The sequence below is a fragment of the Legionella cardiaca genome, from assembly GCF_029026145.1.
GTDB lineage: Bacteria > Pseudomonadota > Gammaproteobacteria > Legionellales > Legionellaceae > Tatlockia > Tatlockia cardiaca.
The window spans coordinates 267844-325514 of record NZ_CP119078.1 but is presented as its reverse complement, the minus strand read 5'-3'; the positions used below and the strand labels follow the sequence as shown (position 1 = coordinate 325514).

Genomic DNA, 57671 nt, shown 5'->3' with positions numbered 1-57671 from the left:
AGTTACTTTTTTACTTGCAGGTGCAGCTACCTTTTTACTTGCAACTGAAGCTACTTTTTTAGCTGAAGACGCTGCTACTTTTTTAGAGGATGCAGCCATTTTATTTTTAGAGCTTGAATTGCTCTTGGTTATTTTTTTTGCAGAAGCTGGCTTTGACGTTTTGAGAGTGGTTGACGCATTTTTTGTAGACTTAGCCGCTACTTTTTTAGATGGCATAGTTGTTTTTTTAGCCGCAGCCATTTTACTTGTAGAGCTCACAGATTTTTTAGACTGCGAAGTCTTTTTATGCGAACTGGATGATTTTGCTTTAACAGGAACACTTTGATTTGAAGTTGCGGATGATTTTGCCTGTGAAAGTGCATGCTCGGAATTTCTTTTTATTTCTCTTGAAACTAAAGAAAAAGCATTTTCCAAAATTTGAAATGATTGTCGCATATAGTCAAGCATTTGGTGGCTATTTTCCATTGCCAGCTTCATTTGATGATCAATCATTTTATTTGGTTGTTGCCAGGAAGATGTTTCTTCTGGTCTAGGGTAATGTAAATTTTGCAGAGTTTTAAGATTCAACTCCATCATTGCTTGAAATGGCTTATGCATCTCAGTTACTAAGGCAGCCCAACTTTTAAAATAGTCCTGATTCATTATTCTCTCCATTGAAGTGTTGCGTTGCACTAATGTCAGCCTAGCTGATAAATTTAAATTTTGCGAATAAATTTGAAATTTTCTTTTGATTTTTCACGCAAATTCATCAGGGTATCCGAAAAATATCACGTTCAAACAAAATTTGGACATATAAAGATAACCAAAAATATTCTTACGACATTAAAAAACTTGGGCTTACAGAATGAACTGCTATTGTGTCATCTTTTTCGCTTAGTCCAACGGGCATGGTCTGCTGTAATGGAGAATGCGAATGATAAATTTCCGCTGCTCCAGATTGTAGCAACGACAGCTCAGATTGTATTGTATTCACTATTTTTAAATTATCTAAAACCATTTTATAAGAATGCTCCATTTCCCGAATAGTATGAGCAGGGTTTGCAGTCACAATGCTCTTTGTCGCGCGAGCAGGGTATAACAGCTCACCCACACGTCTAAAAAAAGAATGAACCATAGCAAAAGTTTGATGCATTGAATAACTTGGATGCCAATCAAATAAACTTGCAATGCGTGCAATTATCATATTGGCGGTCAATGCTAACGCTTTAACCGGACTGGATACTACTGTAAAAATAACATAGGTCAAATGACTGGCAGCGATAAGCAATCGATTAAGATCTTTTGCAATTTTGTTGCCCAAATCTTTCGCTGCATTTTTAATAGGTTGTGCAGGATTGGGATTATCCATAAACCAGGCTATAGGACTCACTATCAAGGCAAAACCTAGTCGTAGAAGTGCAGGGATATAGGTAAGGGGGATAGAGAATAATTGAAAAGCAATGGAAGGTTCTTTTTCCGGATAAAGCATTTTCTTCAGCGAAGCAGCCTCTTCGGCTGGGAAAAGATTATCAATATGCCGCTCTATCTCAAATAATGTGGCAGGTCTTAATTTAGGCAGTGTTGTGGCATGTGTTGATAACCAAAAAGCTAAATTAAAGCGAGCAATTATTTTTTGGTAAATTTGATAAGTGCTTTCAGGGTAAGCAGCGACTTCCGTACCATTGTATTTAATCTTAAGCGGCTCATAGCGCTCAGAAGGTTTGCGCAGAAGCAACTCATAAAGTCCAATGGCAAATTTTCCGCCAATAAATGGATAACTTGCTTCAGGAGTAGTACCCAAATCTTCTTTTAAAATTGCACTTAAGCCAGGAATTTCATGGCCATTAATTCCATTAACAAGAACATAACCTAAACCATAGGCAACAGCAAAATAAGAACCATAGGTTAATGGATCTTCTGCAATTTGCGTTGCTATAGTGGCACCAATACCATTAGGACCATGAATAGCTGTATCCCATACTGTGGCAAATACTTGAGCTTGAGTAGAACCGCCCGCAATTGTAGCTGCTAATTTACCGGCACCCATGCTATAAGAAAAATTGGAAAACCAATTGACATAACCGCTACCAAAAATAGTGGAAGCTACGGTTGGACAAAAAATTGCAGCAGCTCCTGCTGCATAAGCAGCCGTAAAAACCAAACTACCGACAGGGTCTTTAGCATAAAGATTATGAGTAAAAACAGAGCTAAAACCATCAAGACCACTAACCATAGCAGTTAAAATGTCATTTTTCTCACCCGCCGTAAGGTGATAATCAACTTTAGCCAGGATACTAATTACTTCCGATGTTTCATTGACAGGGTAATCAGCTAATAAATATTGCAGACGCCTTTCTTCTTCTTCCTTGATAAGAGCCATTTCGTCTTCTGCTTCTTCAATAACTAAAGCATAATTCTTTAAAGCCTTACTGGCGTTCCAATCGTTAAATATTTCTTCCGGCATACGAATTAATTCCGACCCAAAATTGCGAATTCCCTTAAAACAATCCTTTATCGAATTAGCCATAATTTTGAGAAACCTGATTGGCTTTAAAAGCAAAGGCTCATTAGGACTAGCATTTTTACGTAAATCACTTGCAACTAAATGAAACTTTTTATTATTCCATGCCTCCTCCTCCCAAGGATGAGTAGGCATAATGAATCCTTTAAAAACGTTGAAAATGAAGTAAGCCGTACTTTTAATAAATGCAGTAAAATTGCGATGGAGCTGCCAATTGGTCGCACTGATAATTGTTAAGGGTTCGCTTCCTAAATGATTTTTTACAACAGGGGTCTTTGGGTTACTATAGTCCACAGAATCCCAACCTTCTATAAAACTAATTCCGAGTAATACTTGTTTTTGCCGGGCTGGTGTTAAATTATCTGGCCCAAAATCATAAGTAATGGTGTCATTTTCACTGCTATAGAAGCCATGATGTTCTGCTCTCACAGCATTGCGCGGATCAGCGTCATGATCATTAATTTCTTTCCGCGCATCTTCGATGCAATTGTTTAAGTCACCACGAGTTAATGCAAAACTTCGCCGCTTGCTGAAACTAAAGTCTTGATTATACCCTTGCATTTGATACAAGCCATGAATCATTTGTTGTTTAACAAACTCTAAAATAGAATCATTTCCTCTTGCTCGCCTACTGGCTAGTAACGCTTCGGTAGCGTTACTATTTTTTTCTTGTAACGTTGTCAGATAAGTTTTTGCCCTATTAATATCTTGAGCAATATCAGCTTGAAATTGTGAAATAGCTTGAGGATTAATATCAATTAACTGAGTGTCTTTAAATTGAACTTCTAGATTAGCACTTATTGTTTGTAATTCCGTGATATAGCGTTCAATTGATTTATTGTAAATTGCAAGTGAATTCTCTCTATTTACTAAAGATTCTAACTCTTGCAGCGCTTCGAAACGTTGTTGATAAAAATCAAGAAATTGAATTTTTAATGCATGTGTATTGCTTATTATTCCTTTAGCAATGCGTTCATGAGCCGTGATACGATAATGACCAAGTGCAGAGATAACTTTCGCTGTAATAGATTCTGTCCGTACGATTCCCCAGCGGACAGCTTTCTTTAACTGAAATGGGGTTGTTTGCCATTGGAAGGAAAAAGCTTCACCATTTTTACTTATGAAATTGACCTGAGATTCGCCATGTTTAACCGTCTTTTTTCTAAATGCATCGGATTGACCTGCCGTACCAATCCAAGGCACAGACGAAGGCGTCGGTAAAAATAAGGTATTATCTGTATTCAATATAAATTGTTCATATTTTTTTTTATTGTTTTGAATTAACAAGTTTTTTGCATTTTCTGCAGGCATACAACAAATTCCGGGTTGGATTTTCTGTCCAATATTTTAACAAACAATATTAACAATATTTTATACAATACGCTAATATTTCTTTCATTTTTGTAAAAATACAACGCTTTTTTTATAGAACCTAACATTTGGCTAATTTGTCAAATACTTCCTAAACTTTTATCTAGGGATAAATGATACGTTTTAAACCGAGACAGCATCATTCTCATTATATTAAGGAAGGTATGATGAGTCATGCAAAGATAGCGATTTGCAGAGTTTATACGCCTCCATCCCACAAAGAGGGTATATGGATTCTTGTGGACAGGTTATGGCCTCGTGGACTAAAAAAAACCAGCCTTGATGTTGATTTGTGGTTAAAAGAAATTTCTCCTAGTCCTACTCTAAGGAAATGGTTTAATCATGATCCTGAAAAATGGGACGAATTTGCCCGCCGTTATGTGCACGAATTAAAAGACAAACCCGAATTAATCGAGCAAGTTTTGGAAAAAGCGAAGAAAAAGCCTGTGACTTTATTCTACGCAGCGAAAGACACTCATCATAATCATGCATTAGTTCTGCAAGCAGTTTTACAAGCCTGGCCTTCTTCGCCTGAACTTAAATCCAAGAAATAAACTAGCCTTTTAAATCCATACAGATAAATCTCTTTTAAAGCAGATTGCAAATATTAATATCAGCATGTATATTATTAAACCCCGCAAGTCATTTGCTCGCAACGGCAGATACTCTTAAATCTTGCGGCGCTTAACGGATCTCCAGGTAGAACAGGAACTACAAACCCGAATTTCGGGTCATTTAACATGCTTTTAATGGGGCTTAAACGTCCATTCCGCAATTAGTTTCCATTGAAGCACTTGAGTGGTTCATAACCGCTGTAACTTACAAGTTAATTACTTTAAGAGAAGCATTTGCGCTTACATGCGCCTGCTGTTGAATAGGAAATGTCATATGTTCAAATTAATTTCTAACAGAGCAACGACTCATTCTGCAAGGCATGTTGAGAAATCTTTTTTAAATCTGCAAAAAGAATTTTCGTTAAGAAATAACCTACAAGTAAATGGCAAACTAGTAAAAATTTTGCTTCTAGATAAACATCAGCCTCTAGATATTAGCCGCACCAAGCTTTATCAAGACATAATACTCCCCAATAAAAATTGTTTATTCCTGGGGACAACTCCCACAGTTAATTTTAAAAAAGACAGCAAAGATACTTATCTGCAAAGTATTTATCCCGGTCATAATTTTTCATTTATCACTGATGAAGAAGGTGAAGTCTTCTCTTCTATTAGCAAACGCCCTGATACAAATAAGCCTTTAGGTTTTCAAAAAAGAATCGATGATCAACGTTTAGAGGGAATGCCTTCTCAAATCAGATTATATGCCCCCCGTTACACCACCGTACAAGAAGATTTGTTAAAATGGTTGGAAAGAGCTTTTGTCGTTTCCAGCTATCCTCTTTATCTCCATATTTTTCCATTGATTGGACTTGGCATTGATGTGGGTGAATACCAAAGGAATGTTAAAACCCTTTTGGAAACGAAAACGCCTTACAGTTTATGTAGTTGGGTTCACCCCGACAGTGCCTCACGTATTATTCGGGCAAGTAATTGCAATAGTGATGTACAAAAAGCAATTTTTGGCATCGATATTCATGAAGTGCAAGATATGTTCTGTCAAGAAGCGGCCATCAAAATGGCCTCAGAGTTTGCCACAGCGCAGGAATATGGACTGGCTGTGGATGCCTTAGGATTAAACCATGGAATTGAAAAATCACTTCTTAGTTCAGAAAGCTATCTTCCTCCATTTCTGGCATGATGCATCAGAGAAGCATCGGGAAATCCACAACTCCCCTAAAGCTTCTCAAGTACTTCCTGCAAATGCTTAACAGCTTGAATTTCTATTCCTATATTCTGCTTAGGGGCATTTGCAAAAGGAACAATCGCTCGTTTAAAGCCATGTTTCGCTGCCTCACGCAACCGCTCTTGACCACTTTGCACAGGCCTTATTTCTCCAGCCAGGCCTACCTCACCAAAAATAATCGTTTCTCGATCAAACACTCGATTACGCAAGCTTGAAATAACGGCTGCCAATAAAGCCAAATCGCTTCCAGTCTCAGTAACTTTGACACCCCCCACTACATTGATAAAGACATCTTGATCATAGGTAGCCACGCCGCCATGTCGATGTAAAACAGCAAGTAAAATAGCAAGCCGATTATGCTCAAGGCCCGCAGTAATACGTTTTGCTTGCTGACCATGTGCTTCATCAACCAAAGCCTGGACTTCTACAAGCATTGGTCTTGAGCCTTCCCAAGTAACCATAACAGCACTACCAGGTGTCGGTTCTGGTTGACGCGATAAAAAAATTGCCGAGGGATTTGCAACTTCTTTCAAGCCACGATCGGTCATGGCAAAAACGCCCAACTCATTAATCGCCCCAAAGCGATTTTTAATTGCCCGAATAACACGAAAACGGCTATCACTTTGTCCTTCGAAATATAAAACAGTGTCTACCATATGTTCCAGAACACGCGGGCCTGCCAATGCTCCCTCTTTGGTTACATGACCAACAATAAAAACGGCAGTTTGGGTTGTTTTTGCAAAACGAACTAATTGCGCAGCAGCTTCTCGCACCTGTCCGACACCCCCAGGAGCGGAACTTAAGGTTTCAGTAAAGATAGTTTGTACCGAATCAATAACCATAACCCGCGGTTTTTCTTTTTGAGCATGAGCAATAATCGTTTCCACCTGAGTTTCGGCAAGCAAACGTAGACCAGTTAAAGGTAATTGTAAGCGCTTCGCCCGCATGGCAACTTGTTGCAAAGATTCTTCACCAGTTACATAAAGGACGGTTTGTTTTTGCGAAAGATTGGCAAGCGTTTGTAGTAGTAATGTTGATTTTCCAATACCTGGATCCCCACCAATTAATACCACAGAACCATCTACAAGGCCGCCACCCAAAACCCGATTTAATTCGGATAAGCCACAATCCATACGGATTTCGCTATCAAGAACAACATCCTCTACAGCAGTAACGGTTGAGCGTTGATTGGCATAATTACCTAAACGTGGATTGCCGCGCGAAACGCTTGTGATAGTTTCCTCGCTGACTGAATTCCAAGACCCACATTGCGTGCATTGGCCCGCCCATTGAGAAAAAATTGCAGCACACTGACTACAAATAAACTGCATCTTTGTCTTCATAAATGTCCTCAGGCCCGTTAATCAAATTTTAAAGGATCCTGCATGAATCCGAAGAGCTGTGCAAGCCACCCATTAATAAAGAAATTATCAATCACTGGAAGGTGATACCCTCACTTGGGTAATCTTACCCATACATCATTGACTCATGATGATTTATAATTAAACAAATTTTCGTTTAATTTTTTCTCATGTCTAATTTTCCTCCTGAAATTACCTTAACCATATTTAATTTTTTTCCTAAAAAAGCGATCATTGGGAAACTGGCTGTCTGCCGAGCGTGGGAGCAAATAGGTAAAGATAAAACATTGTGGGAAAATCTTAATTTTGAAGAATTTAAAGCAAAAACCAAACAACTACATCCCGATCTTCAAGAGTTAGTCTTGGAAGGAATTTTAAAATTAGAACTAGCAGAAAAATTTCATCAATTATGGTTATTACCTTTAGATAAGCGTAAAAAACAATTAACCTCTCTTCCTAAGAAAGACAAATCCCGCCACTTTATTCTTGAAGAATCCTTTTCAACCAACTTCGGTTTAGTTATTTTTTTAAGCGAACTTCTCGCCAACATCAATCTAGCCACTATTCCTGTTGGTTATCTTAAATATCTATGCAGCAAAGAGGGTGCTATTGCCTTAGGAAAAAATTTAATTTGTCCTGATGAGTTTTTTTCTTTGCCACACGTAGATTATGCAAAATGTTTGCTTTCAGAGATAGGGGTTTCCGCCTTAAAAGAACAATTAATTAACCCCCAGCAAATCCTTCTTTTAGATCCTTTTTGTCTTGATCTTTTACTGACCCCAAATGGTCTTACTGCATTAAGAGAACATTTAATTAGTGTTAAAGGAATCGCCAATTTAGGTGCTTTTCAAATTAAATGTTTGCTGTCAGAAAAAGGCTTACTCGCGTTGCAAACGGGTCATGTGACGGTAGACGCAGCAGCTAGTATGAAGCCGATTGAATTGGAAAAGCATATAGCAGCAATGCCTATGTCACCTTCTTGTTCCTTCGCTTAAGGCTACACATTTGCATTTCAGAGCTCACTGATTACTTGTTAAAAGCATGATCTCACTCTAGAATTTCGAGAATGAATGGCTAAATAAAGCAATTTCAATGAATAAAAAAACTTTTCAATGGGCAATTGTTGGCGCAGGACCTGCTGGCATTGCTGCCGTCGGGAAATTATTAGATTACGGTGTGGCTCCTCACGATATTTTATGGATTGATCCTGCTTTTACTGTTGGCGATTTAGGGCATTTGTGGCGTAACGTTTCGAGTAATACGACAGTAAAGCGCTTTTTGGATTTTCTCAATGCGGTTGAATCTTTTGCTTACCATCAAGTCGCCAATAATTTTTCCCTCAGCCAATTTGATATTAACAGCACCTGTACTCTAAGTGAGGTTGTTGCACCATTACAATGGGTTACTAATCGTTTAATCGAGAAAGTGGTTGCTGAAAAAACTATAATTCATCAGATGGCTTTGTCAGAGCGTACCTGGACTTTACAATCTTCTACCGAGACTTTTAAAGCCAAAAATGTAATTTTGGCAACGGGAGCTCTACCATCAAGTCTTAATTATCCGGGTGTAGATGTTATTCCCTTCGATATTGCCATTGATAAGGAACGGTTAGCTTCAACAATTAATCGTGAAGAAACCTTTGGTGTCTTCGGTTCATCGCACTCTGCCATTATTATTGTGCAGTATCTGGTTGATTTAGGGGTAAACAAAATTATTAATTTTTATCGCTCCCCCTGCCGCTATGCAATTGATATGGGTGATTGGATTTTATTTGATAACACGGGGTTGAAAGGACAAACTGCAGCATGGGCACGGCAACACATTGACGGCGTTTTACCATCCAACCTGGTACGCTACAACACGGCTGAAGCCAATATAGCCCGTTTCTTACCAGAATGTAATAAAGTCATTTATGCCGTCGGTTTTGAGAAACGTAAAAACATTGTCATTGGTGATTACGAAGATGTTGAACATAATCCCCAGGTTGGGATCATCGGACCAGGACTTTTTGGTTTAGGTATTGGTTATCCAGAATTAAAAGCAGATCCTTATGGTAGTGTTGAATCTCAGGTAGGCTTATGGAAATTTATGGATTACCTAACGCGTGTCATGCCGCTATGGTGTAAGTACTCTACCTAGATGCTCCAAGAAATTGTTTAAAATTTAACTTTCACACAGTATACTGGCGTGATTTGCTCAAGACAGGCTCGTGATCTTATGACTGAACCCATTCATTTTGAAAAATCCATGACGGAACTTGAAGAAATTGTCATGCAATTGGAAAAAGGCGAGTTATCTCTGGAAGACTCACTAAAACAATTTGAGAAAGGCATTACCTTAGCCCGCAAATGCCAAGAAGTTTTAAATCAAGCTGAGCAAAAAATTGAATTGCTTGTTATGTCTGATCTAGAAAGCAGTGAACCATCGAATGATTAATGAAACTATCCGTCGTTATTTAAAGCAGCACGAAACCGTTCTTAATACCTTAATTTCGCAAGCCGATATTCCTGCAGCTCGAATCAAAGAAGCAATGCTCTACACACTCTTTCCTGGTGGTAAACGCTTAAGACCCATACTAGTTTATTTATCTGGCGAAATTACCGGCGTTGCCCAACCCAATCTCGATATAATGGCAGCAGCGATAGAACTTATTCATTGCTATTCATTAATTCACGATGATTTACCGGCCATGGATAATGATGATTTGAGACGAGGGAAGCCAAGTTGTCATAAAGCTTTTGATGAGGCGACCGCTATTTTAGTTGGTGATGGAATGCAAGCATTAGCCGTCGATCTTTTACTCAAACATCTGCCGCAATATCTGCCTTCAGCACAAGTCCTTTCAATCACGCAGGAATTAGTACACGCAAGTGGTCCTGCAGGTATGGTTAGTGGTCAAAGCCTGGATCTTTCACAATTGTCACTATCAACCATTAGTGAAGAAGAACTGAGAACAATTCATGCACTGAAAACGGGAAAATTAATTTCAGCCTGTTTTAACATGGTTTTAGCAGCCAGTGATACACCAGCAAGTATCGTACAGTCATTGCGGGATTTCTCAACTCATTTAGGGTTAGTTTTTCAAATGCAGGATGACTATCTCGATCACTATGCAGATGCAGGAGTGCTAGGCAAAGGCCGAGCCTCTGATGTAGCAAATGAAAAATTGACCTTTGCTTCTCTTTACAGCAAGGATGAGTTGTTTAATTTAATTAGTGACCATTTTCAACTCGCCAAAGATGCACTTATTCCCTTGGGTACTAAAGCCGATGATCTCATCGCTTTAACCAATTACATTCAACAACGTAGTCACTGTAATTAGTATTATAACTGTAATTCAAGAATAATAAGTAAGCTCTATCCTCATAACTTAATTTCTGACGAATTCTGTTTTTGAATAAGCTCTTTAACTAATTGGCCATTATTCATCTTATCAAAAAGCTCGACGACACGGGGTTCAAGTTCGATAGCATCAATATAGGCATCATCAGACATCAGCAAGCGCTCGAGACATCCTTTTAAGGTCATTCCAGTATTACTACTATTGCTACACTCGGTTAATTCATGACAAAGTTTATTTAAAAGAAGGACGATGTTTTGTCGTCTCATAGTTAACAGGAGGTCCTCTCGAGTGGAAACAGGAAGCACATTAACTTCATTTTGTAAAATCCCTACCAATTCTTTAATGTGTTCAATAATTAATTCAATTTCCTGATTGCGATAGCCAATATGGTCAGCAATAATTTTTTGATATTCACGATATTTGGCAGTTAACAGTTCAAATTGTCCTTCAAATTGATGAAAGCGTGCAATGCAAATAGCAGCCAGTTTTGCTTCATACATAGCAAAAGCCGATGACGTTCCAAGTGGATAATAAGGCGACATGGCACTATCTCCGAGAAGAAGAATATGACCTCCATTGGGAAGCTTTCTCACAGGATTGTCTACATAGTGAATATCAGAAAGGAAAGTACCAACATTTGATACCGATTCATTTTCTCCCTTCTCATCGATTACGAAGTTTTCATGAGGCACTTGTAATCTGGAAGCAGCAAAAAAACTTGCCCACTCAAGTAGTTTATTTCTTTTAATAGAAGTGTTGGTGATTTTATGAAGCGATTCAGGAATTGGGGTTGCGATAAATAATCGTGGTTTCCAGGAAGGATCAGGATATTGCTTCTCTTTATAGAGGTTATCATCAAAAATAGCCTCTGGTTTTTCCGCTTTGGGGTCCCAACCTAAAGATTTAAGATTTTTTACATCAAAATTGATTTTTTTCCTGTGTTGTGCCAGAAATCCGTGATAATTTTTCTCACTCCCTAAAGGCTTGAGCGTTAAGCGAGCAGCCATATGATGAGAGGGCGTGCCCATTTTTTTATAACGGAAGGGGGCAATGGAAGTACACTCAGTTGGAATTGTCTGATTAATTTTTTGCGTTAATAGGCGCTTTTCCCCCTCACAAATCAACAAATAATCAAATGGAATAGCATCTTTGTCTAAAACTACTTTTTGCTTATTTAAATCCACGGCTTTAACTTCATCTCCCAGATGCCAATGCAATTTGACATTAGCTACCTCATGATTATCAATATGCTCTTTCAGTGCTTCTTGCAATGATCTTATGGAAAAATTTTTAGGTTCATTAAATTCATCACGTTGCCTCATCAGCTTACGCAATAATTTTTGCCGTTTATTCAAATTCGATAACAGACCTTTTTTAACATCTAACAAATCACCTTGATCATTAATTTGTAGTTGGTCTGTCGGATCGAATAACTCTTTGCAATATTTATCCCAACGCAATTCTTTTGCAGGAAGATCTTTTTCCTTAGGAATGATTAATTTTTGACGGCGGGTAAATTCTATTCTCTTCTCTATAAGGTGAATTCTAAATTCCACAGCAGGCGTTTTCTTGGCGGCCTCTATCAAGGATGTTGCCGCAGCCAAACCCGCAGGACCTGCGCCTACAATACATATCTCTATAACTTGCGCCATATAAATCTACAAATACAAACTAAGATCAAAAATTACCAAATTTTAACACAAATATCGATTATTTTCCATATTGGATTAAATTCAGTCAATTATCAGAAACGTGTGTGAATGCTGATAAGGCGGGAGAGAAACAAGACATTGCAGGTTCGGTATCAATCTGCCTGTGTAATATTTTCAATTTGCTTAAGTTCAGCAGTAGAAAGCTCAAAATTTATATTTAAATCATCGGCCATGTGCTGAGGATTGGTTGTACCGGTTAAAGGCAACATTCCTTGCTGCAAAGCAAAACGAAAAACAATTTGTGGAATTGTTTTACTGTATTTCGTGGCAAGCTTTTGCATAAATGACGTCATTAGATACTGGTAATTGGCTGTCAATAAAGAAAACCCCTGATAGATTAGTCCATGTTCCTTACAAAAATCCCTGATTTCTTTATCCCATCTTCTAACAGCAAAACAACGATTTTGGACAAAAGTTGGCTTTATTTTAGCGCGGTGGTATAGCGCTTCGAGTTGCAAACGGTTTACATTGGAAATACCAAGAAAACGAACTTTTTTGCTTTGAAATAAATCCTCCATTGCTCCCCAGGCTTCCTCATCCTCTTGGCCAATTCCTTCTACAAAATAAGGCCCATGCAAAATGTAAGAATCCAGATAGTCTGTCTGCAGATGGGACAAGGAGCTTGCAAAGGATCGCGCAACCTGCTTAGGAAGCGGATCTTTGTCGTTATAAGGTTTTCGATGATCCTGGCCATGGGCATAAGTAAATTTTGTCTGCAAAAATAGATCTTTTCTTGTTTTATCACGAGTTGCTAAAAATTGTTGTATTCCAAGTCCCACCCCTTCTTCAAAATAATGCTTACGCTGATTAGCCGTATCAATACCTGTAAATCCTGCATTCAGGGCAGTTAAAGTAAGTGCTTGGGAGGCTTCTTCTTTCCATGCAGTGCCGTAAAGAAAAGCAGGAATTCCGGCTTGAGTGGTATTTTCTGTTGCAGATGACATCCTATCTCCCCTACCATCGTTAGTTATCGATGGAAGAACCATTGTATCCTTTTACTAATCTAATAATATTAATTTTAGGCCCGACATAAGCAATTTTTTATGCCGAACCTGCTATTAACAATTACCCCGCATAAGTAGGGTTATCTGTACGTAAAAAGATTTGTGTAAAATAAATTTTTCCTCTGCTATCACGAGCAAGCCCTATACCGGTAAGATTATAATTTCCAACGATATTTCGTCGATGTCCTGGACTTGTCAGCCAATTTTTTACGACATCTTGTGCATCTTTATAATTATAGGCAACATTTTCTGCACCACCGCGACAGAATTTAATTTCTGTGTATATCCTTTTAATTCGTTTATTAAAATCTTGATGACCAAAACCAATTTTATGATTGGCCATTTCACGGCTATGGATCTCTGCCTCTTTCGACATAAGATTATTCATTTTTAATGGTTTTAAACCACGCTTTGCTCGATACTCATTGATATAAAAAAGAATTCCTTTTTGCATTGAAGAACCAATGGCGACACTTTGATAGTTTGTTTTTCCTGTTGCATTCACAGGCTGCATCAAAACAAGTAATAATACTAACAATAAGTTACTTAAAAATAGATTTATTCTTTCCATTTCTCTACCTTTTTAAAGACGAAATTATAAATTTTTTGACTGCATATTGTTACAAAAATTTATCATTTGTCCATCTATTATTTTCTAAGGTTTTTTGAAGCAATTATTGCATTGCTTCTATTAGCGTCATTCCAAACCTAGCGAGAAATCTCTTGCGATGAACCAGATTGTGCCAATGCAGGGAGCTTCATACGCTTGGGATGACGGTGAGAAACGACATGTCATTATTCTCTCTGAAAATTTCCCTTGAATTCAGCCATGCCTAGAACATGATATTGAATAGCATCGATAACATTCTCTTTGATTGCCGAAGCATCTAGAGGCAATACTGTATCCAAAGCATATAACCTGAAAATATAATTATGAATATCGCCAGGTGGTGGGCAAGGTCCTTTATAGCCTGTGAATCCCCAACTATTTTTACCATTTATGGCTCCTACAGGAACTTCCCCTTCGGTAAGATTACGAGTTTCGGGAGGAATATTAAATAAAACCCAATGCACCCACGTACCATCCTGTGCATCAGGATCGTCAATAACTAAAACAAATGATTTGGTATCTTTAGGTACATTTTCCCAAAATAATGCTGGTGAAATATCCGCACCTACACAGGTATATTTTTCTGGAATAGAAGTATTAGGATCAAAGACTGGGCTTCCTAAAGAAAATTCTTTAATTACTTCGGAAAAACCTAAGGAAGAAGTAAAGATTATAGCGATTAGTAATAAAGCCCCTTTTTTCATTACACTGCACCTCCAAAACTACAAATTTTATGAAGCCAGTCTATTCTTGGACTTGAAAATAATTCCTTCTTATATCTAGTTTAGTCCGAGTCTTATTTTTTTGTCAGTAGATTCATTAATTAACATTAAAAAATTATCGTTTAATCAATGGAAAACAAGAAAAAAGTCAGAAATTATATGAAATAAATTACTTCACGAATAAATTAAATGGATATGAATTTCAACTAAGATTAGTGTCGATAGATTAATCAAATGATTATCTTATCGACAATTTTTTAGTTTTGAGGGGATTGTTCTTGTGATTTTTCAAGTAATGTTGTACATCTCTCAAGCATTTTTTCAGTTGCAGATTGTCGTTTAAAAAATCTGTCAAAGAAATAAGTAACGCGAAGAACTTTAATCTCAGCACTATGTAGGGATCGCCAAGATTTTATGCTCGCTAACAGGTCGCTCATAGATTCTGTATTTTTTCCAGCTTTGTCATTATAAAGCTCTTTTAAGAGATTAAATTTTTTCTCTGTTTCGGGCAATTGTGAAGCAGTTTTAAGCATGCTTTCCATCTGCTGATACAGTTCCGTTAAAACCTTTACCTTAGCTGGCGATTGCTCTTTAAACGCCGAAGGCGGAAGCGGTAAAATATAAAAAGGTTGTTTACCATCCGGGTGAACGAAAGAGCGTTTTGCAGTAGTACCCCTTCGACTTACTACAAATTCCTCTCCATCATCCGCCACTAAAGAAGTTTGTAGCGGCAAATTACGAAAAAAAGCACTGGAAAGGTCATGAGGGACCTGTTCGTCCCTACAAACGTATTTTAATAAAGACAGCGCTGAATGGCGGCAAGTATTTGTAAGACCTAAGGAATGAACCTCTTTAGACACTTCGGCACTCTCTTCTCTGGGAGCTAGCTCATGAGTCAACGCAGTTTTTTCGGATGTCTGTTGCAGCGTCACAAGTCCACCTTTTTCCTGCACAGGCTTAAAACAAGTAAACGGCAGATGTTGAACCGACGTGTCGAGCAGATTCTCATCCTGGATGTGTTGTAATAACGCTATAAAATCGAGATATTGCTGATAATTAATTGCATAAGCAGCATAACTGATGTTAGTTCTGTTCTCTGTTTCTCTATCAATTTTTTCATCAATTAATTGGGCCGGTGTCGATGAAAATGCAGCCTTACAAAGGATTTTACAACCGAATTCAGTGGCCACTCCTACTTTCCCGACTCTTGCAAGAAGATGAACTCCTGTTTCATTTTTTACACCTAGCAAAATAAAGCTATGAACACCCTCATCTTTTGCAATACTAATGAAAAATTCATCATTTTTTTTAACAGTCATTTCAGGCATATGCACACCAGATAGAGAACTACTCATTAAATGCAGTCAGTTTAACATTGATTGCTTAACAGAAACTTAAACCCTATACAAAAACTTTATGCCCCTCAGTAAGACAGATTTTTTTGTTATGTATAAGCCACATGTAAATTAGAATACTCCGAGCAGCAACTATTAATTAATCTGTTGCTTTGTTGGTCATGAAAGGTTAACAATGATGCAGGGAAAATTATATTAGAGCTTCCATGCTAACGTATAACGGTAAAGAACTAATAAAATTTAAAGATAAGTCCGGAGGTAAAAATAAGGATGATATAGATGGTTTTTATCGTGATTCTGAAGGCAGCGAATTTTTCGTTAAAAAACCTAATGATCCTCAAGAGCTCTTTACTGAATTATTTGCAGGCCTCCTATTAGAGGAATTTAAAAACCGAGGCTTAATTCCCCGAGATTATCATCGTTCTTTTATTTGTGCAGATTTTATTCGACTTAATGATGGTTCCTATGCGCTGATTCAACCAAAAGTGTCATTTAAGGAATTACATAAGATTATTGGCACTGGAAATCGAAATGGCTCTGATCGTCATGCATTAATGGAGATGTTTTTTGGGCCCAGCTATTACCCTTTATTAACTCAGCTTGAAAACTATTTTGGCCTATCCACAATCCTCATGTATTCTCTGCTATTGGGCGACTACAGTGTACATAGTGGTAATGTTGTTTGTTTAGAAACTACAGGCAATGATAATCAATTTGCTCGTATTGATTTAGGCGCTGCGTTTCGTTATTACGGTTACAAAGAAAACAATATTAATCTGCTCTATCCTTACGAGTACCATGGTTGGTTTAATCCTACCAGTTTTACGAAAGGGTACCTTTTAAATTATAAAAAAATCACTGGCCTCTTCCCGGCGATGGCTGAAAAGGCAGAGCTGTTTAGAGAGCAGCTATGCGATACACTATTAGAAGACATTATCATGACGGTCTTAAAAAAAATTCCTGCTGATCTTGTTAATGACAAAACTAAAGAACGAATTGCTACGTATATAGGTATTGCATCGTTTTCCGACGCGGGTTTTGGGACTACCCAACCTTCGCGGCAATTTTGCTTAGACTTCATGACTGTTTTTAAATTGCGCTTAAAAAAAATTTGCAAACTAACCGATGTTTATCCCAACCCTAATAAGCAAAAACTATATCGTTCAAAAAGTTTAGAAAATCTGGCCATAGTCGATACACCCTCACTAACTGACAATGAGAATCTGCCTTTTCCAGACCAATTAGAGCTCTGGCACCAAGCATTTGCGACTAAGACTGGCTCATTTTTATTGAATGAAATAAAACTACCACACATCATTAAGGAATTTAATCATTTCTTAAATCTTCTAATTACGCATGTTCAACTTCATGATAAAAGTCATGCAGAATCCTCTTCACCAGCCTCGCAATCCAGTCTCATCAACACCTCTCAATCCTGTGTAGAATCTGACCATCTACGCCAGCTATTTACTTTAAATACCGATGGCACCCCCGTTTTTGACGAGCGAAGGCTGACTGTTAAAAAATCTTTAGATTTTCTTTGGGGGAAAGTGGAAACTGTATTACGTGCAGGCTTTCACATAATCATGACCATCCGCATCGCACAAGAAACTAAATCTGTAGGTGCCAATGAAGAGGTTGAGAACCTGATTTTTGCCCTACAGGAATATTTGTTGTCTTTTCACGATAATTATCAAGCACTATTAGAACATCTGGACTGCGCCGATCTAACACCATCACCAACTCTTTTTGACACTTCCCAAAAATCACCTCCCATCAATGATAAGGGAAAGCCAGGCGCTACAAAGATGGAGCTAGCCTCACCATACAACTTAACCAACCCACAGACGAATGTAAATCATAAGCATTTACATACCCTGACTATGCAGTTACAGGAGAAAATGCAACAGGATGAACACCTAAAAACGGCTCTTACTGAAACCCCCAAAAAGCAATTTTCTATGAAAATAATTAAAGACTTATTCATTCTTAAAGAATTTCATGATAGTAAAATAGCCCTAAATTATGACAATCATTTAGGTAATAATTACAATGTTACTGTCCTTAAATTTTATAAAAGAGCATTACGTACACGCTTATCTGATGCATCATTTCCTAAACAGGCAGAAAAGTTACAAAACTTGGCTTATCAAATGTTTCAACCTAGTAAAACCCAAACGCTAGCTGATGCATTAAAAGTGATTAGTATCTTATTTGGTGATCTTGTTGTAGGTTTGGGTCGTAAGACCTTAGGCAAGCAGGTTTTTTTTCGTACAGCATCTTCAGAACTCGAATCTGATGTTATTGGAAAAGAAAATCTGTTCAGTCTAAGCATTTAAAAGAATTATTCGCAAAATCATAAGCTAATAGTATAATCGCTCATTGGATTTTATTAATATTAAAGTTATCGAGTTAGGTCTCTTAAATCTGCTGTATCTTAACGGAGGATAAATCAATGCACCTGCTTGATCCTAATAAATTATTAAATATTGGTTATGCCATAAGCTTGTTTTTTATTGGTTTTTTATGTGCCAAACGTATCAGTATTATTGCTGAGAAAACGCTAAAAAAACGGTTTTCTCGTCATCATACTATGCTGGCAAAGCGATTCGTTTTCTATTTAATATTTACTATCTTTTTTGTGACTAGCTTACAGCATTTAGGATTTAAATTAAGTGTATTATTAGGCGCTGCAGGTGTATTTACTGTTGCTCTTAGTTTTGCCTCCCAAACTGCAGCTTCAAATCTGATAAGCGGTATTTTTTTACTGTTTGAACAACCCTTTAAAGTTGGAGATACGGTGGAAGTTAAAGGAATCAATGGAGTGGTGGACTCTATTGATTTGTTATCTACCAAATTAAAAACACCCGATAATAAATTAGTGCGTATTCCTAATGAAGCCATGATTAAATCAGAAATTACTAATTTAAGCTATTTTTCAACTCGTAGAATCGATTTAATTATTGCTGTTGCTTATGACATTGATTTTTCCCGCGTAAAAACAATGCTGTTAGGCATTGCAGATAGCTGCGATAAGGTTCTGAAAGAGCCAGCACCTCATGTAACCATTGATAATTTTGCCAATGCGGCGGTAGAGCTTAAATTTATGGTCTGGGTAAATACAGCCGACCTCTCTATAGCACGTAACCTACTACAAGAGAGAATCAAACAACAATTTGATCAGGAAGGGATAGAAACACCCTCACCACAAGTCAGTGTTCATCGCACATAATGGATCCTATTACACAAGGAGCGTTGGGAGCTGCTTGTGCCCAAGCTTGTCTTCATAAAAAAGACAGAGACAATGCCTGGATTGTCGGCGGTCTGGCAGGCATGGCCGCTGATCTTGATATCTTTATTAACTCGCCTAAAAATCCATTGCTGTTTTTTATTTATCATCGCCATTTTACACATTCCTTGTTGTTTATTCCTCTAGGTGCCTTTTTAGTCACCTTGGTGCTGCTCCTATTTAAGCGCTTTCGCAAAACCATAAAATTGACATTTTTGGCTGCATTTATTGGTTACGGCACTCATGGCTTGCTTGATGCTTGCACTAGCTATGGCACCCTGTTGTATTGGCCCTTTAGTAATACACGCATTAGTTGGGATTTAATTGCAATCATTGATCCTTTTTTTACTATTCCTTTAATTTTTGGCCTTATTTGGACAATCGTTAGTGACCATAGAAAAGGCGTTGTCATTGGCTTAACTCTAGCCGGATTAGTGTTGTTATTTAATACTTATCAACACCACCGCGCCTTTCTTGCCGTACAGTCATTTGCAAAGCAAAATCACTTAAGATTGGAGAAACTACGCGTGTTTCCCAAAATGGCCAGCTCAATTAATTGGCGTGCGGTGGCTCGCGATAATTATCGTTTTGTAGCCTTCAACGTTGCCGTTCCTTTATTTAGAGAAAATAATACCTCACTGATTGCTACCTATCCTATGATGCAATTAGCGCAACTTCCGCAATATGTGAAAAAATCACCTGTTCTATTAGATGGGGTTGCAATATTCAATTGGTTCACTGATGGTTATGTTATTTTAGTAAAATCCCCCCCTTTAACTCTTGCAGATGGCCGTTTTCTCATGGATGATGATCCAACTATCAGCTTATGGGGACTTCGGTTCTTAGATAATCCACCCCGAATTATTCGAATAAGTTATATAAAATTGGAAAATAAAAAATGACAATTGCTTTGCTTGCTACTGGAGATGAAATAATCCACGGGGATACGCTAAACACTAACAGTCATTATCTTGCTCATGCTCTAAGCTCTGAAGGCTTGCCGCTTGGATTGCAAATGGCCTCCAGTGACAAAGAAAATGAAATTCACGATTGTTTTGAATTTTTAGCAAAAAATCATGATGTTATTATTTCGATTGGGGGACTTGGTCCCACTTCCGATGATCGTACACGTTTCGCCCTGCAACGCTTTCTTAAAACACAATTAATTGAGTTTCCAGAGGCAATTCAACATATCCAAAATCGCTTACAACTATATTCTAAAGAATTAAATACGGGTAATAGACAGCAAGCACTATTTCCTTCAGGAGCAACTATTCTCCCTAATCCTAATGGCACTGCTATGGGGTGCTCCTATCAATGGCAGAGTAAATTATTTATTCTTTTGCCAGGGCCACCACGAGAATGCTTACCCATGTTCAACGACTATGTTCTACCATTGTTACAACAGCGACAACATAGTGATAAATCTATTTTTAAATGGCGCTTATTTGGCGTGGCAGAAAGTATTATTGCTGAAGAACTTGATAAAGCTTTAGCTGATCTTGACTGCCAAACAGGTTATCGTCTGGAAACGCCTTATGTGGAATTTAAAGTTCGCTGCAAAGAAAACATCGCATCGCAGATTAAACAGCGAGTAGACACCGTTGTGGCCCCTTACCTCATTGCGACAACAGAGCAAAAAGCTTCTGAGCGCTTGCATGACCGCATCTTACAATTAAAAAAACCCATTTCGATTATTGATAACGTTACTGGTGGGCTTTTACAAACGCTTATTCAGCAACCTGATAATTACCATCTTTTACAGTTTAACAATTGTAATGACGATGCCATTCTTCGGTTCCATCTTCGTGGCCTTAAGGAATATTGGAATCAGGAGCAAATTACTGGAAAAACACTGGTTAGCATCGAATACAGTAATGGCCATCACCAAGGCACTGAGAAACATGAAATTGCCCATCGGAGCGCCTTGGTGATTCATTTTGCAGCAGAATGGCTAAGCTTCCGCCTCTTTCATCTCATCAATCAATTGCATCAATGAATAACACAATTGCTGTGTTCCTTGACCACTGACGGCAGAGATCTCAAAAACTCTCCCTTGCCACTGCAAGCCATCAATGATGGCTTTGACAATTTTGGCCCGCTCTTTATCGTCGGAAACAAGATCTATTTTGTTCAATACTAACCAACGAGGCTTATTCAGTAATTCCGGATCGTATTCCTCTAACTCTTTGAGAATCGCTTTTGCAGAATCGACAGGATTACTCTCATCAATGGGTGCAATATCAAGTACATGCAGTAAAACACAGGTACGAGATAAATGTTTTAGAAACCGATGGCCAAGACCTGCTCCTTCAGCAGCGCCTTCAATCAAACCAGGAATATCAGCCATCACAAAACTTTTATGAGATGACACGCCCACTACCCCTAAGTTTGGATGTAGGGTTGTAAAAGGATAATCAGCTACTTTTGGTTTGGCACTGGAAACTGCTCGAATTAATGTCGATTTGCCAGCATTAGGTAAACCAAGTAATCCCACATCCGCTAATACACGAAGTTCTAACCGTAAATGACGTGCTTCACCAGGGGTGCCGGGTGAAGTTTGTCTTGGCGCACGATTAACACTACTTTTATACCGGGTATTCCCGAGACCATGGAAACCACCCTGAGCAACCAGTAGACGTTCTCCTGCTTCATTAATATCACCGAGAAGCTCACCGCTATCAACGTCAAAAACCATTGTCCCCACAGGTACAAGAATAACTAAATCGTCACCTTTCTTGCCTGTGCAATTTCCCCCCATACCTGGTTGACCGTTCTCAGCTTTATAATGACGCTGGTATCGGAAATCAATTAGTGTATTTAGATCAGCACTTGCCTCAAGAAAGACACTACCGCCATCCCCGCCATCACCACCATCAGGTCCACCTCGAGGAACAAATTTCTCGCGTCTGAAACTTAAACAGCCGTGGCCGCCATTGCCAGCCTCTACTTTAATCATCGCTTCATCGACGAATTTCATGACTAATCACCTAAAAAAAAGCCCCGAATCCGGGGCTAGAAAATATTCGCTTACTGATGCTTATTCTTTAACGGCATCAATCGTAACGTATTTACGATTCTTTGCACCTTTTACAGAAAACTGTACCACACCAGCAACTAACGCATAGAGCGTGTGATCACGACCACAACCTACGCCATTACCAGCATGAAAACGAGTTCCACGTTGACGTACAATAATTTCACCAGCATTTACTACCTGGCCACCATAACGCTTCACACCAAGGTACTTGGGATTCGAGTCGCGGCCGTTACGAGTACTACCACCTGCTTTCTTATGAGCCATTTCTTTCTCCCCTCTTACTTGCTAATCGCAGTAATTTTTACTTGCGTATAATATTGTCGATGACCCATTTGTTTCATATGGTGTTTACGACGACGGAATTTAATAATTTTTACTTTCTTATGTCGAGCATGGCTGAGAACTTCAGCTTTAACAACAGCATTCTTAACCAGCGGCGCGCCACAAGTAAATTTTTCACCATCTGCAATCATAAGAACTTCAGAAAAACTTACTTCATTACCAACATCAGCGGGCAGCAGCTCCAGTTTAAGAATATCACCTTCTTTTACGCGGTACTGTTTACCGCCCGTCTTAATCACAGCGTACATAGCTATTCTCCAACGCGCCTAATGGCTTTCACAAATTCAACAAAGTGCCATATTCTATGGGATAACTGCAACGACTTCAAGTTGATTTTTAATTATACTTGCTGCTGTAAGCGATTAAATCCTAGATCTGAACTATTTTGATAAAACGCTGTTTGTTCCCACGCCAAGTATATTATATACTATGCCGCCCTTTCCTGCTTTTTAGGTGTTTATCCTGGTCGCGGGCTAAACAAGGGTTTGTTTAAATTACGGAGACTATAGATGTCAACAATCATTTTAGAAGCTGAATCAAGAAAAGATATGGGGAAAGGTGCGAGCCGCCGCCTACGTCGTCTTGAAAATAAAGTACCCGCAGTATTGTATGGTGGTGAAAAGGCGCCGAAGGCCATTCACTTATTGCATAACAAAGTAGTCAAGGCATTGGAAAACGAGGCAATTTATTCCAGCGTTTTTGATTTAAATGTTGATGGTAAAGTTGAGCATGTCATTCTTAAAGACTTACAACGCCATCCTTACAAACCTGTTATTTTACACATGGATCTACAGCGTGTTTCTGCAAAAGATACTTTGGTAAAAAACATTCCAATCCATTTTACCAATGAACAAACATCTAAAGGTGTCAAGGCAGGAGGTATCATTACTCACACCATGACTCAAGTTGAAGTACGTTGCCAGGTTAAAAATTTACCTGAGTTCATCGAAGTGGACATGGCTAATGTAGGTTTAGATGATGTTGTTCACTTATCTGATTTGAAATTGCCGAAAGGCGTTCAACTGGCTATAGGTGAAGTTGATACTAGCCACAATTTGCCAGTGGTAAGTATTCATGCGCCTAAAGTTGCTGCTGTTGAAGAAGAAGTTGCTCCAACACAAGCTCCAGCTGCTTCTGCTGATGAAGAAGGCTCTGAGCAAGAATAAAATCCTTAAAGGCGAGGTTTTCCTCGCCTGACTTGAAGTATTATCTAAATCTAACTCTTATATAAATAGAACATCGGCATGGCAATTAAACTGATTATTGGGCTACGAAACCCAGGCTCTGCCTATGAGCATACGAGACATAATGCCGGTGGGTGGTTTGTAGAAGCCCTAACTAAGCGCCACAGCGCTTCGTTTAAAGTCGAAAAAAAACTACATGGTGAATTAGCAAATTTTGATATTAAAGGTTTCCAGTGCAGAACCTTATTGCCCCTAACTTTCATGAATCATAGTGGTTTACCAACAAGAGAAGTCGCTCAATTTTATCGTATTGAACCCAATGAAATTTTGGTTGTTCATGATGAACTTGATTTACCTTCTGGGCGTATCAAAATTAAAACAGGCGGCGGCCATGGTGGACATAATGGTTTACGCGACATCATCACCAATTTAGGTAGCACAGATTTTCATCGTTTAAGAATTGGAATTGGCCATCCTGGACATAAGGACCTAGTATTCAATTATGTATTAGGGAAACCCTCTCAACAGGATAGACAATTAATATTTGATGCCATAGAAAGAGGCATCGCTGTTATGCCTACTGCACTAACAGGTAATATTGCTGCTGCAATGAATTTATTGAATGGTTAAATCTATTAAGATATTAACCTCTAACTTAAAGTACACTATTGAGGTCAAATCATGGGATTTAAATGCGGAATTGTGGGCTTGCCCAACGTCGGGAAATCAACTCTGTTCAACGCCTTAACCAAAGCTGGAATTGAAGCCTCCAATTACCCTTTCTGCACAATTGAACCTAACGTAGGTATTGTAACAGTCCCAGATCCCAGGCTGGATGCTTTGGCAGAGATTGTAAAACCTCAACAAACTCTTCCTGCAACGATGCAATTTGTAGACATTGCCGGTTTGGTTAAAGGCGCATCTAGTGGGGAAGGCTTAGGAAATCAATTTTTGGCGAATATTCGCGAAACCGATGCCATTGCTCACGTTGTTCGTTGCTTTGAAAATACTGACATCATTCACGTTGAAGGAAAAGTTGATCCTTTAAGCGATATTGAAGTAATCAACACGGAATTGGCTTTAGCTGACATGGAAACCGTTGAAAAAGCCTTGATGAAAGCTGGAAAAAATAGCAAAAGCGGTAACAAAGAGGCTCTCTTTGAAAAGCAAACCTTAGAAAAAATTAAAACCCATCTTGATGAAGGAAAACTGGTACGTACCCTGGAACTCACCAGTGAAGAAGAAGCAATAGTTCGTCGTCTATTCCTATTAACAGCAAAGCCTGTTCTTTATATTGCCAACGTTGATGACACAGGTTATGACAACAATCCTTTACTGGAAAAGGTTAAAAAACTCGCTGCTGAAGAGAATGCTAGTATTGTTGCCTTATCAGCGGCAACTGAAGCGGAACTGATGGATCTCGAAGAAGAAGATCGCAAAGAGTTTATGGCTGATTTAGGATTAGAAGAACCTGGTTTAAATCGTGTAATTCGCGCCGGTTATGAACTATTGGGTTTACAAACTTATTTTACTGCTGGTGTCAAAGAGGTTCGCGCCTGGACCATTCCTAAAGGGGCAACTGCTCCACAAGCGGCAGGAGTTATCCATACTGACTTTGAGAAAGGATTTATCCGCGCAGAAGTTATCGCCTACGACGCATTTATTACTTATCGCGGAGAACAAGGGGCAAAAGAAGCTGGAAAATTACGTCTTGAAGGCAAAGATTATATTGTATGTGATGGCGATGTCATGCATTTTCGCTTTAATGTCTAAATTTGATTACAGGTCATTATCTGACTTAAGGAATGGCCGTTATAGTTGCAAGGCGACAAAGATATGTAACTTTGTCGCAAAATATAATTGCATTTTTAAGATAGTGTATCTTACTTGACATTATTTCAAGCCCCCCTTAGCATGCATAAATTCTATATCAGAGGATAAGTAATGACGGTTGCCCGTTTACGAGCGTTAGTTAATGCAGATTTCGAAGCAGTCAATGCTTTAATTATTGATAAGATTCAATCTCAGGTGGGTTTGATTGATGATTTGGCCCATCATATTGTGCAAAGTGGTGGAAAACGCTTACGCCCTCTTTTAGTGCTTTTAGCAAGCCATGCCTGTGGGTATAAGGGCAATGCTCATATTGATCTTGCCGCTATGGTTGAATTTTTTCATACGGCTACCTTGTTGCACGATGATGTAGTTGATGAATCAACCCTGCGCCGAGGCCGAGAAACTGCTAATGAAATTTGGGGTAGCAAGGCCAGTATCCTTGTTGGAGATTATCTCTTTACCCAATCAGTACAATTAATGGTAAATGTTAATAATACACCTATACTACGTTTACTAGCGGATACCTCTCATCAAATAAGTTGCGGTGAGGTAAAACAATTGGTGAATCGCCACAATTTTGAACTCTCTATTGAAGAGTACCTTGATGTGATTCGTGCGAAAACAGCACTGTTATTTGCTGCTTCAGCTGCAATTGGCGCCCATCTAAGCCAAACTGATGAAACGACAGTAAAAGGCCTATATAGTTATGGTCTTCATTTAGGCAATGCTTTTCAGCTCATTGATGATGCTTTAGATTATTGTTCCGATGCCAAAACCATTGGTAAGAACATTGGCGATGATTTAGCAGATGGTAAAGTAACCTTGCCTCTAATTCACGCGCTAAAAACCGGCACGCCGACTCAACAACAGTTAATAAAGAACAGTATTAAAGAAGGAAGTCTACAAAATTTAACAGCTATTCTCGAAGCGATTGAAGAAACAAAAGCGATTGAATTTACAAAAAACTATGCCGCACTTGAAGTCGATCGAGCCTTATCCGCCTTGCATAGTTTACCTGATTCTGTCTACAAAGATGCACTTAAGGAACTGGCACAGTTTGCCATTAAGCGCGACCATTAACGGAGTGTAGCTCAGCCTGGTAGAGCACTGCCTTCGGGAGGCAGGGGTCGCAGGTTCAATTCCTGTCACTCCGACCAATTACGTTTGCTATGAATGTTACTTGCTACATTCATGAATAAAATTTATCAACTTGAATTTGAATTTTTAACATCGTCCTAGATCCAGCACTTCCAAAGTGGCAAGCTAACTCCTTCGGCTTCTTTACACACCGCAAACGTTTAATTATTTCACCTGGAGAATAAGTAAGCATTAAGATGACACGTGATTTGCCCAATTATCGCATAGCTGGTGGAGTCATTTTGACTCAAATAGGGCTATTCATCATGATTGGATGAATAAGCATTAGGTTGAGTCCGTTGGGTCAAATGACCTACCCTACATATTTTTTATATGTGATAAATAGGTAGCAAGCAAATAGCAAGTAGGTTGGGGCATTTTGACCCAATAAAACTCTTTAAGGGGCAACCTCTATATTTATTTCTTAATGATTTCCAAGCCCCGCATATAAGGCTTCAAGGCGTCAGGAATATGAATATTTCCATCTTTATCTTGATAATTTTCCAGGATGGCAACCAACGTCCGTCCTACTGCAAGCCCTGAGCCATTTAGAGTATGAACAAGTTCCATTTCTTTAGTTTCCTGGTGACGATAGCGAGCTTTCATTCGTCTAGCCTGGAATGCTTCCATATTGGAACATGAAGAAATTTCACGATAAGTATTCTGGCTCGGGAGCCATACTTCGATATCATAGGTTTTAGCGGAACCAGCGCCCATGTCCCCGGTACATAAAGTGACGACGCGATAAGGAAGGTTTAAGCGTTGTAAAATAACCTCAGCATGCCTGGTTAATTGTTCCAGAGCCTCATAAGAAGACTCAGGGGTGGTAATCCAAACCAATTCCACCTTTTCAAATTGATGCTGCCTTATCATACCCTTTGTATCTTTCCCATAAGAACCTGCTTCACTACGAAAACAAGGCGAGTGACAGGCATAGCGAATGGGCAATGTTTCGTGATTTAAAATCGTATCGCGTACGGTGTTGGTCACCGGAATTTCAGAGGTGGAGGTTAGGTAATAATTCTCATCACCTTTTATCTTGAACAAATCCGCTTCAAATTTAGGTAATTGTCCAGTTCCTAATAAGCTCTCAGCGTTAACGATGTAAGGCACGTAAATCTCTTGATAGCCATGCTCTTCAGTATGAATATCTAGCATAAATTGAATCAGTGCACGATGCAGTCTTGCGATTTGTGCTTTCATTACTACAAATCGGCTACCTGTAATTTTTGCGGCCAATGCAAAATCCATTTGCCCAAGCCCCTCACCCAACTCATCATGCGATTGGATAGTAAAATTCAAGGAAGGGATTGTTCCCCAGCGGCGAACTTCACGATTGTCATGCTCATCTTTGCCTTCTGGTACAGAAGAATGAGGTAAATTTGGCAAGCTAATGACAATGTCTTCCAACTGTTGCAAAACTTTTTCTAACTCTGCTTTAGTATTATCAAGTTCTTGGCCAAGGCGATTGACTTCTTCTCTCATTGGCTCAATGTCTTCGCCTCTTGCTTTTGCCTGACCAATAGTCTTTGAACGCTGATTACGCTCATTTTGAAGAGCTTGAGTAGCCACTTGCAACGTCTTTCTACGCTCCTCAAGCGTTGTAAAAGCTTTCACATCAAAACGAAAACCACGCTTCAGTAGTTGTTCAGCAACGTACTGCGGGTTATCACGCAATAATTGAGAATCTAACATAGCTCACCCTTAATTTTTATACAGACTCCCTTGGGAGTGGTTTATTATTTTGCCCAGAATAACTACAAACTTGGGGAAATCACTTTGATAAATAGTAAAATGTAATAAGTGTCATTATTGTGCAGCCGGAATTCATTTCTGTATCAAACTCTGATTATCTTGCTGGACAGCTTCCCACCTGTGCAGGAATACAAAAGACGATCATTTTTACAAAAGTCTGTTTCTATCTATTCACTGGTACGATTTCGCCCTATATAAAACTATCTTCGCGTAATTTATGGAACACGCCGTTGCTAATTATTTTGACATTAGGTTAAATCAGCAAGCCAACTCAGAATTCTCCCTGCCTGAATTTTATCAGCAAGTGCCACCATGATCTTATCGACTTTCGCTACCTCGTCAAAAAACTCAAGAATCATTGGTAGATCAAAATGTAAATCCAATATACTCGCTTCTCGCTCTCCAGAGCTACTATAACCTTTCACGCCGCGAAAAATTGTGGCCCCCTTAATTTTTTGCTGGTGCAAAAAATTATAGATTTCATTCATTACAGGACTATCTTCACTAAGATAAATACGCACAATTTTTACTTGAGTCATATAAGATTCCCTACCAAACGACCACAATGAATTCCAATGAATGCCATCACTAAGGCACCAATATTATTAAAGATAATATTTCCTATTGCTATCAATGGCTGCCCATTTTGATATAACATCCATGTTTCCCAGGAAAAACTGGAAAAAGTAGTGTAAGCTCCCAGAAATCCGACGACCAGGAACAAGCGCCAGTATTCGGCGTCTACCAAACGCTCCATTATCAATATCATAATGAAACCTGCCAAGAACGAACCCACGCAGTTAACCATTAATGTCCCATAAGGGTAACCGGTGCCCAAAAGCTTCTGCATAATATTTACAGTCGCAAAACGAGCTACAGCACCTATAGTACCACCACAAGCTACGGCAAGCAGCGAAGTTAACATATTAGCGTACGATCCCCCTTGCAGATTGGTTCAAGGCATCAATCATTGGCAGTACTTCAGGACAGTCATTTTGCATTATTTCTAATTCTGCAACTGCCTGCTGCACTGTTAATCCCTTACGGAAAATTATTTTATAAGCACGGCGTAGATGATCAATGGTTGCAGAGGAAAATCCACGGCGCCTTAAACCAACCGTATTAATTCCACATGCCGACGTAGTGTGGCCTGCAATCATCACATAAGGTAATACATCCTTACTCACATAAGTAGCTCTTGCAATAAATGCATAAGCCCCTACGTGGCAAAATTGGTGTATCGCTGCATAAGGGCCAATAATGGCATAATCATTAATAGTGACATGTCCAGATAAAGCCGCATGATTAACCATAATAGTATTATTACCTATCATGCAATCGTGACCTATGTGGGTATAAGCCATTAAATAATTTTCATTACCTACGCGAGTTACTCCACCACCTTTGACCGTTCCGCGGCTAATCATACAATATTCGCGAATGATATTATTATCACCTATCTCTAAACGTGTAGGCTCGCCTTTATAAGTAATATCTTGTGGTTCATCGCCGACGGATGCAAATTGAAAAATCTTATTATTTTTACCGATTACTGTAGGTCCCTGAATCACGACATAAGGACCAATCCAAGTGCCTTCACCAATTTCTACATCAGCACCAATCAGGCTACCTGCACCGACAGAAACCCCTTTTGCCAATTTTGCTGAAGGGTGAATTATTGCTCGTTCATCTATCACTTTTTAACTTCCTTCGCTGCACTCATTAAATCCGCGGAACAGGCCAGTTTATCACCAACATAAGCCGCTCCACTCAGGCGCCAAAAATCTCTTTTTTGCCCCATTAACTTCACCTCCAAACGTAACTGATCGCCTGGGGTTACTACTTGTTTAAACTTAACATTATCAATTCCGGCAAAAAAATATAAAAACTCATGCCCTTCCTTTGGAGTTCTTGATAAGTTAGACAGTATTGCACCTGCTTGAGCTAAGGCTTCAAGCATTAGTACCCCTGGCATAATTGGATTTCCGGGGAAATGTCCAACAAAAAATGGCTCATTTATTGTCACATTCTTAATGCCAACCAAATGCTCAAACGCCTTATAATCCATTACCCGATCGATGAGGATAAATGGATAACGATGTGGCAATAAGTCGAGTATTTTAGATATGTTAATGACTTCACTCATGCGTTGTCTCTCACTAATTCTTTTAGGGATCTGCTTTCGTTGCTTTTGCAAACAAATGTCGATGATTGCGCCTGAATTTTAACTTGGATAAGAAGAATAGTCAGCTATTTAACTAATCTCAGTTAAAACCTTGAACAATCAGTGATATTTACTTATAAACAATGGTGCAATAAATCCTAATAATAACTTCCCGAAACTGTCTGCCTACGGCTCTTCTTTCTCTAATTTGATAAGGCGAGTAATATAATCATCAAGCCGACGAAAACGAGCTGCATTGCGGCGCCATTGGCGATGCTCACAAACCATAGTACCCGAGGAATAGATCCCTGCCTTCGTTAACGTTTTATTGACAGTTGACATTCCTGTAATCACCACATCATCAGCCAATTGCACGTATGAAGCCAAACAACTGGCCCCACCAACAATACAATGAGCACCAAGCTCTGCATAAGCACCAATCACTGCACAACCGGCAATTGCTGAATTCGCACCAATAATAACATCATGTGCAATCATGACCAAATTATCAATGTGCACGCCTTTACCAATGAATGTATCTCCTAGCGCTCCTCTAGCGATAACGGTATTTGCCCCTAGATGCACTTCATCGGCAACAAAAACACCGCCCATATCTGGACCACTTAGCCAATGTCCTTGTTGTTTAACACTGTTATAGGGCGATGCACCTATTACGACACCACTCTCTACAAGCACAGACATACCTAGTTTTGTGCCCTCATGCAAATAGACTCCATGATGAATAAGAGTCCGCATTCCAACAGAAACATTCATTTCAAGCACACAATTTGCACCGATAATGACATCATCACCCAGTGTAACATCAGCACCAATCACAGTATTTTCACCAATAGTAACTCGTTGGCCGATTTTTGCCGAAGGAGCAATAATGGCTCTCGGATGAATACCAGAACAATTTTTGACCTTTGGTTTAAACATTTTTGCTATGGTAGCCATACTCCTAAGTGGATTCACCACAACAATAGCATTTACAGGACACTCAGAAAGATAATTCTCTGTGAGCAGTACTCCTCCAGCCTGGGTAGTGGTTAATGATGCTAATAGGGAAGGATTATTAAAGCAGGATAAATCAGTTTTACAAGCACGACTTAAAGAAGCAACACCTTGGATGGATTGTTCGGCATTACCGTATAAAATGCCATCCAGGTGTTGAGCCAATTCGGCAAGTGTATACACACTATTCACAAAGATTAATTAATTTCTTTCATAACGCTTTCAGTTACATCTAACTTAGAAACGCTAAAAGGCGTTGCGTCTTTTTGCAAAATTAAATCGTATTTTTCAGTTTCAGCAACTTTGTTGATAGCTTTACGAATCTTGCTGTAAAGCTCTTCCATTGCTTCATTGTGAGCAGTACTTAATTCTTGCTGATATTGTTGACCTTCTCTTTCAAACGTTTGTTGAGCTGTAATAATCTTTTTCTCCATCTCTTTTTTCTGAGTTTGGCTCATTACGGCACTTTCGCGCTTGAATTTTTCCATGTCTTTTTTCAAACTTTCTTCCATCGCAACTAATTTATCACGACGAGGTTTAAAATCTTTTTCTAATTTTTGCTGAATAGCTTTCATTTGACTAGAAGTTTGCATAATTTTTTGCAAATCGACTACACCAATTTTTGCCCAGTCTGCAAATGCATTTGCACCACCAAAAAGGAAGGCCAAAGCAATTAAGAACCCACTAACACGCTTCATTATTGATCTCCTGATTAAAAGTCTCCGATGCTAGCATAATTCAACGTCGGTTGCGATAACTGTACGCATAGAATACTTGCTTGAGTGCTCATACAATGCTATTATTGATCAATTTTTTATCAATTGAGGTTTTTATGGCTGATGTTGTCATTGTTGGCGGTGGTCCTATAGGTCTGGCTCATGCATGGGGTCTTAAAAAACTTAATCCCGATGTTAATGTCGTTGTATTTGAAAAATATGAAGAGTATCAACGTAAACACACCCTAATAATGCAGCATCAGCAGTTGCAAAAACTAATGGAAGCAACGGAGACAATGGATGATCCTGACTTACTTACGCTGCTTAAACGCCTAAAGAAAGATCCACACATTCGTACTAATGAGCTTGAGCAGATTTTTAAAACCCTCGCACAAAATAATGGTGTAGAAATCATTACAGAAGAAATTAAAAAGGAAACCATTCAGCAACAGATTTTTGATAAGCATCCCGACGCCCGTCTGATTATTGGCGCAGATGGTACACACAGTGTTGTCAGTAGCACCTTATTCCCGGAAGGCAATCAGGTTAAACATGAATTTGATTATGTTTTACAATTACGCTTTGAAGTGAATGGTGAACAAAAAGCAGATTCTATTGACTCCATTGCTTTTTATCAACAAATGGCACGGCAAGGCCTTATTGCTAATGAATATGTCGGCCATTTCGCTGACGGCAAAACGCCTATTACCATGCAAATGATGATTTCCAAACAAGCTTTTGCACAACTTAAGACAGCAACCTCAAAAAACCCCATTACTCCTTTTGCTAATATCCCTAACGATGGCACGGATATTCCGGAACAGCCTCTTGCGCACTTACCAGAGGACATTAAACGTTTTATCTACCGCTATCTGGCAATAAGAATTGGTAAGGGCGGCGAGCAGATAGACAAGAGCACGATTCGTGTGAGTGTTAATGAAGCCCCAGCCACTCATGCTGAGCAAGTGATCTATAAGCATGGTGAAACTCATTTATCTTTAGCAGGCGATGCAGGCTTAGGCTTATCTTATTTTAAGGGATTAAACGCGGGATTAGAGTCTAGCGCCGAATTTTTGAGTATGATGAAACCAGCTATCAAACAAAAATTTGCAGATAACGCAGTAACTCAGCAAGCACTTGAAGCATATCAAGTATGGTTTAGGCAATTTGTCCCCAAGAAAATCAAAGAGGTCGCTGATTACAGTACCTATCGTATCAGGAGTGTCTGGTCTGGAATAAAATTTCTGCAAAGCCTTAAAACTGCCTCAACGGTAGATGATGCCGATGGCAATATTCAAGAAGAACTTCTTGCCGATTACTTTAGACTCTTAGGGCAAAACAACGAAGCAGAAGGCGATGAAACTGTCGCTTGGCAGCCGTATCCTCATCGTCCCTATAATCTCGTAAAATTGGGACAATTTGACTATGTACCCATCACTTATACACTGCGCAAAATAGCTAAGATATTTATTGATTATTTTAAGCCCTACAAATCTGATTCCCATATAAAACAGGATTTTAAACAACCTCTAGTTGGCATCGCTAATACAGGCATGGGATTAATCAAATTGGTTGTTGGCTTTTTTACTTTCAACCCAAAGCGCTTTGCTGACGGATTTTTTACTTTGCTAAGAGGATTAATCGAACTAACAACTACGCCAGCCACCTGGTTTATCAAACCAATAATCCGCACCCTGGCAACCATTAGAGCTGGTAAAATTGCCATTGAAAGCAATGAAGGTATGGTAAAACTAGTTGATTATGGGAAAAATTACTTACAAGAGACGGAGAATGCTGAGTTGTCTCCCCAGAAAATGCACGCATTGCTTGCGGTATGTAACGATCTTCATCGTAAATTTCATAAAGGACTTTATCGCGGTCAAAGCACTAAGATTACTGCAGACTGTGAAAGCAAATTATTTCTACAGACAAAAAATACAACTACTTTCTCACGAGAGGCAGTAGATGCCTATTTCTCCCTATTTCTAAAGCCAGAATCTCAAGCATTAGATAGTGGTGATGTCAGTGAGAAAGCAACCTACACAACAGCGGAAAACGTAATTTCTGTCAAATAAGTGGAGGCATCGAGTAAATGCCTCCATCTAATATTAGAAACCTGAAGATAAGGTAAACTGGAAGATTTGTTGATCATCAAATGGTTGTTTATTCAAAGGCTTGGCCACGCTGAATGCCAAGGGGCCAAAAGGAGAGCGCCATTCCACGCCTAAACCAGCAGAATAACGTAGCGGTCCTCCGGCAATTCCTCTGAAGGCTTCTGGTGTACCTCGTGCATAAACGTTACCTGCGTCAGCAAAAATAGTCGTTCTTACTGTATCACGGCTTAAAGGATAAGGAAGAATAAGACCTGCAGTACCATTTACTAAAAAGTTAGCTCCTATCGCATTACCATTACTATCCAGTGGACCTAAGGAGTAACTTTGATAACCACGGACCTGTCCTGGAGAGGCAATACCTCCTGCATAGTAGTTTTCAAAAAATGGCAACCCATTATTTTTGAAAGTATTTCCATAACCAACATTACCAAGCAAACTAACAATGAAACCTTTGAATAGAGGTTGATATAAGTGAGCTTGATAATTTGTTTTGTAATAAGATAAAGAGTTGGATGAAGCAGGCAATGCAACTAAAGCACTTGCTTGCTGATTTAATCCTCTCGTGGGGAAAGGAATTTGATCATAACTATTACGGTTCCAACCTGTTACTAAACGAATCTCATGAAAATCCCGACCATATTGATTCACAAAGTTTTGAATCTGAACCACTCGACCAGTAGATTTGATTTCTAAATCTTGATAACCATAACCAAATTGGAAACTACTTTTTTCAGAAAGTAATACATTATAGTTCACATCAAAACCAAAGCGATCCGAAGAATAGGCTGATACATCTAATTTTTTCGGATCAACGGTTTGATAATAAAGGTTCAGCCCGCGGCCAATTCCAGTTGTCGTATAAAAAGGATTGTAATAATTTAACGAATAATCTTGTCCCCAATAGCTGGCATTAAAACCAACACCCACCGAACGGCCAGTTCCCATAAAGTTATGTTGATTAAAGGCAGCATTAAATTGCGGTCCATTCGTACCATAACCAAGTGAGGCAGTCGCTTCTGCGGAAGGCGCTTCCTCTACTTCAACATCCAAATCAACCTGGTTGTTTGTTCCTGGTACGGGTGTTGTTTTGACATTAACATTTTTCAAATAACCTAAGACGCGAAGCTGTCTTTCTGATTCTTTGATATTGTGCAGTGACAATACAGAACCTTCATCCTGGCGAATCACATTCCGTAATACGTAATCACCTGTTTTAGTATTGCCATGGAAATTAATACGACGCACGTAAACATGTCGACCCGGTTCTACAATAAACGTGATAAATACTGTCTTATTGTTTTCATCAATACGTGGCTCTGCATTAATCGCTGGGAAGCCGTAACCAATATCACCTAACGCCAAACCAATTGCTGAGATACTTTCGGTTACTTTTTTACGTGAAAATACAGCTCCTTGCTTAACCTGGACTAATGAATCTATCTTTTCCTTGGGTAAAATAGTTTTACCTACTACAGAATATCCGGCAAAACGATATTGTGGGCCTTCATCGATATGAATATTAATGAAGACATCTTTTTTATCAGGAGACAATAATACCTGCGAAGAAACAACGTTAAATTTTAGATAGCCTCTGTCGAGATAAAACGAGCGTAAAGCTTCTAGCGAGGTATCCATTGCCGATTTCGAATACTGATCTTTTTTAGTGAAATAAGTAAAAATGCCGCTTTCAGTTAGAGACATTTCCGGCATTAATTCACTTTTTGAAAAATCGTGATTACCGATAAATTTAATTTCCTTAATGCGTGAAACTCGGCCCTCAGAAATATTAATAGTAATGGCCACACGATTTTCAGTTAATGAGGCCACATTCGTTTCAATGCGCGCATTATACTTACCGCGAGCGTTATAGGCTTGCTTTAATTCTTTCTCCAAGCGTTCAAGAGAAGAGCGTTGGAAAACTCGCCCCTTTACCAAGCCCATAGACTTAAGCAGTTCCTTCAATTTATCGCTTGGTATTTCCTTATTACCCACAGTCGTAATCGAACCAATTGTTGCACGTTCAACAACGTTAACAATTAAAGTATTTCCCTGACGCTCAAGAGATACTAATTGAAAGAATCCGGTATCATAAAGGGCTCTAATAATTTGTGCCGTCGAGCCGGGACTAACTTCCTCTCCAACTTGGACAGGTAAGTAATTTAATACCGTACCAGTACTAACGCGCTGTAAACCAGTAATCTTGATGTCACGTACAATAAAACCCTCGGCCGCACTAACATGCGCAGACCATGCTAACATTGACGAACAACAGACACCCAAAATAATTTTTTTACTGACTTTCTTCATTATTATTTTACGTCCAGGACTACAGAATAACTCTGGATAACTCCAGCGAGAAATATTGCCACCCTTTTATAGGAACTGATTGGACCTGTCAAGAAATCAATCCAACAGAATAAAACAGATTGTAATGCACGATATTGAATTCAGGCTCATTCTTTAAAAATATACTGAATAAAATCAAAACACTACCAACCTAACCAATCAATCTCGATAAATCATTGCTTAAAGCCAGGATCATTAAGGCTACTAAAAAAACCAAACCTAAATAAATACCAAATGATCTAATCTCTTCCGAGAGGGGGCGACCACGAATAATTTCAAACAAAAAATATAACAAATACCCACCATCCAGCATGGGAATAGGCAACAAATTTAAAACCCCTAAGCTAATACTGACTAAAGCCAGAAAAGACAAATAATAAGCCAATCCACTCCGTGCTGACTCGCCTGCCCCTTGAGCAATACCCACAGGACCACTAATTGTTTTAAGACCCAATTTCCCTGTAGCAAAACGCCCGATTAAAGAAAAAGTAGCGCCAGTAAGTTCCACCGTTTGGGAAAAAGCAGTCCCTAGAGCTTCAACAGGGCCCTGACGTTGCAAGCGTAACCATTGTGAAGGCCAATTCACTTTTTGCGAGCGTACACCGAGAAATCCTTCTTTACTACCATCTGTCTTCGCACCAATTTGCAGATGGAGCGTATGGCTTTGCCCTGCCCTCAAAACAGAAAGTGTCAATGGCATATTCGGATGATCTTTTACATACTCGACCAGATCCAGCCAATCCGCCAAAGGTTTACCATTCATCCGTTTAATGACATCCCCATTTATTAAACCAGCTTTTCGTGCAGGAGAGTCTGCAACAACTTCACCAACGATGGGAGGAATACTAGGAATGAAGGGTACAATTCCCAAACTACCTAACGGATCTGGGTTTTTAGGATCAACTTGCCAGCTACGCAGTGGCATAGCTAATGATTTAAGTTTCCCATCGTTTAGCGATTTAACAGTCATATTAACCGTTTCATCACTGCCAAGCAGAGGCATGAGGGCGAATTGAAAATCACGCCAGCTAACAATTTCTTTATCATTCAAAGATACGATTTCTTGTTTAGCTTCCAAACCCGCAGCGGCAGCAATACTATTTGGTTCTACCTTTTCAATCATTGGTGCCAAGGATTGAATGCCAATTATTAAAACCAGCCATAATGCAAAAAAAGCTAGAAGAAAATTAAAAAATGGACCAGCTACTACAATAGCTATACGTGCCCAAACCGATTTATTGTTGAATGCAAGATGTTTCTCATTTTCGGGAACTGGCCCTTCAGCTTCATCCAACATCTTCACATACCCCCCTAAGGGGAAAAGAGACCATGCGTATTCGGTGCCTTTTTTATCGTGCCAACGAGCAATAACTTTGCCAAAACCAAATGAAAATCGTAAGACTTTAACACCACATAGGCGAGCCACAATAAAGTGACCATACTCGTGAATCGTGATCAGTAATAATAAGGCAAGGAAAAAATAAAATAAGGTTGAAACCATACTATAATCCTGGCGCTAAGACGCGTAATCCGCAATAAAATAATGGCGAAGCAGCTATTAAACTATCTAAACGATCAAGCGCACCACCATGCCCCGGCAATAAATGCCCTGTATCTTTCAGTTTAGCTCGTCTTTTAAGAATACTAATAAATAAATCACCCAGTATGGAAATTAAAGCCGTTGCCGCTGCAATAGCATACCAATGCGCGATGACTTGAGGCTTAAAATAAAAATAACCTCCCAGCGCCATTAGCATGGAGAGTATAAATCCACCTAATGAACCTTCTATCGTTTTTCCAGGGCTCACCGCAGGAATGAGTTTATGATGTCCCCAGCTCTTACCAGACAAGTAGGCCCCTATATCTGCCGCCCAAATTAAAAATAAAAGATATAAAATCAATGCCTTACCTTGTTCTTGCGCGTGTATTTTTATTAAACTTTGCGCAAACAAAGGCAATACAATTAATCCAGCAATCGTAACTATCCAAGGATAGCCCCAAATCTTTTGTGAAGCTGGAAAATAGATAACTGCCGCTAAAATTAGCAACCACAGCACCAATCCTGTAAACAACCAATAAATAAAGCCGTATTGCAACAACCAGGTTAGCGCTAAAATCAAGATAACAAAACTTATCTTTGCCCCTGACTGTTTCATCGGAATCAATTGTAGCCATTCAACAGCACACCCAAACAAAAGCACAATGACGATACCTGCGAATACCAAATTGTTGGCATAATAAAGGGCAATGAGAACTAAAGGCACTAAAACTAAGGTGGTTAAAAGCCGCTGTCTAAACATGTTTTGCCTTACTTAATTGCTGAGAAGTTTTACCATAACGTCTCTCACGTTGACTGAAACTAGCCAATGCTTTTTTAAATTCCTCGGCAGTAAAATCGGGCCAGTGAACATCAGTAAAATACAATTCCGTATAGGCTAATTGCCAAAGAAAGAAATTACTAATGCGTTGTTCTCCACTGGTGCGTATAAATAGATCAGGATCAGGTAATCCATGTGTGCTTAGCATCTCTGTAACCAAAGATTCATTAATTGCATCGAGTTCCAACTCACCGGTACAAACTCTCTTGGCAATGTTTTTTGCAGTTTGTACGATATCCCACTTACCACCATAGTTAACGACGACGTTAAGAATTAAGCGCTTGTTATTCATAGTAAGTTTTTCAGCAGCTTGCATCTGCTCTTGTAATTTTTGTGATAAACCAGCCCTGTCACCGGTAAAACGCAAACAAATGTCATGCTGATGCAATTCTTGAACTTCATGGCCAAGCGCTTCTATAAAAAGTTGCATAAGAAACTCAACTTCATTTTCTGGTCTTGACCAATTTTCACTACTAAAAGCAAATAAACTCAAGACAGGAATCTGAGTTTGTAAACAACAACGAATTACTGTTTTTACTGCCTCAACCCCAGCACGATGTCCTTCAACTCGCAATAGTCCACGGTTCTGAGCCCAACGACCATTGCCATCCATTATTATGGCAATATGTTGGGGTATTAAATCATTCAACCCAATCATCCAATATTCAAAATGGATGATAGTCTAACCGCTTTAGAACAAAATATTAAGTACCGTTAATAAAGCCAATCATTTTGCATCGAATATTCTTAGGAAGAAACTATCTAGAACTAAAAAGAAGTATATAATCGTATTTTTATCTCAAGAGAATTTGTAATGCAAAAAAATACACCCCTCGTCTTAATTATTCTAGACGGTTGGGGTTATCAAGAAGATACTGACTATAATGCAATTGCTGCAGCACAAACCCCTCAATGGGATGAATGGTGGTCAAAATACCCGCATATTCTGCTGCATGCATCAGGGCATCAAGTCGGGTTGCCAGACGAACAAATGGGCAATTCGGAAGTCGGACACATGCATATTGGCGCTGGCCGGATTATTCCGCAAGACTTCACACGCATCAATGATGCGATTAACAATGGTGACTTCACCAGTAATGCAGTATTCCTTGAGGTTATTCAAGAATTAAAACAACAAGATAAACGTCTCCATGTGATGGGGTTACTTTCTCCGGGAGGCGTACATAGTCATGAGAATCATTTATTCGCTTTTCTGGCTCTATGCCATCAATATAATTATAGAAATGTCTGTTTGCATCTTTTCCTTGATGGCCGGGACACTCCTCCACAAAGCGCATTACAAAGTTTTAAGAAACTAAATCAACAACTTAAAGAATATCCTGTCGCCACTATAAGTTCTATCACGGGACGTTATTTTGCAATGGATCGTGATAGGCGCTGGGAACGAATTGCGCCTGTTTATCGTCTGCTCACTGAAGGTCAAAGCAATTTTCATTTCGAAACAGCAGAGGATGCTATCCAATATTTCTATGCAGACAAGAAGTCTGATGAATTCATTCCGCCAACAATTATTGGGAAAAGTTATTCTATCGAAGACGGTGATGCAGTATTCTTTTTTAATTTTCGTGCCGATCGTGCGCGCCAGTTAACACAAGCTTTTCTGAATGAATCATTTGACGGCTTTATTCGCCCCAGGCAGCCGGCCTTATCTCATTTTATTACCATGACACGCTATGCAAAGAACCTGGTGACAGATTGTGCCTTTCCCCCCATGGTACTACATCATACACTAGGTGAACTGGTGGCTGAATCAGGCTTGAGTCAATTAAGAATTGCCGAAACGGAAAAATATGCCCACGTTACTTTTTTCTTCAATGGTGGTTCAGAACAGGTTTTCGCCAATGAAGATCGAATTCTGATTCCTTCACCTCAGGTTACAACCTATGATTTACTACCTGAAATGAGTGCTCCAGAACTTACTCATGCACTAGTAGATGCCATTCGTAGTAAAGCGTATGATGTTGTCATTTGTAATTATGCTAATGCAGATATGGTGGGACATACAGGTGATTTTCAAGCAACAGTCAAAGCGATAGAATGCCTTGATAAATGCCTTCACGATGTCTGGCAAGCTGTAGCTGAGCAAGACGGCATGTTATTAATCACGGCTGATCATGGTAACGCAGAAGCAATGTTTGATGAATCAACAAGCCAAGCGCACACTGCACATACTTGTCAACCGGTTCCCTTTCTTTTTATTGGTGAAAAATGGCATTTTACTCATTCACACGGTAGTTTAATTGATGTGGCTCCAACTGTGTTGGCGTTATTAGGTATTGAGAAACCCCAAGAAATGACTGGGGAAGCTTTATTGGCAGAAACTGAATGATCTTACACTCTAAAACTTTTGTATTTCTCCTCTGGCGCATTCTTCTTCTGATAGCTTTTTTTACTGGACAGGGAAATGTATGGGGAGAAAATGCAACTATTGTGCAAACCAAGACCAAATTGAGAGCGTTGGATAATCAAATTAGTAAGCTTAAGCAAACATTAGCCAATGCTAATGATAAACGCGGCCTCCTTAATCAAGAGCTCGCCGGCACAGAAAAACAAATTGGTGAAGGCATTAGACAATTACGAATCATTCAAAATGATATGGATTCAAAGCAACACAAAATTGTTACGCTTCAGCAAAACCTTAATGACCTAAATAAACAATTGATTACTCAGCAACAATTACTTGCTGCCCATGTTAAAACTCGCTATAAAATGGGGCAATATGAACCGCTTAAATGGTTAATTAATCAGGATGAACCTTATGCCATCAGCCGTTTGTTAACTTTTTATCAATATTTAATTCAATCGCGACAACATATTATTGATAAAATCGATGCCACCAAGCGTGATATTACGCTCAATCAGAACTCGCTTAAAACAGAGATTGCCGAACAACAACAATTGCAACATGAATTAAATAATCACCAACAGCAACTTGAGCGTACCAAGCAATACCATACAGCCGTTATTCAATCATTAAATAATGAGATTCAAACTAAACAACACACCTTAGAAGAATACGAGCGTAATAAAGATAATCTTACTCGTTTATTAAAAACATTGGCTGTACAAAGTATTATGCAGTCAAGTAAACCATTTACTCAAATGCGTCGCAAATTACCAAGGCCTGTAGCAACAAATAGGCAGGCTTTTCAAAAAATGAACCAAGGTGTGACATTTTTTGCCGCCGAAGGAACCCCCGTCACTGCCGTTTACCCTGGTAAGGTTGTTTTTAGCGATTGGTTGAATGGCTATGGATTATTACTAATTATTGACCATGGTCAAGGCTTTATGACGCTTTATGCACATAATCAATCTCTATTTAAATCAAAAGGAAGCAGCGTTCTTAAAGGAGAGCAAATTGCAGCGGTAGGGCATAGCGGCGGACTTAAACAAAACGGACTATACTTCGAAGTAAGACACCGAGGGAAAGCTATTCCACCACTTGAATGGTTGTCTTAGAGCTTGTTTAATAAGTTCTTAACAAGAAGAAATAATATCAGGATTTTTGAGATTGCATTGATACATCGAGACGACGTTCTAGGTCAATATCAATAGGTCACACTCGGGATAGAGAATTTGTTATCAAGCTCTTTTTGGCTTTGGCATTTATATTGCTATAGATACATATACCCGGAGCTGGCCGCTTGGTGCGTGCCAAACTACCAAGGAGAACAGAATGCTGCACAACAAACGGCCTTACTTAAAAGCTATAGTCGCTTTAATTACAACTGCTTTCATTTTTCCTACTCCAGCATTTACTGCGGCAGATGTGGCAAATACCGCCAATGAGGAGACCGCTACTACCAAAAGAATACCCATGGAAGACGTTCAACGTTTTTCCAATGCGCTTGGGCAAATTAAAAAATATTATGTGAAACCTGTCGATGACAAAGAATTATTTGATAATGCCATTCGTGGCATGTTAAATGGACTCGACCCTCACTCTACTTATCTTGATGAAGATTCATTTAAAGAATTACAAACATCAACCAGCGGTGAATTCGGGGGGTTGGGAATTGAAGTAACCATGGAGGATGGTGTAGTCAAAGTTGTCACTCCTTTAGTGGATACTCCAGCATTTAAAGCAGGTATAAAAGCTGGTGACTATATTATTAAGCTGGGTACTCAATCCGTACAAGGAATTTCTCTAAAAGAAGCTGTTGATTTAATGCGCGGAAAAGAGGGAACCACCCTTGATTTAACTATCTTACGTAAAGGAGAAAGCAAACCGTTGGTTTTCTCTCTGATACGTGAAAAAATCTTAATTAAGAGTGTCAAAAGTAAATTGCTTGACGATGGTTATGGCTATGTTCGTTTAACTCAATTTCAAGCCATGACTGGTGAAGACATGGAAAAAGCCATTGCCCAACTTAAGCAACAGGCTGGTGGTCACTTAAAAGGTCTTATTCTTGATTTACGTAATAACCCCGGTGGCCTCTTAGATTCAGCAATCCAGGTTTCAGATGCTTTCATTGATTCCGGTAAAAATGGCCAGCAAGAAATGATTGTTTACACTCAAGGACGTTTACCAGGCTCCAAATTTACCGCCTTGGCAAATCCCGGTGATATTTTAGATAATGCACCGTTAGTTGTGTTAATCAATAATGGCTCTGCTTCTGCTTCCGAAATTGTTGCAGGGGCATTAAAGGATAATAAGCGAGCGATTATTCTTGGTACACAAAGCTTTGGTAAAGGTTCTGTGCAAACAGTACTCCCTCTAGACGAGAAACGAGGTATTAAATTAACTACTGCCTTGTACTACACACCATCAGGGACCTCTATTCAGGCAAAAGGGATTACCCCTGATATTGTTGTAGAGGAGATTACTGTACCTAAAGCTGAAAATAAAGCGGATGCCTTAGCTGGCTTCAGTGAAGCAGATTTAAATGGTCACTTACTCAATAAAAATGAAACTGTTGAAAAACAAGGCCAAAATGCGAATAAAGATGATGAAACATTGCTTCATGAAGATTATCAATTATATGCCGCATTAACAATTTTAAAAGGCTTGGCAGTCGCTAAACGTTAACTCCTGAAATAATAAAAATCACAGGCTTAAACCTGTGATTTTTTTTTACATGAATTAGATCCTGCCCTCTTTTTTATGAGATAATCTATCTTTGAAATTTGTTTTCCAGATTTATGCGATTTTTCAAAATTATTTCTTTTTCCTCACTTGTAGTTTGCTCAACATTTACTTTTGCAGATGTAGATAGTCAATTTAACACAATTAAAAATAATCCAAATGCCTTATATGCCTTCTTAAAAGCCATGCCTAAAGGTGGTGAGTTGCACTATCATTTGGCTGGAGGTGCTTATCCTGAAACAATGCTCAGTCTTGCTAGCCAGGGGAACTATTGTTTGGATAAAGAGAATTTTGCACTCAACAAAGTGGTGGAGAATTGTCAGGGCATTATCAGCAAAGAGGTGATGAAACAGCCAGAATTTTACGAAAAAACCATCCAAGCCTGGTCGATGAAAAATTTTCAACCGCAACAAGAATCCGGACACGATCATTTCTTTAATAGTTTTTATAAATTTATGCCTATTGTAAATGATTACAGTCCTGAATTACTGGCCGAAGTGCTTCAGAGAGCAGCTAATCAGCACGAGCAATATCTAGAAATTATGATATTGCCTGATAATGCCAATTCCACAAGCTTTGGTACGCCAACACTTTTAAATACTGGTTTAGCGGCAGCTAAAGACAAACTATTAGCTAACCAGGATTTCCAGAAAAATATTCAATTTACTATAGATGAAACCACAGCCCTTTTAAAAAAAACCAGAAAAAATTTAGGCTGCGAGCAGCATCCAAACCAGGATGTTTGCCAACTGACAGTAAAATTTCAATATTATGTATTGCGTGAACAACCTTTAGAGAAGGTATTCGCACAAGCGCTTAACGGTTTTGCCGCCGCAGCTAAATCCAAAGAGCTCATTGCTGTTAATTTAGTTCAACCTGAAGATGGTATTATTTCCTTGCATGACTATCATGAGCAAATGAAGATCTTTGCTTTCCTGCGTCAGACCTACCCTACTGTCCATCTAAGTTTACATGCTGGTGAATTAGCTCCTGGTGATGTCCTTCCATCTGATTTAAATTTTCATATGCGTGAAGCAATTCATGTCGCACACGCGGAGCGCATTGGTCATGGTACGGCGATTGCGTTTGAAGATCAGGCACCACTGCTTCTTCATGATATGGCAAATAAACCCATTGCCGTTGAAATTAATTTAACGAGCAATCATAAGATCCTTAATATTTATGGAAAAAAACATCCTCTAGGCTATTATTTAGCGAATAATGTTCCAATCATATTATCGACCGATGATGAGGGTGTATTACGCACTAATCTAACACAAGAATACACAAAAGCAGTATTAAATCATGGACTTGATTATCACACCCTGAAAATGATTAACCGCAATGCGCTGACCTATAGTTTCTTGCCAGGAGAAAGTTTGTGGAAAAATGCTGCAACTGCTACTCCCATAAAAGCCTGTGAAAAGATGCATAGCCCAAGCTGCCAGGCATTTCTAAAAACCAGCGAAAAAGCGAAATTACAATGGCAATTGGAAGAAAAACTAGATCAATTTGAAAAGGGCCATTCCTAAAAGATAAACTTGCTTAGCTCAAATCAAAATTAGTTTTAGGCTCATACTCCATGAAGTCATCAAATAGGTCTTGGATGTCTTCGTTTTCTTTTTCAATCTCATTCTTGAAGTCAGTTGCAACTTGCGAAACTGGTTTTGGTTGGGACTTTAAGGCATCGATGCCATGAAGTGTCTCGTGAACATAGGCAACTAAACGATGCGAGGACATAATCGATAGATGGCCATGACGATCCAGCACTAAGCGACAACCTGGTTTTTTCTCCAGGTAGCCAGCCACGTAAGTTGCCTCAGGTAAGACAATAGCGTCCTCTTCTGCACCAATAAAATAGTATTTGTTGTCACTATTGCTGATGACTTGGTTGAGATCTTTTAGTAAATCAGCATTGATTTCCATCTGTGCCACCGACGTTGAAAATATTGAGATAGGTTTAATAGCCCAATAGGAACCACCAAAAGGTGCACAAATGGGAAATAAAAAGTGAACTTTTATTCCTAAAGGGGGGGCTCGATACTCCGCGGCATGAGAAATTATCAATCCACCTCTTGAATGCCCCATAAAAGCAACATCTTTGTGACCATTGGCCACCACCTTATTAATTAGTTCTCGCGAAAAAAACTTAATTCCTTTGCCCTGATACCGGTTATCAAAAGAAACTAGATAAATTGCTGAAATATTACTAGGTAAACCCTCTTCAATTAACCGTTCAATTGCTTTAATAAACGAGCCAGGATTATCAGCAGTGCCATGCACACAATAAATTACTACCCCTTTCCCACCCGTAGAGTCGTTGGGGTCAGGTTTAAAATTAGGATTGACATAGACTATATCGCCAGACATCAACGTGAGCAACCAATAATAAGTATGAGCCACGGCACCAGTGGTGCTTACTGGTTGTTTTTTTTTCACGTATTTCCAAAGACTAGAAATTGAATCCATGCCTATCTCCCTTAGCGCTATTTCTTAATGAATGAAAAATTCGACCGTTTATAAAATAAAAAGAGTGTATAAGATAGAATGATGCTAGCGAATTTTAATGCAAGTTAGTAGCCTTAATGCTCGCATTAAGGCTTAAAGATTATGAATTTAAGAAGAGATAAATTTTCTTTAAACTGCAAATGGATCGCGCAATATAATGGTTGAGTCGCGCTCTGGACCTGTTGATAACATATCGACCGGGATATTAAGTAAATGCTCAATACGCTTGATATAAGCAATTGCATTGGCCGGTAACTGCTTGACATCTGTCACATCAGCAGTTGATTCAGACCATCCGGGCATTTCTTCATACACAGGCTCTAGTCCATCAAAATCTTCAGCAGCTTGAGGAGGACGAGACAACAATTGGCCATTGGGATCACGATAAGCTACCGCAATTTTAACCGTTTCCAAACCATCCAAAACATCAAGTTTTGTCATGCATAACCCAGTGATACTATTCAGTTCAATAGAACGTCGTAATAAGACCGCATCAAACCAACCGCAACGGCGAGGACGCCCTGTAACCGCACCGAATTCATTACCACGTGCTGCCAATCCTTTACCCACATCATCGTGAAGTTCTGTTGGGAAGGGTCCCCCACCCACACGGGTCGTATAAGCTTTGGTAATACCTAAAATGTAGTCTAGATAACGTGGCCCAAAACCTGCGCCATTCACCACACTGCCGACACAAGTATTTGAAGATGTTACAAAAGGATAAGTTCCATGATCGATATCAAGATAAACACCTTGAGCCCCTTCAAATAATATCGCATCGCCTTTCTCGCGGTGCTCGTGCAAACAAGTTGTTACATCACAGATCATATCCTTTAATTCATTCGCCCAAATTTTGGCGTCAGCTAATAAAGGTTCTAATTCAACTTCAGGCTCGTTGTAATAATGTTTGAGGACAAAATTATGATACTGCAACAATTCTGTAAGCTTGGCAGTAAAGCGCTCATGATCCAGTAAGTCCTTAACCTTCAATGCTCTTCTTGCAATCTTATCTTCATAAGCAGGGCCAATACCGCGGCCAGTGGTGCCAATTGCCGCAGTACCTTTGTGGTTTTCGCGGGCTTTATCCAAAGCAACATGATAAGGCAAAATTAGAGGGCAAGCCTGGCTGATTCGCAATCTACTGCGAACATTAATGCCTTTGTTTTCCAATTCTTTAATTTCATCAAGCAATGCCTGCGGTGATAATACTACCCCATTACCGATGTAACACTGTACGTGCGGACGCAACATTCCTGAGGGAATTAAGCGTAATACTGTTTTCTCTCCTTTAATCTTGAGAGTATGCCCAGCATTATGCCCCCCCTGATAGCGAACAACAACCTGAGCATCATGAGTAAGCAAATCAACAATTTTGCCTTTCCCCTCATCTCCCCATTGTGTTCCGATTACTACAACATTTTTACCCATAATGGACCTTTACTCTGCAAATTGATGAACGATAGTGAGTAGAATGACCCCCACCAGCATGCTGAACAACCCGGTTATACGCAATACTCTTTCATCCTGTCCAATAATTTTGCGCAATAATTCTTTCCATTTCACGGGCGAAGTAAATGGCATTAAACCCTCAAACACCAGCACTAAAGCCAATGCAGAGAGGAAATTAATGATCACAAACAGCCTCCAATAAAAAAGGGTTAAGCACGCTTAACCCAATTTCAACAAAATTAACAATTATATCAGTTTTTCGCGTTAGTACCATTACCTTTTGTCAATGAATGCTTAAAGTAATCAAAAAAAGGGCTACTTTGGTCCAAAACTAAAATATCTTGCTTGCTGTCAAAACTACCTTCGTAAGCTTTTAGACTACGATAAAATGTAAAAAAGTCAGGATTTTTGCTAAATGCTTCTGCATAAATTCTAGCAGCCTCCGCTTGACCTTTTGCTCTTGTTTTCTGACCTTCACTTTGAGCCTGGGCGAGCAGAATTGTTACCTGGGCATCGGCTGCAGCCTTAATTGCTTCAGCGATTGCATTACCATCTGCACGATGACTGTTGGCAATTTTTTGCATATTAGCGCGCATTAACTGAAAGATGTTATTACTGGTATTTTCAGGTAATTCGATTCCCTTAATACGGACATCTACAATTTGAATTCCTAATTGCTTGGCTTGTTGCTCCGCTTTATCCCGAAGTTTTTCCGTCACATCTTCACGACCACCGGAAATATCAGAAATCGTGCGCTTACCAAATTCTGCTCGTAATGAGGTATTGAGTTGTTGCTCAAGCAGCGTTTCCGCTTTGAATTCATTACCGCCTGTTGATTTGTAATATTGCGCCAAGTTTGCAATACGCCATTTAACATAATAATCAGCAATAACATCCTTTTTCTCTTTGGTAACAATTCGCGAAGATTTGATATCCAAAGTCTGAATACGCGTATCAAAAATACGGACAGTTTCAATAAATGGTGTTTTGATGTGTAAACCAGGACCCAAGATCTTTACAGTCTGAGTTTTGTTATCCATCACCAAGCGTCCCAAGCGCAGCAAAATACCATGCTGGCCTTGAGTAATAGTAAAAACACTTGCAAGCACCACTAATAAGATGACAAATACCAGAATGCCTAGTGTCGTTTTTGCTGCATTCATTAGTCATTACCTCCCTTGCCGATAAGTTCGTCTACTAGTATTTCGATCCGCGACTATGTCACTTTCTGCCGCATTTTCAGCACTTTCATTTTTGGCTGCTTCTACGGGAGCATTACTCATTAATGGCGGATTAAATTTAGCATTTGCCAGTTTATCCAAAGGTAAGTACAAAAGATTTCCAGACTTTCCATCAACAATAATTTTGCTACTCTTCGTTAAAACTTGCTGCATCATTTCCAGGTACATGCGCTCTGAAGTTACGACAGGTGACTGCACATACTCAGGTAGTAAGGCCAAAAATTCAGCAACATCACCTTTTGCTTTCAGAATTACTTGCTGCGCATAAGCCTGTGCTTCTTCTGAAATCCGTTTGGCATTTCCTTCTGCAATAGGTACCACTCTTGCCTGATAAGCCAGAGCCTGCTCTTTAAAGCGTTTCTCATCTTCACGTGCCTTGATAGCATCATCAAATGCATCCTGCACGTTTTCTGGTGCACGTGCTGGCTGAGGTGATACGTTAACAATAACAATGCCCGTCTTATATTGGTTTAAGATTTTAACCAAGGTATCCTGCACACTATTACCCCATGCCTCTCGACCTTCGGTAATAATTTGATCAAATGTGGTTGTACCCACCACTTGTCTTAATGCACTTGATGTTGCTTGCTGCAAACTCTCTTGAGGATCAGCAACATTGAATAAATAATCTTCCAGATCGCCAATGCGGTATTGCACAACAACAGAAACGGCAACAAGATTTTCATCTTTAGTTAACATTTGTGCCGAATAAGAGAAATCTGAGACTCGATCAACGTTCTGCACAATTTTGGAGGAAATAATACGCGGAATCCAGTGAGGGCCAGGGCCTACTGTTTCAACGTATTTACCAAAACGTAAAATAACAGCTTGCTCAGCAGGATCAACGATAAAAATACCTGCCAATGCCCATAAAATAAATACAATTAAACCAGCCATTAAAGCCAGTAAACCACCACTTTTATTAGTAGGAGCCCCACCTTCAGATTGATTTGAGCCACCAAAGAAAGTTTTCTTCAGTTTGTCTTGAAAACGCTTTAATGCCTCATCCAAATCGGGTGGCTGATTTTTACCACTCCATGGATCCTTGCCTTTATCTGGCTCATTCCAACCCATCTATATCTCCCGCCTCTTCACAGAAAATTAGAATTCTATGGGGTATAGTCGCTTTAAGCAAGCAAATACGGGGGACATCAATCACAGCCTAAGCCCCCTCTAGCCAGCCTATTTCTATATTGTGCATGATTCATCCAAATTTTCATGCGGTGATTTGTGTAAATCCAACATATCCTTGACGATTTGTTCTGTTCGCGAGTTTTTATTTTCTTGTGCATGCTGCATAACGTGCGCCCAACAAGTCACTTCTCCCGTAGCAAGTAGATGGAGCATTTCACTCCAGGGATTAAAAAAAATCACAGACTTTATCGACTCTTTATAGCGCCTCACAAATTCAGCAAACAGGATTTCGTCTTTTGCAAATATTGCCTCTGATTCGGAGGGAACCAATTGAGTTCGTGCCGTTGAAGAGCTAATTTTTTTCTTAGGCAATGTCAGCGTTTCAAGTTTAAATGCTAAATCATCTGCCTTGCCAAACAGATGGCGCATAGACTGTCCCCAAGAATCTTTAGCATAAATAATGTCATGCAAGGGATCCGCCTTATTATGGCATTTTCTTAGAAAATTAGCGGCTAACTGCGGTTTATCGCGCGCATATTCTTTAACTGCGAGATATAACTCTTGGCGATAATTCATGAGTAAATTCCGTAATACAGGATAAGAAGGCACAGCCACACCATGGCAAAGTAACATCGCAATTCCTCGCAAAGCCTGCGCTGATTTATTTCCCTCATACAAGTGAGTACAGAGCAAGTTCATTGCATTATAGCGATTTGCATTGAGTGCATTTAAAAACTCATGTGAGTTTATCGTCTCTGATGTTAAAGACTGGGTAAGTAACTCCTTTATTGCTCTAATTCGCAGTAGACGAGCCGCCAAAAGAAGAGGAGTTTCTCGTAGTTCCCCACAGGGATTATTAAATTGCGCCCCTACTTTCGCCAGATAAGCAATAGCCTCAGGAAAATTACTAATTACTGCTTGATGAATAGGTTGTACTTCTAAACTCTGTCCCTCATGTTGTGTTTCACTGGATTGATTAACATTAATTTGTTGCTCTACGACAAAAACCAGAGGCTCAAACTTTCTATGTTCAATGATTCTATGAAGGAGAGTTTTTCCATATATATCGCGGGAATCAAAATGTATCCTTTGTCTTCGTGGATTTTTGTCTGGTGAGTCTTTTAAAAACTTGTCGATAAGAAAAAAAGGCATTAAATCCAATTTATTTTGCTGAAACACTAAATGCAGAGGTTGCCCAACATTGATATCTATCTCTTGTTGCAAAAGCCACTGGATATAGGGTTGTAAATTATTCCTCTCTGAATGCAACTGAATAAGATAATTAAGAATAGTTTGCTGTTTTCCTTTTTGTGTCAGATAAAAGTTGTCTAAAAGATTCTTATCGCGTTTTAATTTTTCGGTGATAAGGGTCGTGAATGCATCCATTCCTCCTACAAGCGCATGATTTATTTCATTAAATAAACTCATAATTTCCTATTCCCCTAAATTATTCCTCCCTGGAAAGACCATTCTACATATTGGACAAATGAAGTTCAAAAATTCTTTTAAATTTTGTTCACTATTCCATACACCGTTATTTCATGTCTGAGGCTTCTTTTCTGTAGATTAAATCCCAAACGCCATGACCAAGCTTATTTCCACGTTGCTCAAACTTGGTTAATGGTCGCGTTTCAGGTCTTGGCGAAAAACCTTCATTTTGAGTGTTACGTAATTGAGACTCTGCAGATAGTACATTAAGCATATGCTCGGCATAATCTTGCCAATCTGTTGCACAATGAAGAAAACCGCCGTTCTTAATGCGGTCAACAATTAATTTAACAAATTCAGGTTGGATAAGACGACGTTTATGATGCCGTTTTTTGGGCCAGGGATCGGGAAAGAAAATTTGTACGCCCGCTAAGGAATCTTTCGCGAAATGATGCTTAAATACCTCAACTGCATCATGGGAAACAATTCGTACATTTTTAATCGATTTTTCATGTAAATCAGCAGCCAGACTGCCAACTCCAGCACGATGCACCTCAATGCCAATGAAATTGATTTCTGGATGCTGTTCTGCCATCACCAGTAAAGAAGCACCCATACCAAATCCTATTTCGACAATGGTATCTGCTTTGCGACCAAACAGTTCTTCCAAATCCCAACCTGTTTTCATCAGAGGAATTTCGTAATCTTTTAACCAGTGTTCCAAGCCCTGTTGTTGTCGATTACTAACACGTCCACCACGTAGTACAAAACTTTTAATTGTTCGCATTCAATAACTCATTATTTTAAAGGCAGGGGATTATACCGTGTACTGACAATTTTGTGATCATGTGATATGCTAATGTTTAATTTTAAAACTATTAAGATGCCTCATTGCTAGCAAAACAATTGCATAATGAGTCTTTTTTTGCTATAAAACCGCTCTTGTATTTTACACCCGGCCAATTCGCCTGGCGAATGCCTTGAATTTATACAAAGCTGAATTATAATTATCGAACACTTTGGAGTAATACCATGTCAAGAGTATGTCAGGTTACTGGCAAAAGACCAACCACTGGTCACAATGTGTCGCATGCCAACAACAAAACAAAGCGACGTTTTTTACCCAACATTAAACAACATCGTTTTTGGGTTGAAGATGAAAATCGTTTCGTTACCCTGAAATTAAGTACTAAAGGTATGCGAATTGTCGATAAATTAGGTATTAAAGTTGTTCTCGAGCAGCTCAGAGCAAAAGGCGAAAAAGTTTAAATTAGGGGAAAAATGTCATGGCAGCTGTCACGATTAAAGTCAAAATGGAATCTACTGCGGGTACTGGTTATTATGTAACTACAACTAAAAATCCGCGTAATAATCCTGAGAAATTAGAATTAAAAAAATATGATCCAGTAGTTCGTAAGCATGTTATTTTTAAAGAGAAAAAAGTTAAGTAATCCTATTTAAGGGCCTCAGAGAGGCCTTTTTTTTTAAGCCAAATTTTTTTACTTTTCGCAAATTTTTAAAACTCTTAATGCAATTTTCCTCTCTTTAATCCTTAAGAATACTGCTTTCCCTACTGGATAATCCCTTTGAATCAGTTAAACTTAGTAAAAAAGCGGTAAGAACAAAGAGGATTTGCATGAAACCATCGTTGCAGTTGAGTATCAGTCAACAATTAACCCTTACGCCACAACTTCAACAAGCTATTCGTCTCTTACAATTGTCTACACTTGATTTGCAGCAAGAGATCCAGCAAGTCGTCGAATCAAATCCTATGTTAGAAGTAACAGCCAGCGAGGAAAAAGATGAACCTCGAATGGAAGAGTCCAAACAGAACCAAGACGAATTTACTGATTTCCAATGGTCCCAACTCTATTCTAACCAAAGTAAAAGAACCAACTTTGATGATTTAGACTTCAATTATGAAAATCTGCACTGCAGTACAACTAACTTACAAGATCATTTGCGTTGGCAACTCGATTTAACGCCGATGAGCGACGTAGATCGAGTCATTGCAACAGCCATTATTGATGCGATCGATGATGATGGTTTTTTAACCTTATCAATGGCTGAATTGCATGCAAGTCTAGATAGCGAAACTCATCCTCTTGATTTAGATGAAATAGAAGTAGTACGTCATCGTTTACAGCATTTTGATCCCGTAGGCTGCGCTGCAAATAATTTAGCTGAAACGTTATTGATACAGTTAGAACAATTACCTGATACAAATAGTGACATTGCTTTGGCCAAGCGCATCGTTAGTGAAGATATCGAGTTACTTGGCCAGCATAATTATCGTCAACTCATGAAAAATCATCAAATTAATGAAGGCACACTTGATAGAATTGTTCATATTATTCAAGGGCTTAACCCAAAGCCAGGCAATTTAATTCAACAAAATACAACTGAATACATTATTCCAGATGTGATTGTAAAAAAAATAGAGGGGGTCTGGGAGGTAGCCTTAAATCAGAATACGTTGCCTCGTCTCAGCATTAATTCTCACTATGCATCGCTTATCCAACGCGCCGATAATAGTGCTGATAATCAATTCTTGAAAAATAATTTGCAGGAAGCTCGTTGGTTTCTAAAAAGTATTCAAAGCCGTCAAGAAACATTGTTGAAAGTTGCCCAGTGCATCGTTGAGTATCAACAAGAATTCCTAGAGCATGGTGAAGAAGCGATGAAACCACTTATTCTCAATGATGTGGCCCTTGCCTTAGATATGCACGAGTCCACTATTTCGCGGGTTACCACACAAAAATTTATGCATACTCCGCGCGGAGTATTTGAATTAAAATACTTTTTTTCAAGTCATGTTGCTACCATTACGGGGGGAGAATGTTCTTCTACTGCGATTCGCGCCGTTATTAAGAAATTAATTGCTGCAGAAAATCGTAAAAAACCGTTGAGTGATAGTAAAATTGCGCAATTAATTGGGGAACAGGGTATTCAAGTTGCACGTAGGACTGTAGCAAAATACCGTGAAGCAATGGGAATTGCTCCTTCCAATGAACGCAAAACAATTCGTAGTTAGTGTTAAATAATAGTAGGAGAGCGTTATGCAAATTAGCTTCACAGGTCATAATGTGGAAGTTACCCCAGCGTTAAGGGCCTTTACCATTGAAAAATTCAATAAACTCGAAAGGCATTTTGACAGAATTACCTCAATACATGTGGTCTTCGACATTGAAAAATTAAGTCAGATTGCTGAAGCATCTGTCCAGGTTGCCAAAGGCGAATTACATGCTCGCGCTGAATCAGAAGATATGTATGCGGCTATTGATGCATTAATTGATAAACTTGATAGACAACTTATTAAACACAAAGAAAAAATTCGTGAACATCGTGAATAATTAATTCAAGACAATAGCATTCATTAGAGTGCCCTAAAAATGACAAGAGTATTCCTCTTGTCATTTTATGTTGATAAGCCTACTATAGTTGTTTCTTTACTATAAGAAAATGTAAAATACAATTAGTTTTAATTTTGGTCTGTAATCATGCAACTTCGCCAGGTCATACATCCAAGTAATGTCTGTATTGATTGTACTTCTCAAAGCAAAACAGCAGTGCTTCTGAAACTTAGTCAATTGCTGAGTCACACTTATCCAGAATTGGATGCTCAACAATTATTCGATGCTTATTGGAAACGAGAAAGCCTGGGTAGTACCGCTATCGGCCAAGGAATCACCATTCCTCATGTGCGTTCGGCCGAAATTACTAGCCCTAAAGCCTGCATTATTAGATTACTTCATCCTGTAGATTTTGGTGCACAAGACAAGCAACCCGTTGATTTGGTTATTGGGCTTGTTGTACCACAAGAGCAAATTGATCAACATTTACAATTACTTGATACCATCATTAAACAATTTAATGAGCCGTCTTTTCGCGCCGCTTGCCGACGTGTAACGTCCAATGAGGCGCTATACGATTTAATTAGTCAACAAACAACAACTGAACTCGCTTAATTTTTTAGGCGATAACCTAAAACCAGTATCCAGTCTGGCAGAGTAATTTGCACTTGTTGTTATTTATTTCTATATAAAAATAAGGGAAATAAACTTTATAAATTTGGAAACCGTCACAGTAGACTCATTCGAATCATGACATTTTTAGGTATAACTACTATGGCAAATATTGCAGCATTACGATGGCTACCTCGAGGACCTCACAAACCGCCTCTCATACAATACATGTTACTTGACGAACATTTGGAATATCTTATTTACCCCAAAGAAATCGAAGTCACTGATCTTAAAACGAATCTTTACCAGATCTTCTCTCACATTGAAAGACTTTCTAAAAACGCGGAACTTGAAGTGAGATATAAATCAATTACCCGAAGCTATGGGGCTCATAGAAAGGATTCAGAACAATTTCATTTCCTCATTAATCGCATTTTAGGGAATAAGCATCTACTAAAAACGAATTCACGCACAGTTTCCTTATTGAAAAAAGAGAAATTAACCCAGTTTAAAAATGCGCTTTATTTGCTTGATATTGATTGTAAAACACGAGGTTGTGCTTTTATTGCCCACCTATGGGCCATTGGTCTGAAAGCAACTCGCAAACAAGTCAATGAGGTGATTAAAAAAATCTGGAAAGCTCGACACGGAATAACCAGAATGAATCCCTCTTCTTCCGTTAAATTTGCTGAATTTTGCTCTCATATTTATTTTGATTTTGATCATCGACCTGCCAAACATAACTACTACCATTGACCTTCGAATAAATTTCCTTTTTTGTTTACCATTGTAGAAAATTACAACACGTGTTACATTGTTAATCGTATGATTAAAACTAAAGTTACAATTATTAATAAACTAGGTTTGCACGCTCGAGCTTCTGCGAAATTTGTCTCAACCACATCGAGATTTCAAAGTCATATTGACGTCACCAAAGACTCAAAAACCATCAATGGTAAAAGTATCATGGGTGTAATGATGCTTGCTGCCAATAAAGGCAGTGAATTAGTCTTAACGATTGAAGGACCTGATGAAGTTGAAATGGAAAAGGCCATCATTGATTTGATTAATAATTGCTTTGGCGAACCCGAATAAAGATTAGTGAATATTGCACCTCAATCTTTTGGTTTCTCTTCATTAGCAACACGCTTTCGTTGTTTGCGCAGGCGATGCAGCGCAATTAAAGTTTGAATTGGCCCCGACAAGGCATAAATGACAAAGCCTGTGAATAAAACAACTGACGGGTTTGCGGCAATCGCTACAAATAAAATAACCATTACTAATAAATATAAAAAGGGAACTTTCCCTTTAAAGTCTATTTCTTTAAAACTGTGATAACGCACATTACTTACCATTAAAATAGCTGCAAGAAGCGCGATGACTGCAGTAATGATGGCAAAGATAAAATGATTCAATTGATTTTGATGACAAAACCAGACCAGCGCTGAAACAATTGCTGCCGAAGGTGGACAGGCCAAGCCTTGGAAATAGCGTTTATCCGCTGTTTCAACTTGAACATTAAAACGGGCAAGACGCAGAGCCACTGCTGCCGTGTAGACGAAAGCAACTAACCACCCAACTTTCCCTAATTTATGCAGGTTCCAACTATATAATAAGAGTGCTGGCGCTACACCAAATGTGACCATATCTGACAAACTATCATATTGGGCACCAAATGCTGTCTGTGTATTTGTTAATCGTGCAATCCTTCCATCCAGACCATCAGCCAGCATACCCACAAAAATAGCA

General features: G+C 39.0%; 56 protein-coding genes and 1 tRNA gene (2 of these 57 only partly in view). 27 read left to right on the top strand and 30 right to left on the bottom strand.

Annotation, left to right across the window (positions count from 1 at the left end):
• Both PXX05_RS01480 and PXX05_RS01475 read right to left on the bottom strand, forming a co-directional pair.
• Nucleotides 1-642 carry the 5' portion of a hypothetical protein gene (locus PXX05_RS01480; protein ID WP_275089280.1) on the bottom strand. 297 nt of this gene lie to the left of the window's left edge, so the window shows 642 of its 939 coding nt (coding positions 1-642); the start codon lies at nucleotides 640-642; its stop codon lies beyond the left edge, outside the window.
• 172 nt (nucleotides 643-814) lie between these two features.
• Complete coding sequence (locus PXX05_RS01475) at nucleotides 815-3811, bottom strand: hypothetical protein (protein WP_275089279.1); 2997 nt, start codon at nucleotides 3809-3811, stop codon at nucleotides 815-817.
• A gap of 227 nt (nucleotides 3812-4038) precedes the next feature.
• Here PXX05_RS01475 and PXX05_RS01470 point away from each other — a divergent pair, with 227 nt between their 5' ends.
• Together PXX05_RS01470 and PXX05_RS01465 are read left to right on the top strand one after the other, a co-directional pair.
• On the top strand, nucleotides 4039-4425 hold the full coding sequence (locus tag PXX05_RS01470; RefSeq protein ID WP_275090442.1) for a DUF488 domain-containing protein: 387 nt from the start codon (nucleotides 4039-4041) through the stop codon (nucleotides 4423-4425).
• A 334-nt stretch (nucleotides 4426-4759) separates the two neighbouring features.
• The gene (locus tag PXX05_RS01465; protein WP_275089278.1) at nucleotides 4760-5626 is read left to right on the top strand and encodes a hypothetical protein; all 867 of its coding nucleotides are present in this window, start codon (nucleotides 4760-4762) and stop codon (nucleotides 5624-5626) included.
• A gap of 35 nt (nucleotides 5627-5661) precedes the next feature.
• Here the strand turns inward: PXX05_RS01465 and radA are convergent, their stop codons facing one another.
• Complete coding sequence (radA, locus tag PXX05_RS01460; protein ID WP_275089277.1) at nucleotides 5662-7014, bottom strand: DNA repair protein RadA; 1353 nt, start codon at nucleotides 7012-7014, stop codon at nucleotides 5662-5664.
• 188 nt (nucleotides 7015-7202) lie between these two features.
• Here radA and PXX05_RS01455 point away from each other — a divergent pair, with 188 nt between their 5' ends.
• The 4 genes from PXX05_RS01455 to PXX05_RS01440 all read left to right on the top strand — a co-directional run bounded on the left by PXX05_RS01455 (nucleotide 7203) and on the right by PXX05_RS01440 (nucleotide 10354).
• On the top strand, nucleotides 7203-8027 hold the full coding sequence (locus PXX05_RS01455; RefSeq protein ID WP_275089276.1) for an F-box-like domain-containing protein: 825 nt from the start codon (nucleotides 7203-7205) through the stop codon (nucleotides 8025-8027).
• A 97-nt stretch (nucleotides 8028-8124) separates the two neighbouring features.
• On the top strand, nucleotides 8125-9171 hold the full coding sequence (locus PXX05_RS01450) for an FAD-dependent oxidoreductase (RefSeq protein WP_275089275.1): 1047 nt from the start codon (nucleotides 8125-8127) through the stop codon (nucleotides 9169-9171).
• Between the two features lie 78 nt (nucleotides 9172-9249).
• Entirely contained in the window at nucleotides 9250-9468 is a 219-nt protein-coding gene (locus PXX05_RS01445; protein WP_275089274.1) for an exodeoxyribonuclease VII small subunit, read from the top strand.
• Entirely contained in the window at nucleotides 9461-10354 is an 894-nt protein-coding gene (locus PXX05_RS01440; protein ID WP_275089273.1) for a polyprenyl synthetase family protein, read from the top strand. Before PXX05_RS01445 ends, PXX05_RS01440 begins: the two co-directional genes overlap by 8 nt.
• Before the next feature lie 41 nt (nucleotides 10355-10395).
• Here the strand turns inward: PXX05_RS01440 and PXX05_RS01435 are convergent, their stop codons facing one another.
• From PXX05_RS01435 to PXX05_RS01415, 5 genes are all read right to left on the bottom strand, one after another.
• Entirely contained in the window at nucleotides 10396-12027 is a 1632-nt protein-coding gene (locus PXX05_RS01435) for a hypothetical protein (protein ID WP_275089272.1), read from the bottom strand.
• A 152-nt stretch (nucleotides 12028-12179) separates the two neighbouring features.
• Nucleotides 12180-13031, bottom strand: a complete 852-nt coding sequence (locus PXX05_RS01430; protein WP_275089271.1) for an aldo/keto reductase family protein — start codon at nucleotides 13029-13031, stop codon at nucleotides 12180-12182.
• 121 nt (nucleotides 13032-13152) lie between these two features.
• Entirely contained in the window at nucleotides 13153-13662 is a 510-nt protein-coding gene (locus PXX05_RS01425; protein ID WP_275089270.1) for a CAP domain-containing protein, read from the bottom strand.
• Nucleotides 13663-13886: 224 nt separating this feature from the next.
• Nucleotides 13887-14405: a YbhB/YbcL family Raf kinase inhibitor-like protein gene (locus tag PXX05_RS01420; RefSeq protein ID WP_275089269.1), complete on the bottom strand. Its 519-nt coding sequence runs from the start codon at nucleotides 14403-14405 to the stop codon at nucleotides 13887-13889.
• A 275-nt stretch (nucleotides 14406-14680) separates the two neighbouring features.
• Complete coding sequence (locus tag PXX05_RS01415) at nucleotides 14681-15778, bottom strand: hypothetical protein (protein WP_275089268.1); 1098 nt, start codon at nucleotides 15776-15778, stop codon at nucleotides 14681-14683.
• 206 nt (nucleotides 15779-15984) lie between these two features.
• Between PXX05_RS01415 and PXX05_RS01410 the strand changes: the two genes are divergently transcribed.
• From PXX05_RS01410 to PXX05_RS01395, 4 genes are all read left to right on the top strand, one after another.
• Complete coding sequence (locus tag PXX05_RS01410) at nucleotides 15985-18117, top strand: hypothetical protein (protein WP_275089267.1); 2133 nt, start codon at nucleotides 15985-15987, stop codon at nucleotides 18115-18117.
• A 116-nt stretch (nucleotides 18118-18233) separates the two neighbouring features.
• Entirely contained in the window at nucleotides 18234-19010 is a 777-nt protein-coding gene (locus tag PXX05_RS01405; protein ID WP_275089266.1) for a mechanosensitive ion channel family protein, read from the top strand.
• Entirely contained in the window at nucleotides 19010-19969 is a 960-nt protein-coding gene (locus tag PXX05_RS01400; RefSeq protein WP_275089265.1) for a metal-dependent hydrolase, read from the top strand. The genes PXX05_RS01405 and PXX05_RS01400 overlap by 1 nt, the downstream gene beginning before the upstream one ends.
• Entirely contained in the window at nucleotides 19966-21066 is a 1101-nt protein-coding gene (locus PXX05_RS01395) for a competence/damage-inducible protein A (protein ID WP_275089264.1), read from the top strand. The genes PXX05_RS01400 and PXX05_RS01395 overlap by 4 nt, the downstream gene beginning before the upstream one ends.
• Here PXX05_RS01395 and cgtA read toward each other — a convergent pair.
• The 3 genes from cgtA to rplU are packed head-to-tail and all read right to left on the bottom strand — an operon-like array spanning nucleotide 21022 to nucleotide 22697.
• On the bottom strand, nucleotides 21022-22047 hold the full coding sequence (gene cgtA, locus PXX05_RS01390; RefSeq protein ID WP_275089263.1) for an Obg family GTPase CgtA: 1026 nt from the start codon (nucleotides 22045-22047) through the stop codon (nucleotides 21022-21024). The genes PXX05_RS01395 and cgtA overlap by 45 nt on opposite strands.
• A gap of 60 nt (nucleotides 22048-22107) precedes the next feature.
• Nucleotides 22108-22371 carry a 50S ribosomal protein L27 gene (gene rpmA, locus PXX05_RS01385; RefSeq protein ID WP_275089262.1) on the bottom strand — a complete coding sequence of 88 codons (264 nt, stop codon included), beginning with the start codon at nucleotides 22369-22371 and terminating at the stop codon, nucleotides 22108-22110.
• Between the two features lie 14 nt (nucleotides 22372-22385).
• Nucleotides 22386-22697 carry a 50S ribosomal protein L21 gene (gene rplU / locus PXX05_RS01380; RefSeq protein ID WP_275089261.1) on the bottom strand — a complete coding sequence of 104 codons (312 nt, stop codon included), beginning with the start codon at nucleotides 22695-22697 and terminating at the stop codon, nucleotides 22386-22388.
• A gap of 261 nt (nucleotides 22698-22958) precedes the next feature.
• Here rplU and PXX05_RS01375 point away from each other — a divergent pair, with 261 nt between their 5' ends.
• The 5 genes from PXX05_RS01375 to PXX05_RS01355 all read left to right on the top strand — a co-directional run bounded on the left by PXX05_RS01375 (nucleotide 22959) and on the right by PXX05_RS01355 (nucleotide 26623).
• Nucleotides 22959-23615 (top strand): 50S ribosomal protein L25/general stress protein Ctc, encoded by a 657-nt coding sequence (locus tag PXX05_RS01375; RefSeq protein ID WP_275089260.1) that lies wholly within the window; start codon nucleotides 22959-22961, stop codon nucleotides 23613-23615.
• Between the two features lie 78 nt (nucleotides 23616-23693).
• Nucleotides 23694-24263, top strand: a complete 570-nt coding sequence (pth, locus tag PXX05_RS01370; RefSeq protein ID WP_275089259.1) for an aminoacyl-tRNA hydrolase — start codon at nucleotides 23694-23696, stop codon at nucleotides 24261-24263.
• Nucleotides 24264-24314: 51 nt separating this feature from the next.
• Nucleotides 24315-25406 (top strand): redox-regulated ATPase YchF, encoded by a 1092-nt coding sequence (gene ychF, locus PXX05_RS01365; RefSeq protein ID WP_275089258.1) that lies wholly within the window; start codon nucleotides 24315-24317, stop codon nucleotides 25404-25406.
• A gap of 171 nt (nucleotides 25407-25577) precedes the next feature.
• The gene (locus tag PXX05_RS01360) at nucleotides 25578-26546 is read left to right on the top strand and encodes a polyprenyl synthetase family protein (RefSeq protein WP_275089257.1); all 969 of its coding nucleotides are present in this window, start codon (nucleotides 25578-25580) and stop codon (nucleotides 26544-26546) included.
• A tRNA-Pro gene (locus PXX05_RS01355) sits at nucleotides 26547-26623 on the top strand.
• Nucleotides 26624-27020: 397 nt separating this feature from the next.
• Here the strand turns inward: PXX05_RS01355 and serS are convergent.
• From serS to PXX05_RS01320, 7 genes are all read right to left on the bottom strand, one after another.
• Nucleotides 27021-28298, bottom strand: a complete 1278-nt coding sequence (gene serS, locus PXX05_RS01350) for a serine--tRNA ligase (RefSeq protein WP_275089256.1) — start codon at nucleotides 28296-28298, stop codon at nucleotides 27021-27023.
• 308 nt (nucleotides 28299-28606) lie between these two features.
• Complete coding sequence (locus PXX05_RS01345) at nucleotides 28607-28897, bottom strand: DUF190 domain-containing protein (protein ID WP_275089255.1); 291 nt, start codon at nucleotides 28895-28897, stop codon at nucleotides 28607-28609.
• On the bottom strand, nucleotides 28894-29283 hold the full coding sequence (gene crcB / locus PXX05_RS01340) for a fluoride efflux transporter CrcB (protein ID WP_275089254.1): 390 nt from the start codon (nucleotides 29281-29283) through the stop codon (nucleotides 28894-28896). The genes PXX05_RS01345 and crcB overlap by 4 nt, the downstream gene beginning before the upstream one ends.
• Nucleotide 29284: 1 nt before the next feature.
• Nucleotides 29285-30055 (bottom strand): acyl-ACP--UDP-N-acetylglucosamine O-acyltransferase, encoded by a 771-nt coding sequence (lpxA, locus tag PXX05_RS01335; protein WP_275089253.1) that lies wholly within the window; start codon nucleotides 30053-30055, stop codon nucleotides 29285-29287.
• Nucleotides 30052-30504, bottom strand: a complete 453-nt coding sequence (gene fabZ / locus PXX05_RS01330) for a 3-hydroxyacyl-ACP dehydratase FabZ (protein ID WP_275089252.1) — start codon at nucleotides 30502-30504, stop codon at nucleotides 30052-30054. The genes lpxA and fabZ overlap by 4 nt, the downstream gene beginning before the upstream one ends.
• Nucleotides 30505-30708: 204 nt before the next feature.
• A complete protein-coding gene (gene lpxD, locus PXX05_RS01325) occupies nucleotides 30709-31719 on the bottom strand; it encodes a UDP-3-O-(3-hydroxymyristoyl)glucosamine N-acyltransferase (RefSeq protein ID WP_275090441.1) in 1011 nt (336 codons plus the stop codon).
• A 14-nt stretch (nucleotides 31720-31733) separates the two neighbouring features.
• The gene (locus tag PXX05_RS01320) at nucleotides 31734-32234 is read right to left on the bottom strand and encodes an OmpH/Skp family outer membrane protein (RefSeq protein ID WP_275089251.1); all 501 of its coding nucleotides are present in this window, start codon (nucleotides 32232-32234) and stop codon (nucleotides 31734-31736) included.
• Nucleotides 32235-32368: 134 nt separating this feature from the next.
• Between PXX05_RS01320 and PXX05_RS01315 the strand changes: the two genes are divergently transcribed.
• Nucleotides 32369-34327, top strand: a complete 1959-nt coding sequence (locus PXX05_RS01315) for an FAD-dependent oxidoreductase (protein ID WP_275089250.1) — start codon at nucleotides 32369-32371, stop codon at nucleotides 34325-34327.
• Nucleotides 34328-34360: 33 nt separating this feature from the next.
• Here PXX05_RS01315 and bamA read toward each other — a convergent pair whose 3' ends face one another.
• The 4 genes from bamA to PXX05_RS01295 all read right to left on the bottom strand — a co-directional run bounded on the left by bamA (nucleotide 34361) and on the right by PXX05_RS01295 (nucleotide 39739).
• On the bottom strand, nucleotides 34361-36673 hold the full coding sequence (gene bamA, locus PXX05_RS01310) for an outer membrane protein assembly factor BamA (protein ID WP_275089249.1): 2313 nt from the start codon (nucleotides 36671-36673) through the stop codon (nucleotides 34361-34363).
• Nucleotides 36674-36863: 190 nt separating this feature from the next.
• Nucleotides 36864-38213 (bottom strand): RIP metalloprotease RseP, encoded by a 1350-nt coding sequence (gene rseP / locus PXX05_RS01305; protein ID WP_275089248.1) that lies wholly within the window; start codon nucleotides 38211-38213, stop codon nucleotides 36864-36866.
• Nucleotide 38214: 1 nt separating this feature from the next.
• Entirely contained in the window at nucleotides 38215-39012 is a 798-nt protein-coding gene (locus PXX05_RS01300) for a phosphatidate cytidylyltransferase (RefSeq protein ID WP_275089247.1), read from the bottom strand.
• Nucleotides 39005-39739 carry an isoprenyl transferase gene (locus tag PXX05_RS01295; RefSeq protein ID WP_275089246.1) on the bottom strand — a complete coding sequence of 245 codons (735 nt, stop codon included), beginning with the start codon at nucleotides 39737-39739 and terminating at the stop codon, nucleotides 39005-39007. Before PXX05_RS01295 ends, PXX05_RS01300 begins: the two co-directional genes overlap by 8 nt.
• Nucleotides 39740-39904: 165 nt before the next feature.
• Here PXX05_RS01295 and gpmI point away from each other — a divergent pair, with 165 nt between their 5' ends.
• The 4 genes from gpmI (at nucleotide 39905) to PXX05_RS01275 (ending at nucleotide 45729) form a co-directional block, all read left to right on the top strand.
• Nucleotides 39905-41440, top strand: coding sequence for a 2,3-bisphosphoglycerate-independent phosphoglycerate mutase (gene gpmI, locus PXX05_RS01290; RefSeq protein WP_275089245.1), 1536 nt, complete (start codon nucleotides 39905-39907; stop codon nucleotides 41438-41440).
• Nucleotides 41437-42570 carry a murein hydrolase activator EnvC family protein gene (locus tag PXX05_RS01285; RefSeq protein ID WP_275089244.1) on the top strand — a complete coding sequence of 378 codons (1134 nt, stop codon included), beginning with the start codon at nucleotides 41437-41439 and terminating at the stop codon, nucleotides 42568-42570. The genes gpmI and PXX05_RS01285 overlap by 4 nt, the downstream gene beginning before the upstream one ends.
• A 217-nt stretch (nucleotides 42571-42787) precedes the next feature.
• Nucleotides 42788-44140 carry a S41 family peptidase gene (locus tag PXX05_RS01280; protein ID WP_275089243.1) on the top strand — a complete coding sequence of 451 codons (1353 nt, stop codon included), beginning with the start codon at nucleotides 42788-42790 and terminating at the stop codon, nucleotides 44138-44140.
• 113 nt (nucleotides 44141-44253) lie between these two features.
• A complete protein-coding gene (locus PXX05_RS01275; protein WP_275089242.1) occupies nucleotides 44254-45729 on the top strand; it encodes an adenosine deaminase family protein in 1476 nt (491 codons plus the stop codon).
• Between the two features lie 13 nt (nucleotides 45730-45742).
• Here the strand turns inward: PXX05_RS01275 and PXX05_RS01270 are convergent, their stop codons facing one another.
• The 7 genes from PXX05_RS01270 to trmB form a co-directional block, all read right to left on the bottom strand.
• Complete coding sequence (locus PXX05_RS01270; RefSeq protein ID WP_275089241.1) at nucleotides 45743-46666, bottom strand: alpha/beta hydrolase; 924 nt, start codon at nucleotides 46664-46666, stop codon at nucleotides 45743-45745.
• Between the two features lie 168 nt (nucleotides 46667-46834).
• Nucleotides 46835-48133, bottom strand: a complete 1299-nt coding sequence (locus PXX05_RS01265; protein ID WP_275089240.1) for an adenylosuccinate synthase — start codon at nucleotides 48131-48133, stop codon at nucleotides 46835-46837.
• 9 nt (nucleotides 48134-48142) lie between these two features.
• Nucleotides 48143-48340 (bottom strand): DUF2065 domain-containing protein, encoded by a 198-nt coding sequence (locus PXX05_RS01260; RefSeq protein WP_275089239.1) that lies wholly within the window; start codon nucleotides 48338-48340, stop codon nucleotides 48143-48145.
• 65 nt (nucleotides 48341-48405) lie between these two features.
• The gene (gene hflC / locus PXX05_RS01255; protein ID WP_275089238.1) at nucleotides 48406-49317 is read right to left on the bottom strand and encodes a protease modulator HflC; all 912 of its coding nucleotides are present in this window, start codon (nucleotides 49315-49317) and stop codon (nucleotides 48406-48408) included.
• Nucleotides 49318-49323: 6 nt separating this feature from the next.
• Nucleotides 49324-50469 (bottom strand): FtsH protease activity modulator HflK, encoded by a 1146-nt coding sequence (gene hflK / locus PXX05_RS01250; RefSeq protein ID WP_275089237.1) that lies wholly within the window; start codon nucleotides 50467-50469, stop codon nucleotides 49324-49326.
• Nucleotides 50470-50583: 114 nt separating this feature from the next.
• Nucleotides 50584-51957, bottom strand: a complete 1374-nt coding sequence (gene ankC / locus PXX05_RS01245) for a Dot/Icm T4SS effector AnkC/LegA12 (RefSeq protein ID WP_275089236.1) — start codon at nucleotides 51955-51957, stop codon at nucleotides 50584-50586.
• A 106-nt stretch (nucleotides 51958-52063) separates the two neighbouring features.
• The gene (gene trmB, locus PXX05_RS01240; protein ID WP_275089235.1) at nucleotides 52064-52744 is read right to left on the bottom strand and encodes a tRNA (guanosine(46)-N7)-methyltransferase TrmB; all 681 of its coding nucleotides are present in this window, start codon (nucleotides 52742-52744) and stop codon (nucleotides 52064-52066) included.
• Between the two features lie 245 nt (nucleotides 52745-52989).
• Between trmB and rpmB the strand changes: the two genes are divergently transcribed.
• From rpmB to PXX05_RS01205, 7 genes are all read left to right on the top strand, one after another.
• Entirely contained in the window at nucleotides 52990-53226 is a 237-nt protein-coding gene (rpmB, locus tag PXX05_RS01235) for a 50S ribosomal protein L28 (protein ID WP_275089234.1), read from the top strand.
• A 17-nt stretch (nucleotides 53227-53243) separates the two neighbouring features.
• Nucleotides 53244-53408, top strand: a complete 165-nt coding sequence (gene rpmG / locus PXX05_RS01230; RefSeq protein WP_275089233.1) for a 50S ribosomal protein L33 — start codon at nucleotides 53244-53246, stop codon at nucleotides 53406-53408.
• Between the two features lie 185 nt (nucleotides 53409-53593).
• A complete protein-coding gene (locus PXX05_RS01225) occupies nucleotides 53594-54991 on the top strand; it encodes an RNA polymerase factor sigma-54 (protein ID WP_275089232.1) in 1398 nt (465 codons plus the stop codon).
• Nucleotides 54992-55016: 25 nt separating this feature from the next.
• Entirely contained in the window at nucleotides 55017-55310 is a 294-nt protein-coding gene (gene hpf / locus PXX05_RS01220) for a ribosome hibernation promoting factor (protein WP_275089231.1), read from the top strand.
• A 147-nt stretch (nucleotides 55311-55457) separates the two neighbouring features.
• The gene (locus tag PXX05_RS01215; protein ID WP_275089230.1) at nucleotides 55458-55925 is read left to right on the top strand and encodes a PTS sugar transporter subunit IIA; all 468 of its coding nucleotides are present in this window, start codon (nucleotides 55458-55460) and stop codon (nucleotides 55923-55925) included.
• Nucleotides 55926-56060: 135 nt separating this feature from the next.
• Nucleotides 56061-56678 carry a hypothetical protein gene (locus tag PXX05_RS01210; protein WP_275089229.1) on the top strand — a complete coding sequence of 206 codons (618 nt, stop codon included), beginning with the start codon at nucleotides 56061-56063 and terminating at the stop codon, nucleotides 56676-56678.
• 69 nt (nucleotides 56679-56747) lie between these two features.
• A complete protein-coding gene (locus PXX05_RS01205) occupies nucleotides 56748-57017 on the top strand; it encodes an HPr family phosphocarrier protein (protein ID WP_275089228.1) in 270 nt (89 codons plus the stop codon).
• A gap of 20 nt (nucleotides 57018-57037) precedes the next feature.
• On the opposite strand, the gene pssA is transcribed toward PXX05_RS01205, so the two are convergent.
• A protein-coding gene (gene pssA, locus PXX05_RS01200) for a CDP-diacylglycerol--serine O-phosphatidyltransferase (RefSeq protein WP_275089227.1) crosses the window boundary here: on the bottom strand, nucleotides 57038-57671 show its 3' portion. It continues 125 nt past the right edge of the window; 634 of the gene's 759 nt are visible here — the last part of the coding sequence; the start codon falls outside the window, past its right edge; its stop codon occupies nucleotides 57038-57040.

Excerpts from the sequence above, each read along its gene's own strand:
- PXX05_RS01475 (WP_275089279.1), bottom strand. The coding sequence starts at position 3,811 with ATGCCTGCAGAAAATGCAAAAAACTTGTTAATTCAAAACAATAAAAAA.
- PXX05_RS01470 (WP_275090442.1), top strand. The coding sequence starts at position 4,039 with ATGAGTCATGCAAAGATAGCGATTTGCAGAGTTTATACGCCTCCATCC.
- PXX05_RS01465 (WP_275089278.1), top strand. The coding sequence starts at position 4,760 with ATGTTCAAATTAATTTCTAACAGAGCAACGACTCATTCTGCAAGGCAT.
- radA (WP_275089277.1), bottom strand. The coding sequence starts at position 7,014 with ATGAAGACAAAGATGCAGTTTATTTGTAGTCAGTGTGCTGCAATTTTT.
- PXX05_RS01455 (WP_275089276.1), top strand. The coding sequence starts at position 7,203 with ATGTCTAATTTTCCTCCTGAAATTACCTTAACCATATTTAATTTTTTT.
- PXX05_RS01450 (WP_275089275.1), top strand. The coding sequence starts at position 8,125 with ATGAATAAAAAAACTTTTCAATGGGCAATTGTTGGCGCAGGACCTGCT.
- PXX05_RS01445 (WP_275089274.1), top strand. The coding sequence starts at position 9,250 with ATGACTGAACCCATTCATTTTGAAAAATCCATGACGGAACTTGAAGAA.
- PXX05_RS01440 (WP_275089273.1), top strand. The coding sequence starts at position 9,461 with ATGATTAATGAAACTATCCGTCGTTATTTAAAGCAGCACGAAACCGTT.
- PXX05_RS01435 (WP_275089272.1), bottom strand. The coding sequence starts at position 12,027 with ATGGCGCAAGTTATAGAGATATGTATTGTAGGCGCAGGTCCTGCGGGT.
- PXX05_RS01430 (WP_275089271.1), bottom strand. The coding sequence starts at position 13,031 with ATGTCATCTGCAACAGAAAATACCACTCAAGCCGGAATTCCTGCTTTT.
- PXX05_RS01425 (WP_275089270.1), bottom strand. The coding sequence starts at position 13,662 with ATGGAAAGAATAAATCTATTTTTAAGTAACTTATTGTTAGTATTATTA.
- PXX05_RS01420 (WP_275089269.1), bottom strand. The coding sequence starts at position 14,405 with ATGAAAAAAGGGGCTTTATTACTAATCGCTATAATCTTTACTTCTTCC.
- PXX05_RS01415 (WP_275089268.1), bottom strand. The coding sequence starts at position 15,778 with ATGAGTAGTTCTCTATCTGGTGTGCATATGCCTGAAATGACTGTTAAA.
- PXX05_RS01410 (WP_275089267.1), top strand. The coding sequence starts at position 15,985 with ATGCTAACGTATAACGGTAAAGAACTAATAAAATTTAAAGATAAGTCC.
- PXX05_RS01405 (WP_275089266.1), top strand. The coding sequence starts at position 18,234 with ATGCACCTGCTTGATCCTAATAAATTATTAAATATTGGTTATGCCATA.
- PXX05_RS01400 (WP_275089265.1), top strand. The coding sequence starts at position 19,010 with ATGGATCCTATTACACAAGGAGCGTTGGGAGCTGCTTGTGCCCAAGCT.
- PXX05_RS01395 (WP_275089264.1), top strand. The coding sequence starts at position 19,966 with ATGACAATTGCTTTGCTTGCTACTGGAGATGAAATAATCCACGGGGAT.
- cgtA (WP_275089263.1), bottom strand. The coding sequence starts at position 22,047 with ATGAAATTCGTCGATGAAGCGATGATTAAAGTAGAGGCTGGCAATGGC.
- rpmA (WP_275089262.1), bottom strand. The coding sequence starts at position 22,371 with ATGGCTCATAAGAAAGCAGGTGGTAGTACTCGTAACGGCCGCGACTCG.
- rplU (WP_275089261.1), bottom strand. The coding sequence starts at position 22,697 with ATGTACGCTGTGATTAAGACGGGCGGTAAACAGTACCGCGTAAAAGAA.
- PXX05_RS01375 (WP_275089260.1), top strand. The coding sequence starts at position 22,959 with ATGTCAACAATCATTTTAGAAGCTGAATCAAGAAAAGATATGGGGAAA.
- pth (WP_275089259.1), top strand. The coding sequence starts at position 23,694 with ATGGCAATTAAACTGATTATTGGGCTACGAAACCCAGGCTCTGCCTAT.
- ychF (WP_275089258.1), top strand. The coding sequence starts at position 24,315 with ATGGGATTTAAATGCGGAATTGTGGGCTTGCCCAACGTCGGGAAATCA.
- PXX05_RS01360 (WP_275089257.1), top strand. The coding sequence starts at position 25,578 with ATGACGGTTGCCCGTTTACGAGCGTTAGTTAATGCAGATTTCGAAGCA.
- serS (WP_275089256.1), bottom strand. The coding sequence starts at position 28,298 with ATGTTAGATTCTCAATTATTGCGTGATAACCCGCAGTACGTTGCTGAA.
- PXX05_RS01345 (WP_275089255.1), bottom strand. The coding sequence starts at position 28,897 with ATGACTCAAGTAAAAATTGTGCGTATTTATCTTAGTGAAGATAGTCCT.
- crcB (WP_275089254.1), bottom strand. The coding sequence starts at position 29,283 with ATGTTAACTTCGCTGCTTGCCGTAGCTTGTGGTGGTACTATAGGTGCT.
- fabZ (WP_275089252.1), bottom strand. The coding sequence starts at position 30,504 with ATGAGTGAAGTCATTAACATATCTAAAATACTCGACTTATTGCCACAT.
- PXX05_RS01320 (WP_275089251.1), bottom strand. The coding sequence starts at position 32,234 with ATGAAGCGTGTTAGTGGGTTCTTAATTGCTTTGGCCTTCCTTTTTGGT.
- PXX05_RS01315 (WP_275089250.1), top strand. The coding sequence starts at position 32,369 with ATGGCTGATGTTGTCATTGTTGGCGGTGGTCCTATAGGTCTGGCTCAT.
- bamA (WP_275089249.1), bottom strand. The coding sequence starts at position 36,673 with ATGAAGAAAGTCAGTAAAAAAATTATTTTGGGTGTCTGTTGTTCGTCA.
- rseP (WP_275089248.1), bottom strand. The coding sequence starts at position 38,213 with ATGGTTTCAACCTTATTTTATTTTTTCCTTGCCTTATTATTACTGATC.
- PXX05_RS01300 (WP_275089247.1), bottom strand. The coding sequence starts at position 39,012 with ATGTTTAGACAGCGGCTTTTAACCACCTTAGTTTTAGTGCCTTTAGTT.
- gpmI (WP_275089245.1), top strand. The coding sequence starts at position 39,905 with ATGCAAAAAAATACACCCCTCGTCTTAATTATTCTAGACGGTTGGGGT.
- PXX05_RS01285 (WP_275089244.1), top strand. The coding sequence starts at position 41,437 with ATGATCTTACACTCTAAAACTTTTGTATTTCTCCTCTGGCGCATTCTT.
- PXX05_RS01280 (WP_275089243.1), top strand. The coding sequence starts at position 42,788 with ATGCTGCACAACAAACGGCCTTACTTAAAAGCTATAGTCGCTTTAATT.
- PXX05_RS01275 (WP_275089242.1), top strand. The coding sequence starts at position 44,254 with ATGCGATTTTTCAAAATTATTTCTTTTTCCTCACTTGTAGTTTGCTCA.
- PXX05_RS01270 (WP_275089241.1), bottom strand. The coding sequence starts at position 46,666 with ATGGATTCAATTTCTAGTCTTTGGAAATACGTGAAAAAAAAACAACCA.
- PXX05_RS01265 (WP_275089240.1), bottom strand. The coding sequence starts at position 48,133 with ATGGGTAAAAATGTTGTAGTAATCGGAACACAATGGGGAGATGAGGGG.
- hflC (WP_275089238.1), bottom strand. The coding sequence starts at position 49,317 with ATGAATGCAGCAAAAACGACACTAGGCATTCTGGTATTTGTCATCTTA.
- hflK (WP_275089237.1), bottom strand. The coding sequence starts at position 50,469 with ATGGGTTGGAATGAGCCAGATAAAGGCAAGGATCCATGGAGTGGTAAA.
- ankC (WP_275089236.1), bottom strand. The coding sequence starts at position 51,957 with ATGAGTTTATTTAATGAAATAAATCATGCGCTTGTAGGAGGAATGGAT.
- trmB (WP_275089235.1), bottom strand. The coding sequence starts at position 52,744 with ATGCGAACAATTAAAAGTTTTGTACTACGTGGTGGACGTGTTAGTAAT.
- rpmB (WP_275089234.1), top strand. The coding sequence starts at position 52,990 with ATGTCAAGAGTATGTCAGGTTACTGGCAAAAGACCAACCACTGGTCAC.
- rpmG (WP_275089233.1), top strand. The coding sequence starts at position 53,244 with ATGGCAGCTGTCACGATTAAAGTCAAAATGGAATCTACTGCGGGTACT.
- PXX05_RS01225 (WP_275089232.1), top strand. The coding sequence starts at position 53,594 with ATGAAACCATCGTTGCAGTTGAGTATCAGTCAACAATTAACCCTTACG.
- hpf (WP_275089231.1), top strand. The coding sequence starts at position 55,017 with ATGCAAATTAGCTTCACAGGTCATAATGTGGAAGTTACCCCAGCGTTA.
- PXX05_RS01215 (WP_275089230.1), top strand. The coding sequence starts at position 55,458 with ATGCAACTTCGCCAGGTCATACATCCAAGTAATGTCTGTATTGATTGT.
- PXX05_RS01210 (WP_275089229.1), top strand. The coding sequence starts at position 56,061 with ATGACATTTTTAGGTATAACTACTATGGCAAATATTGCAGCATTACGA.
- PXX05_RS01205 (WP_275089228.1), top strand. The coding sequence starts at position 56,748 with ATGATTAAAACTAAAGTTACAATTATTAATAAACTAGGTTTGCACGCT.